The sequence below is a fragment of the Leptospira ognonensis genome (genome assembly GCF_004770745.1).
Classification (GTDB): domain Bacteria; phylum Spirochaetota; class Leptospiria; order Leptospirales; family Leptospiraceae; genus Leptospira_A; species Leptospira_A ognonensis.
In genome coordinates, this window is record NZ_RQGD01000023.1 from 1 (window position 1) to 57,671 (window position 57,671).

The 57,671-nt window shown below is 39.8% G+C and carries 51 protein-coding genes and 1 pseudogene (1 of these 52 running past the window's edge); 37 read left to right on the forward strand and 15 right to left on the reverse strand.

From position 1 onward, the window contains the following. Positions 1-630, forward strand: a 630-nt coding sequence (locus tag EHQ58_RS07825) for a TetR/AcrR family transcriptional regulator (protein ID WP_246047237.1), incomplete at its 5' end; no start/stop codon positions are given. Between the two features lie 7 nt (positions 631-637). Further along, complete coding sequence (locus EHQ58_RS07830) at positions 638-1,720, forward strand: alkane 1-monooxygenase (protein ID WP_135623335.1); 1,083 nt, start codon at positions 638-640, stop codon at positions 1,718-1,720. On the opposite strand, the gene EHQ58_RS07835 is transcribed toward EHQ58_RS07830, so the two are convergent. Together EHQ58_RS07835 and EHQ58_RS07840 are read right to left on the reverse strand one after the other, a co-directional pair. Then, positions 1,717-2,943, reverse strand: a complete 1,227-nt coding sequence (locus tag EHQ58_RS07835; RefSeq protein WP_135623336.1) for a hypothetical protein — start codon at positions 2,941-2,943, stop codon at positions 1,717-1,719. The genes EHQ58_RS07830 and EHQ58_RS07835 overlap by 4 nt on opposite strands. Further along, on the reverse strand, positions 2,940-4,670 hold the full coding sequence (locus EHQ58_RS07840) for a DUF2339 domain-containing protein (RefSeq protein WP_135623337.1): 1,731 nt from the start codon (positions 4,668-4,670) through the stop codon (positions 2,940-2,942). The genes EHQ58_RS07835 and EHQ58_RS07840 overlap by 4 nt, the downstream gene beginning before the upstream one ends. 99 nt (positions 4,671-4,769) lie before the next feature. Between EHQ58_RS07840 and EHQ58_RS07845 the strand changes: the two genes are divergently transcribed. The 6 genes and pseudogenes from EHQ58_RS07845 to EHQ58_RS07875 all read left to right on the forward strand — a co-directional run bounded on the left by EHQ58_RS07845 (position 4,770) and on the right by EHQ58_RS07875 (position 13,683). After that, a complete protein-coding gene (locus EHQ58_RS07845; protein ID WP_135623338.1) occupies positions 4,770-5,090 on the forward strand; it encodes an FHA domain-containing protein in 321 nt (106 codons plus the stop codon). A gap of 31 nt (positions 5,091-5,121) precedes the next feature. Beyond that, positions 5,122-5,706 (forward strand): annotated as a pseudogene (locus EHQ58_RS18910) (DUF1223 domain-containing protein). A gap of 435 nt (positions 5,707-6,141) precedes the next feature. Further along, positions 6,142-6,987 (forward strand): flagellin N-terminal helical domain-containing protein, encoded by an 846-nt coding sequence (locus EHQ58_RS07860; RefSeq protein WP_135623340.1) that lies wholly within the window; start codon positions 6,142-6,144, stop codon positions 6,985-6,987. Positions 6,988-7,189: 202 nt separating this feature from the next. Continuing rightward, positions 7,190-8,032 (forward strand): flagellin N-terminal helical domain-containing protein, encoded by an 843-nt coding sequence (locus EHQ58_RS07865; protein WP_135623341.1) that lies wholly within the window; start codon positions 7,190-7,192, stop codon positions 8,030-8,032. Between the two features lie 374 nt (positions 8,033-8,406). Continuing rightward, the gene (locus EHQ58_RS07870) at positions 8,407-10,566 is read left to right on the forward strand and encodes an autotransporter outer membrane beta-barrel domain-containing protein (protein WP_167883569.1); all 2,160 of its coding nucleotides are present in this window, start codon (positions 8,407-8,409) and stop codon (positions 10,564-10,566) included. Between the two features lie 135 nt (positions 10,567-10,701). Beyond that, positions 10,702-13,683: a VIT domain-containing protein gene (locus tag EHQ58_RS07875; protein ID WP_135623343.1), complete on the forward strand. Its 2,982-nt coding sequence runs from the start codon at positions 10,702-10,704 to the stop codon at positions 13,681-13,683. Positions 13,684-13,876: 193 nt separating this feature from the next. Here the strand turns inward: EHQ58_RS07875 and EHQ58_RS07885 are convergent, their stop codons facing one another. Next, positions 13,877-14,386: a peptidylprolyl isomerase gene (locus tag EHQ58_RS07885; protein ID WP_135623345.1), complete on the reverse strand. Its 510-nt coding sequence runs from the start codon at positions 14,384-14,386 to the stop codon at positions 13,877-13,879. Between the two features lie 94 nt (positions 14,387-14,480). Here EHQ58_RS07885 and EHQ58_RS07890 point away from each other — a divergent pair, with 94 nt between their 5' ends. From EHQ58_RS07890 to EHQ58_RS07905, 4 genes are all read left to right on the forward strand, one after another. Beyond that, positions 14,481-15,047, forward strand: coding sequence for a rhodanese-like domain-containing protein (locus tag EHQ58_RS07890; protein ID WP_135623346.1), 567 nt, complete (start codon positions 14,481-14,483; stop codon positions 15,045-15,047). Continuing rightward, on the forward strand, positions 15,044-17,077 hold the full coding sequence (locus EHQ58_RS07895; RefSeq protein WP_135623347.1) for an AsmA family protein: 2,034 nt from the start codon (positions 15,044-15,046) through the stop codon (positions 17,075-17,077). Before EHQ58_RS07890 ends, EHQ58_RS07895 begins: the two co-directional genes overlap by 4 nt. Before the next feature lie 72 nt (positions 17,078-17,149). Continuing rightward, entirely contained in the window at positions 17,150-18,445 is a 1,296-nt protein-coding gene (locus EHQ58_RS07900) for an adenylate/guanylate cyclase domain-containing protein (protein WP_135623348.1), read from the forward strand. Then, a complete protein-coding gene (locus EHQ58_RS07905; protein WP_167883570.1) occupies positions 18,435-19,280 on the forward strand; it encodes an alpha/beta fold hydrolase in 846 nt (281 codons plus the stop codon). The genes EHQ58_RS07900 and EHQ58_RS07905 overlap by 11 nt, the downstream gene beginning before the upstream one ends. A gap of 49 nt (positions 19,281-19,329) precedes the next feature. Here EHQ58_RS07905 and EHQ58_RS07910 read toward each other — a convergent pair whose 3' ends face one another. Both EHQ58_RS07910 and EHQ58_RS07915 read right to left on the reverse strand, forming a co-directional pair. After that, positions 19,330-20,934, reverse strand: coding sequence for a DedA family protein (locus tag EHQ58_RS07910; protein WP_135623350.1), 1,605 nt, complete (start codon positions 20,932-20,934; stop codon positions 19,330-19,332). A gap of 297 nt (positions 20,935-21,231) precedes the next feature. Continuing rightward, positions 21,232-22,542 (reverse strand): pectin acetylesterase-family hydrolase, encoded by a 1,311-nt coding sequence (locus EHQ58_RS07915; protein WP_135623351.1) that lies wholly within the window; start codon positions 22,540-22,542, stop codon positions 21,232-21,234. A gap of 117 nt (positions 22,543-22,659) precedes the next feature. Here EHQ58_RS07915 and EHQ58_RS07920 point away from each other — a divergent pair, with 117 nt between their 5' ends. Genes EHQ58_RS07920 through EHQ58_RS07930 form a run of 3 tightly spaced genes read left to right on the forward strand, consistent with a single transcriptional unit; the run spans position 22,660 to position 25,496 of the window. After that, positions 22,660-23,205 carry an NAD(P)H-dependent oxidoreductase gene (locus tag EHQ58_RS07920; RefSeq protein WP_135623352.1) on the forward strand — a complete coding sequence of 182 codons (546 nt, stop codon included), beginning with the start codon at positions 22,660-22,662 and terminating at the stop codon, positions 23,203-23,205. Beyond that, on the forward strand, positions 23,198-25,054 hold the full coding sequence (locus tag EHQ58_RS07925) for a monovalent cation:proton antiporter-2 (CPA2) family protein (protein WP_135623353.1): 1,857 nt from the start codon (positions 23,198-23,200) through the stop codon (positions 25,052-25,054). The genes EHQ58_RS07920 and EHQ58_RS07925 overlap by 8 nt, the downstream gene beginning before the upstream one ends. Before the next feature lie 4 nt (positions 25,055-25,058). Next, a complete protein-coding gene (locus EHQ58_RS07930; RefSeq protein WP_135623354.1) occupies positions 25,059-25,496 on the forward strand; it encodes a PH domain-containing protein in 438 nt (145 codons plus the stop codon). Between the two features lie 30 nt (positions 25,497-25,526). On the opposite strand, the gene EHQ58_RS07935 is transcribed toward EHQ58_RS07930, so the two are convergent. Continuing rightward, positions 25,527-26,753, reverse strand: a complete 1,227-nt coding sequence (locus EHQ58_RS07935; protein WP_135623355.1) for a lipoprotein LipL46 — start codon at positions 26,751-26,753, stop codon at positions 25,527-25,529. Positions 26,754-26,805: 52 nt separating this feature from the next. Here EHQ58_RS07935 and EHQ58_RS07940 point away from each other — a divergent pair, with 52 nt between their 5' ends. The 6 genes from EHQ58_RS07940 to ychF are packed head-to-tail and all read left to right on the forward strand — an operon-like array spanning position 26,806 to position 31,894. Then, a complete protein-coding gene (locus EHQ58_RS07940) occupies positions 26,806-28,050 on the forward strand; it encodes an exo-beta-N-acetylmuramidase NamZ family protein (RefSeq protein WP_135623356.1) in 1,245 nt (414 codons plus the stop codon). 9 nt (positions 28,051-28,059) lie between these two features. After that, positions 28,060-28,671, forward strand: a complete 612-nt coding sequence (locus EHQ58_RS07945) for an LIC_11883 family protein (protein ID WP_135623357.1) — start codon at positions 28,060-28,062, stop codon at positions 28,669-28,671. A 5-nt stretch (positions 28,672-28,676) separates the two neighbouring features. Further along, a complete protein-coding gene (locus EHQ58_RS07950; RefSeq protein WP_246047238.1) occupies positions 28,677-29,570 on the forward strand; it encodes a DUF2797 domain-containing protein in 894 nt (297 codons plus the stop codon). Positions 29,571-29,591: 21 nt separating this feature from the next. Beyond that, positions 29,592-30,233: an RluA family pseudouridine synthase gene (locus tag EHQ58_RS07955; RefSeq protein ID WP_135623358.1), complete on the forward strand. Its 642-nt coding sequence runs from the start codon at positions 29,592-29,594 to the stop codon at positions 30,231-30,233. Beyond that, complete coding sequence (locus EHQ58_RS07960; RefSeq protein WP_135623359.1) at positions 30,230-30,745, forward strand: hypothetical protein; 516 nt, start codon at positions 30,230-30,232, stop codon at positions 30,743-30,745. Before EHQ58_RS07955 ends, EHQ58_RS07960 begins: the two co-directional genes overlap by 4 nt. 51 nt (positions 30,746-30,796) lie before the next feature. Beyond that, positions 30,797-31,894 (forward strand): redox-regulated ATPase YchF, encoded by a 1,098-nt coding sequence (gene ychF, locus EHQ58_RS07965; protein ID WP_135623360.1) that lies wholly within the window; start codon positions 30,797-30,799, stop codon positions 31,892-31,894. 144 nt (positions 31,895-32,038) lie between these two features. Here ychF and EHQ58_RS07970 read toward each other — a convergent pair whose 3' ends face one another. Genes EHQ58_RS07970 through EHQ58_RS07995 form a run of 6 tightly spaced genes read right to left on the reverse strand, consistent with a single transcriptional unit; the run spans position 32,039 to position 37,884 of the window. Further along, the gene (locus EHQ58_RS07970) at positions 32,039-32,569 is read right to left on the reverse strand and encodes a hypothetical protein (protein WP_135623361.1); all 531 of its coding nucleotides are present in this window, start codon (positions 32,567-32,569) and stop codon (positions 32,039-32,041) included. 18 nt (positions 32,570-32,587) lie between these two features. Further along, positions 32,588-33,157 carry an RNA polymerase sigma factor gene (locus EHQ58_RS07975; RefSeq protein ID WP_135623362.1) on the reverse strand — a complete coding sequence of 190 codons (570 nt, stop codon included), beginning with the start codon at positions 33,155-33,157 and terminating at the stop codon, positions 32,588-32,590. After that, entirely contained in the window at positions 33,150-34,160 is a 1,011-nt protein-coding gene (locus EHQ58_RS07980; RefSeq protein WP_135623363.1) for a hypothetical protein, read from the reverse strand. The genes EHQ58_RS07975 and EHQ58_RS07980 overlap by 8 nt, the downstream gene beginning before the upstream one ends. Then, positions 34,157-35,488 (reverse strand): CHAT domain-containing protein, encoded by a 1,332-nt coding sequence (locus EHQ58_RS07985; RefSeq protein ID WP_135623364.1) that lies wholly within the window; start codon positions 35,486-35,488, stop codon positions 34,157-34,159. Before EHQ58_RS07985 ends, EHQ58_RS07980 begins: the two co-directional genes overlap by 4 nt. Position 35,489: 1 nt before the next feature. Next, on the reverse strand, positions 35,490-36,629 hold the full coding sequence (locus EHQ58_RS07990) for a cysteine desulfurase family protein (RefSeq protein WP_135623365.1): 1,140 nt from the start codon (positions 36,627-36,629) through the stop codon (positions 35,490-35,492). Beyond that, positions 36,607-37,884, reverse strand: a complete 1,278-nt coding sequence (locus EHQ58_RS07995; RefSeq protein ID WP_135623366.1) for a hypothetical protein — start codon at positions 37,882-37,884, stop codon at positions 36,607-36,609. Before EHQ58_RS07995 ends, EHQ58_RS07990 begins: the two co-directional genes overlap by 23 nt. A gap of 38 nt (positions 37,885-37,922) precedes the next feature. Here EHQ58_RS07995 and EHQ58_RS08000 point away from each other — a divergent pair, with 38 nt between their 5' ends. From EHQ58_RS08000 to EHQ58_RS08010, 3 genes are read left to right on the forward strand one after another with little or no spacing between them, the layout of a single operon-like run. Then, positions 37,923-39,941: a tetratricopeptide repeat protein gene (locus tag EHQ58_RS08000; RefSeq protein WP_135623367.1), complete on the forward strand. Its 2,019-nt coding sequence runs from the start codon at positions 37,923-37,925 to the stop codon at positions 39,939-39,941. Then, positions 39,938-40,723 (forward strand): hypothetical protein, encoded by a 786-nt coding sequence (locus EHQ58_RS08005; protein WP_135623368.1) that lies wholly within the window; start codon positions 39,938-39,940, stop codon positions 40,721-40,723. The genes EHQ58_RS08000 and EHQ58_RS08005 overlap by 4 nt, the downstream gene beginning before the upstream one ends. Before the next feature lie 5 nt (positions 40,724-40,728). Continuing rightward, positions 40,729-41,901 (forward strand): CapA family protein, encoded by a 1,173-nt coding sequence (locus EHQ58_RS08010; RefSeq protein ID WP_135623369.1) that lies wholly within the window; start codon positions 40,729-40,731, stop codon positions 41,899-41,901. Here the strand turns inward: EHQ58_RS08010 and EHQ58_RS08015 are convergent. After that, the gene (locus EHQ58_RS08015; RefSeq protein WP_135623370.1) at positions 41,853-42,575 is read right to left on the reverse strand and encodes a hypothetical protein; all 723 of its coding nucleotides are present in this window, start codon (positions 42,573-42,575) and stop codon (positions 41,853-41,855) included. The two genes, EHQ58_RS08010 and EHQ58_RS08015, sit on opposite strands and share 49 nt — an antisense overlap. Before the next feature lie 157 nt (positions 42,576-42,732). Between EHQ58_RS08015 and rpsF the strand changes: the two genes are divergently transcribed. The 13 genes from rpsF (at position 42,733) to EHQ58_RS08080 (ending at position 56,399) form a co-directional block, all read left to right on the forward strand. Continuing rightward, positions 42,733-43,008 (forward strand): 30S ribosomal protein S6, encoded by a 276-nt coding sequence (gene rpsF, locus EHQ58_RS08020; RefSeq protein WP_135623371.1) that lies wholly within the window; start codon positions 42,733-42,735, stop codon positions 43,006-43,008. Beyond that, a complete protein-coding gene (gene ssb, locus EHQ58_RS08025) occupies positions 43,001-43,447 on the forward strand; it encodes a single-stranded DNA-binding protein (RefSeq protein ID WP_135623372.1) in 447 nt (148 codons plus the stop codon). Before rpsF ends, ssb begins: the two co-directional genes overlap by 8 nt. Before the next feature lie 66 nt (positions 43,448-43,513). Continuing rightward, positions 43,514-43,798, forward strand: coding sequence for a 30S ribosomal protein S18 (rpsR, locus tag EHQ58_RS08030; RefSeq protein WP_135623462.1), 285 nt, complete (start codon positions 43,514-43,516; stop codon positions 43,796-43,798). Between the two features lie 10 nt (positions 43,799-43,808). Further along, a complete protein-coding gene (gene rplI, locus EHQ58_RS08035; RefSeq protein WP_135623373.1) occupies positions 43,809-44,255 on the forward strand; it encodes a 50S ribosomal protein L9 in 447 nt (148 codons plus the stop codon). 19 nt (positions 44,256-44,274) lie between these two features. After that, complete coding sequence (gene dnaB, locus EHQ58_RS08040; protein WP_135623374.1) at positions 44,275-45,615, forward strand: replicative DNA helicase; 1,341 nt, start codon at positions 44,275-44,277, stop codon at positions 45,613-45,615. Positions 45,616-45,626: 11 nt separating this feature from the next. Continuing rightward, positions 45,627-47,432, forward strand: coding sequence for an aspartate--tRNA ligase (gene aspS / locus EHQ58_RS08045; protein ID WP_135623375.1), 1,806 nt, complete (start codon positions 45,627-45,629; stop codon positions 47,430-47,432). 105 nt (positions 47,433-47,537) lie between these two features. Then, complete coding sequence (locus EHQ58_RS08050) at positions 47,538-48,452, forward strand: PhoH family protein (protein WP_210412796.1); 915 nt, start codon at positions 47,538-47,540, stop codon at positions 48,450-48,452. After that, complete coding sequence (locus EHQ58_RS08055; protein WP_135623377.1) at positions 48,449-50,818, forward strand: HD family phosphohydrolase; 2,370 nt, start codon at positions 48,449-48,451, stop codon at positions 50,816-50,818. Before EHQ58_RS08050 ends, EHQ58_RS08055 begins: the two co-directional genes overlap by 4 nt. A gap of 2 nt (positions 50,819-50,820) precedes the next feature. Beyond that, the gene (gene ybeY / locus EHQ58_RS08060) at positions 50,821-51,294 is read left to right on the forward strand and encodes an rRNA maturation RNase YbeY (RefSeq protein ID WP_135623378.1); all 474 of its coding nucleotides are present in this window, start codon (positions 50,821-50,823) and stop codon (positions 51,292-51,294) included. Beyond that, complete coding sequence (gene recO, locus EHQ58_RS08065; protein WP_135623379.1) at positions 51,284-52,036, forward strand: DNA repair protein RecO; 753 nt, start codon at positions 51,284-51,286, stop codon at positions 52,034-52,036. Before ybeY ends, recO begins: the two co-directional genes overlap by 11 nt. Before the next feature lie 248 nt (positions 52,037-52,284). Beyond that, positions 52,285-54,075, forward strand: a complete 1,791-nt coding sequence (gene argS, locus EHQ58_RS08070) for an arginine--tRNA ligase (protein ID WP_135623380.1) — start codon at positions 52,285-52,287, stop codon at positions 54,073-54,075. Next, complete coding sequence (locus tag EHQ58_RS08075) at positions 54,072-55,322, forward strand: nicotinamide-nucleotide amidohydrolase family protein (protein ID WP_135623381.1); 1,251 nt, start codon at positions 54,072-54,074, stop codon at positions 55,320-55,322. Before argS ends, EHQ58_RS08075 begins: the two co-directional genes overlap by 4 nt. 9 nt (positions 55,323-55,331) lie before the next feature. Then, on the forward strand, positions 55,332-56,399 hold the full coding sequence (locus EHQ58_RS08080) for a hypothetical protein (RefSeq protein ID WP_135623382.1): 1,068 nt from the start codon (positions 55,332-55,334) through the stop codon (positions 56,397-56,399). Here the strand turns inward: EHQ58_RS08080 and EHQ58_RS08085 are convergent. After that, positions 56,383-57,396, reverse strand: a complete 1,014-nt coding sequence (locus EHQ58_RS08085) for a response regulator (RefSeq protein ID WP_135623383.1) — start codon at positions 57,394-57,396, stop codon at positions 56,383-56,385. The two genes, EHQ58_RS08080 and EHQ58_RS08085, sit on opposite strands and share 17 nt — an antisense overlap. Beyond that, positions 57,393-57,671 carry the final stretch of an LIC_12097 family sensor histidine kinase gene (locus tag EHQ58_RS08090; protein WP_135623384.1) on the reverse strand. It continues 855 nt past the right edge of the window, so only the last 279 of its 1,134 coding nucleotides appear in the window; its start codon lies off the right edge, out of view; its stop codon occupies positions 57,393-57,395. Before EHQ58_RS08090 ends, EHQ58_RS08085 begins: the two co-directional genes overlap by 4 nt.

Consider the following 57,671-nt stretch of genomic DNA (forward strand, 5'->3'; position numbering starts at 1 on the left):
GAAACCATTGAAACGACCCAGCTCATAAACAAAAGAGAGAATGAACAGCGCATCCTAGTTCTAGAATTGCCAAAGATTGTAGACCATGTTCTTTACCGGGAGGAGCTTTTGAACAAGTCTCTGCCTGTTTTCGTGAGGAAGGGGGTGAGTGGGGTATCGATGCGGGATTTGGCTGGGGCATTAGAAATTTCGACAGGTACGCTTTACCATTACTTTCCCACGAAGGAAGTTCTCTTTACCTCCATGGTCCATTATATTGTGAAAAAGGATGCTCAGGAGATTGCTGCGATTTCTCAGTCGAGTGATGTACTCAATAATTTAATTCAATTTATTTCCGCAAAGGAAGACCATTTTAAAAACATCATTCTTCTGGCACTTGATGTAAAGAGGCATCATTCTCAATCTATGGAACTCACCCAAATTGTGGATGATTCTTGGAATTCTTATGTGGAGGAGTTAACTAAAATGTTTAGAACCGATCAGGTTCCCAATTCAGGCGAGGTATTCCTTTCCTTTTTTGTGGGAGCGCTGGTATTAAAATATTCAAAAAGCAAGGTTTTGTCTTGGTCAGAGCTTCTGGAAGGATTCGGTCAGATTTCTCATTTTATTGGAAATGTTAGTAAAGGTTAGGTGATATATGTCGACTTTAAAAAAGATTACGTTTTTAATTAGTTTTGTCCTCCCGGTGATAGTTGTTCTTACAAATTATTTAGGTGGAATGTTTCATTTAGTCATCCCTTTGACAGTATTTGTTTTTCTTCCTCTCCTTGATTTGGGTGTTGGTAAGGATACATCTAATCCTGGGGAAAAAGACTTCCTTTCCTTGCAAAATGATTATTATTACCGGGCTCTAACGATGATATGGGCTTTTGTTCAGCTTATCTTTATTATATGGGCTATTTTTGAAATTTCTACAAATAACTATTCTATTTGGGAGTTTCTGATGTTTGCCTTATCGGTTGGAATTGTTACAGGCGGAATTGGGATTACTGTCGGTCATGAACTTGGTCATAAAGCATCCAAATGGGAGCAGGGGCTTTCGAAGTTGATTTATATGACTGTCTGCTATATGCATTTTTTTATAGAGCATAATTTCGGTCACCATGTTCATGTTTCCACTCCTGGGGACAATGCTTCTTCAAAAAAAGGGCAAACATTCTACGCATTTTATGTGAAATCAGTGTTTGGTGGCTATCAGTCAGCTTGGAATATCGAGAAAAAAAAATTACAGAAACAAGGCTTACCTGCATTTCATTATAAGAATGAAATGATTTGGTATCAGGTAATCACGATCAGTTTTATTGGCTTTCTATTTACGTTAGGTTCGTTATATCGGGGAGCCATTGCTTGGGATGTCATTGTTTTTTTTCTCCTTCAGTCCATCATAGCCTTTACTTTGCTTGAGCTTACCAATTATATCGAACACTATGGATTGGAGAGAAAAGAACTTTTTCCCGGAAAATTTGAGAAGGTACTGCCTGTACATTCTTGGAATCAAAATTATTTAGTATCAAATGCTTTTCTATTTCAGTTGCAGAGACATTCCGATCACCATGCGAATGCGGGTCGAAGGTACCAGGCGCTTCGCCATTTCGAAGAGGCACCTCAACTTCCTTATGGATACGAAGTGATGATACTAATAGCCTTAGTCCCAACTCTTTGGTTTCGGATGATCGATCCGATTCTAGAGAGTTGGAGAGCCAAGGCTAAGTCGGCTTAGTTTTCGCCGGCAAATAATTTCGGCGATCCAAGAATTTTATAGGTTCGATATCCTAGGCCAAGTAAGATGAAGATACCCAAATAAAACAATCCATTGGCTACGTAACCAGAGATAGGTGGCTCAACGAGACTAAACCCAAAATCGGGATTCTCTATCGCGGGGCCAATAGATGCGTTCATTGCAGTCTCGTCCCGATCGTTTGGAAGAAGATTCGGATCAAAATCAGGATTTCTAGCGTATCGATTGCCGTAATAGAGTTTTAGAGTGTTGAATTCCACGTTCGGTAAATAGAATATTAATTCCTCCTTCGCTTGCAATTGTGTAAGATTCGTTAAATGCAAAGGAGGATTTTCTCCGTTTGTAATTGTAATACGATAGTTATTGCTGATCATTTGGTTTAATGATAAAAATAAATCAGGATCATCGGAATCAGAGTGCGAAACCTTGGCATCGAAAACGGTTTCCCATTGTTTTCCGTTTTTGAAATGTTCAATTTTTAAATCTCTTTCAAATTTTGATTCCTTAAAATATAATTTTAAATTTGAGAAAGGGGATCGGACTGGATTCTCGATAGAGTAAACTACTTTGTCCTCCGTTTTTATTCCTTCAACTTTTTCAATTTCTTTAGTGAAGTATGCATTGGATTGAATTTTTTCTCTCGTAGCCATTTCGAAACGAAAGTTGGAACCGACGGGATAAGTGATTCGAACAAATCTATGTTTGGTGGGACCAATCTTGATTCTATTTTGGGGTTGGTCGCTGTAAGTATAGACTAAGGATTCTGTAGAGAAGCTCATCGTATCAGGAGAAGCACCCGTTGAAACTTGCAGTGTCGCCTCCTCATTTCCCTCGCTGCTCGCAAGAATCGAAGTATAGACATGGTCTTTGGGTAGTTTTGGCAATTCTAGAACTAGGATGCGCTGTTCATTCTCTCTTTTGTTTATGAGCTGGGTCGTTTCAATGGTTTCTTCACTTTTATTTTTCAGGATTACATTTTTTCTAATATAGGGAATGGGAGTTCCATCTGCAATCAATCGAAGGTCTCCATAAAATGAATTTAAAAATATTTCCTCATCGAGAGAAAGTTTTGTGACTCGAGAGTTTTCTTCTCCTTTAGGAATATTTTTGATCGTAACCTCTTTCAGAAATTTATAGGTCTCTGCTTTAAAAGGGGAGGCAGGGAGCGAAAGAGAGAAGCAAACGAGAATTAAAAATCTGATCATATTTGGTCCTTTGTTTGAGAATTATTCTTTTTAGATCGATTGTAAATGATTCCAGTGAAGACAAGTGCCGCACCCAGTCCAAATCCAGCCAGTATGCGAGCGAGCGTACCCATATTCCAGAAATCATAAAGATACAGTTTGACTACCACCAAACTTAAACAAGCGAGACCGATTTTTCGTAAATCGGCATTTGGTCGTATGAAGCTGATGAGAGTAAAAATGAGGCCGTAGCCAGCTAGGAAAGATGTATATCCGAGCAACAAATATGGTTCTGGTATGTGGTAGTAAACATCTAGCCAACTTCCAATCAGTAGAACAGGAAACGCAGACCATTTGTATATTTCGCTCACGTGCAAGATGCCTTTTCCCATTCTGGAGAGTAAGAAAAGAAGTATGCTGGCAAATAAGAAAAGAAGGAAATAACCGTTGAACAAGAAGTATCCATCTTCACCTGGCCAGCGATTGGCGGCGATTAAATTAAAGATTCCGACAAACCAGAAGAGAAGGGCGCTCGTGTAGAGTGCGGCGATTCCTGCTCTAGCTCCGACAGCACTCAGTAAGATGGCGAAGGTGAGGACAACAAAAGAAAGAGATTTTCCTTCAAAACCATTTACGAGTGTCACGAGTAAAAAGAGCAAGCCGACAAGGCCGTTCGTAGAAGTAAACAGGGAGTCTTGAACATTCCGTTTCCGATTTTTTTCCCAAGTATTTAGTAAAAAAGAAAAATAGATGACAACCAGTCCGATGAGTAGGGCATTTTGATATCCTATAAAAAATACAGAGGATATATAATACCCTTGGAGATACACAAAAAAGAGAGATAAACCTACAGTGATGGTGGATAGAATCGTATCTTTTTGTGTTTGTCTAGGAACAAGAATGTGTTCTCGGACCAGATAAATGAGAAAGATTGAAACTTGGAAAAATAGAGGAATTTGCCAAGTGGATACTTCTAATTTATCATACGCCCAACCGCCAAACATAAGATGGTTTCCTGCGAGAAGGATGAGGGGTGTGATGCGCCATTTGGTTCTGGGCGAAATGGCTAGAAAAACCAAATTCCAGAGAAGAAGATAAATAAACAAAAACTGGTAGGAGTTTTCACCTGTGGAAAGTAAGGTGGGTACGAGAAAAGCACCAAGAATTCCAAATCCAAAAATAACTTCGCTAGAAAATAAAAAAGCAAATGTTACTGTAAGAAGAGAAAGTAAGACCAGACCCACAAATGCCAGTTCCATGGAGTATAGATCATAGGCAAAATACCCTAAGAAGTAGGATGTAAACGTGAGTGAGGCGCCTGTTCCAACAAGAGAAGGACCAATCAAAGGCCAATTTCGCAAAAGTCTTGTGCCTTGCAGGAATAAGACGATGCCAAAGAGAATGCCAAGCCAAATCCGCACTGATTCATTGATCCAGTATTCCTCAAAGGCAAGGTTGAGGAACCAAATCGCTCCGAGTAACATCGTGAGTAAGCCAAGTTTGATAAATAAATTTTCGCCCAGAAAGGATTCCCATTTCGAAAAAAATCCAGGTTTGCCAGCAGACGAGGCATCCGCTTCCACGGACAAAGGAACTGGTTTTGTTTCTAGTTTTTCTTGCCTGTAGGGGTTTACGTAAGTTGTCTTTGGATTTAACTTTTGAACTTCGGCTTTCAGCAGATTTAGCTCAGTTTCCAGAGCTTCCATCCTGCTATTGATCTGCGAGAGAGTTAAGGGCTTGTTTGCCATTTCGGAAATCTTTGGTCTCTTTTCCCATTTGCATAGACATTTTTAAAGGAAAACATGCTTTAAGGGTTCAGGCAAACCCGCCGAAACTAGTGATAGTAAATGGACTCTTTCGATAAATTACTCAAGACCAAAGGAAGTAAAACCTATCGTTTGCAATCCTTGGACGGTGAGGGGAATTGTCTAGATGAGTTTTCCTTCGATTCGGAGCTAGCCATTGGGCGAGCGCAAGGGGATTATATCGTTGAGGATCCGTCGGTAAGTCGTATCCACTGCGTCATTACGACTACGGCAGATACCATCAAAATTGAGGACCTAAATAGTAAAAATGGTGTTTTTGTAAGGATTACGGAACCCTATCAGCTGAAGCCTGGAGACCAGTTCCGGATCGGGAAAAAAATATTCCGGATCGTCGAGAAGTAAGTTTTTAAAAGGTTCCTGCCAGTTATTAGAGATTTATACTTCGGAAGGATGCTCCCCCTGTCCTCCGGCAGACGCATGGATTTCTTCCTTAAAAAATTCAGAGGATCTTTGGAAGAAAGTTGCTCTACTCTCGTTTCATGTCGATTACTGGGATTTTACTCGATGGAAGGATAAATTTGCACATAAAACACATGGTGCTCGACAAAGATATTACGCCAATCTGTGGCATTCTTCTACCGTTTATACTCCCGGGATCGTCTAACAGGGGAAAGAGTCGTATATCAATTCTAAGTTTCTCCCACTTAAGGGTAGGTTAAAAATCACTTGGATGCAGATCCAATTGAAAGTAGAAACAGTTTTAGTAGAACAAAACTTACAAATTTATTATGCCTGGTTGGGTAATGATCTCAAAAGTAAAGTGACGCGAGGCGAAAATTCTGGAAAAGATTTATACCATGACTTTGTTGTATTAAAATATGGCACCTTAGGCGCATTAGAGAACGGAAAAAATATAATATTTGTTATGCCGTCAAATTTACTAAAAAAACCAAATGCATTGGTGGTATGGTTGGAAGATCGTGGCGTCCCAAGAATTGCCGCGGGTAAATATTTATAACGCGAATGAAAGTATTTATACCAAATGCCACCTTAAAAGTAGATGAGAATTCATATGGATTGCTAGCTGCCTTGCTCTTTTGGTAAATGGAGCTACTATTTGGTGTTTTCCCTGAAAAATCTGACTTTATTGGAAAAAGGCTTAAGGAATTTTCAATTTCGTCGATCCTCGTATTAGGAAAAATTTACACTTTTTTTTAAAAAAAATAAAGTGCTAAAGTAACCAAAATAGCCCAAAAAACAGCAATATAATTCAAAATATTGTAAAAACATATCTAAATCGTCAGATTAATATCCCAACACCAACCTCCGACACTCTAAGGGAAGTAATATAGAATTTTGGGCGCGCAAGGGCCTAAAAACCAGACACAAAAAACCAGAGAGGGGGAAAGGATTCTCCCTCTTTATCGATCAACAAGTTTCAAGGAGGAAACCAATGATCATAAATCACAATATAGCCGCGATCAACTCCCACCGCGTGCTCAAATTCCAAAACGAAGAAGTTTCGAAAAACATGTCGAAACTCTCTTCAGGTCTCCGCATTAACAGCGCCGCTGACGATGCATCCGGACTTGCAGTCTCAGAAAAAATGAGATCTCAAGTGAATGGCCTTAGAATGGCTGAGCGAAACACCGAAGACGGTATGAGCATGATTCAGACAACTGAAGGTTTTCTTCAGGAATCGAATGATATCATCCAAAGAATTCGAGTGCTTGCGATTCAGTCGTCTAACGGTATCTACACAGACGAAGACAGGCAAACGATCCAAGTAGAAGTATCACAGCTCATCGATGAGGTGGACCGTATTGCTTCTCAAGCAGAGTTCAATAAAATGAACCTATTGCAAGGTGACTTTGCTCGTGGTTCTCGGGCGGCTTCTATGTGGTTTCACATAGGTCCAAACCAGCACCAAAGAGAAAGAGTATATATTGCGACAATGACATCCAAGTCTCTTGGAATGAAAGGTCAGAACAATATTCTCTTAACACTTTCTACGGCTGATAAAGCTAATGAAGCAATTGGAACATTGGACGAAGCATTACACAAGATTAGCAAACAAAGAGCTAACCTTGGTGCCTATTTCAACCGCATGGAGCACACTGCAAAGGGTCTCATGAATGCGTATGAAAATACACAAGCTTCTGAATCCAGGATCCGAGATGTTGATATGGCTGAAGAGACCGTTGCGTTCACTAAGAACCAGATTTTAATTCAATCTGGAACTGCCATGCTCGCGCAAGCAAACGTCAGACCACAGGGTGTTCTGTCTCTCCTTCGTTAAATTAGAAGAATCGCTTCATGCACTTTAGGTGAGGCGAGAGTATTTAAATAGAGGGTAGTGTAAACTTAGCAGTTGTAATATGATAATCGGCCGGCCTTCCCTGCCAGGTGGCAATGAGAAAGCTCATCCTTGACACCGGACAGGGATTGTCCGGCTAAGTGCAGCTAACTGTACTTGGTAATACACAAAGGAGTGTAGGCCAATGATTATCAATCACAACATGAGCGCGATACAATCGCATCGCTCACTCAAGTTTACACAATGGGATGTAGACAAGACCATGAGGAATTTGTCGACCGGCCAAAGGATCAACCAGGCTGGAGACGATGCTTCTGGACTTGCGGTTTCGGAAAAGTTGCGAACACAAATTCGCGGCTTGCGTCAGGCAGAAAGGAATACGGAAGATGGAATTAGTTTCATCTCGACTGCTGAGGGTTTCCTCAATCAGTCCTCTGACATCGTTCAGAGAATACGTACTCTCGCGATCCAGACAGCGAACGGGATCTACACCCCAGAGGACAGGCAGCTCGTGCAGGTAGAAGTATCTGCGCTAGTGGATGAGCTCGATCGAGTAGCTTCTCAAGCAGAGTTTAACAAGTTTAAACTGTTTGAAGGTGATTTCGCTCGAGGATCTAAGAAGGCGTCGATGTGGTTCCATATGGGAGCAAACTCTAACCAAAGAGAACGTTTCTACATTGGAACTATGACTGCAAAAGCTTTAAAAATGGGAAAGGGAGATATGTCTCTCTCTACACCAGGAAAAGCGGATGCGGCGATTGCTCTCGCGGATTTTGCCTTGACGAAGATCATGAAACAACGAGCAGACATGGGAGCCTACCAAAATAGACTCGAAAGTACTGCGAAAGGTCTCATGGGTGCATATGAGAATATGCAAGCATCCGAATCAAGGATCAGGGACGCGGATATGGCTGAAGAGATGGTTGCGTTTACCACGAAACAAATTCTGGTGCAAAGCGGTACGGCGATGCTCGCGCAATCAAATGTTAGGTCAAATTCGGTGATGCGCCTCTTATCTAACGTATAAGAACGCATTTCGGCACGAGTTGCCAATAGCATTGGCCCCTTTTCATGGAGCAATCCATAGAGAGGGGCTTTTTTCTATTGATAGTGTTTATCATATTTCTAAATTTTTTTATTTAAACTAGCTTTGCAGACTCAAAATTACATAAATAATTCAAAATAGAATGCTTGAATTTTCTTTGTACGGACATATATTTTATCTGAAAAGAGAATATGAAAAGTTTGGTGATTTCAATGTTAGAATTTAAACATCGCTTGATATCTATCTTACGAGTTGGGTTCGGAATTTTTTGTCTTCTTATCACATTGAGTCATTGTAGAACACCTGAGTTTTCAAACATTTGCGATACATCATCAAAAAAATTCATAGAATCGGTATTGATTAGTAAAATATTCAATAATTCTTATGTTCCTTGTGGTAAAAATGAATCCCCACCGAGAAGTAATAGTGCTGAAGTAGCTTCTGGCGTAACGGTTGCCGCTTCAAACGAATTATGGGTTACCAATGACACGGTCTCTGCTATAACCAAAGAAGGTGATCTTCTTTATGTTGGTGGAAGTTTTAACCTTATTGGTCCAAATACGGGATCTGCAGCACATATTGATCTTACGAGCGGAGAGATTGTTTCAAAATCGGCCTGTCCGTTTCCACAAAGCAATGGAACGATAAACACTGCTGTATCTGATGGGAACGGTGGATATTATATCGGCGGTCAATTTACGGTTGTTCAAGCGAAAGAAAGACAGAATTTGGCTCACATCAAACCAGACTGTACAGTCGACTCCGATTGGAATCCTGGGGCGGACAGCATTGTAAATTCCGTTGTTTTGGTCGGTTCAACGGTTTATGTAGGTGGTCATTTTATTTCCGTCGGTGGACAATCACGGAACCGTATTGCAGCCATTGATGCAACTACTGGTGTGGTTTCCTCTTGGAATCCAAATGCCAATGCTTTCATCAAAACGTTATTTGTCAATGGCTCTAACGTTTATGTAGGTGGAACTTTTACAACCATTGGTGGGCAAACTCGGAATCGAATCGCGGCAATCGATACTTCAACAGGTTTGGCGACATCTTGGGATCCGAATTCGAATAATGGCGTCGATTCGATCACTATAGATGGGTCGAGCGTATATGTTGGCGGTAGTTTTACTTCAATAGGCGGCCAGACTCGGAATCGTATCGCGGCATTAGACAAATCAACCGGTTTAGCCACATCCTGGAATCCTGATTCGAATAACGCGATCTATACGATTTTTGTAAATGGTTCCACAGTGTATGTTGGCGGGAATTTCACAACCATCGGAGGACAAACTAGGAACCGAATCGCGGCCTTAGACGCATCGACGGCTGCAGTCTCTTCTTGGGACCCGAACGCAAACAATCTTGTTTATAACATCAAAGTGAGTGGATCGAGTGTTTATGTTGGAGGATTGTTTACAACGATTGGGGGACAGACAAGAAATTATCTTTCGGAGTTAGATACTTCTTCCGGACTTGCCAAAAACTGGAATCCTAATGTAAGTTATGCTGTAAATACGCTAATTTTGGAATCATCGAAAATTTTTATTGCCGGGAGTTTCATCACTGTGGGAGCAACGGAACGCAGTAGAATTGCTGCTATCGATCTCTTGACTGGTCGAGTAACAGATTGGAACCCTTCTGCCGATGGAAATGTAACAAATATTAAGTTGAGTGGAACTACCGCCTATATATCGGGAGGATTTTCGAACATTGGTGGACAGACTAGAAATTATCTGGCAGCGCTTGATATAAATACAGGTCTTGCCACTTCTTGGAATCCAAATGCAGATTCTTCCGTATCTGAACTGGTTTTAAGCAATGGGTTGGCTTACGTTGGAGGCGAATTTACGAATGTCGGCGGGAGTACTAGAAATTACATCGCGGCCTTGGATCTTACCAGCGGACTTGTCACATCCTGGAATCCGAATGCAGATGGACCAGTAGCGAAGATCTTAGTAGGTGAGAGCACGATCTACGTTGGCGGTGAGTTTTCAAATATAGGAGGTTCCGCTAGGATCGGTTTAGCTGCCTTAAATACGACGTCAGGGCTCGCGACATCTTGGGATCCTGCAGTAGATAGTTTCGTTTCAGACCTCGTATTAGATGGTATTGTTTTATATGTAGCGGGAGAATTTTCTAGCGCGGGGGGGCAAACGAGGAATAGAATTGCTGCTTTAAATACAACGATAAATCTAAACAATGCCGAAACATGGAATCCAAATATCAGCGGGCTGCGTGTGCAAGTTATGGCAATAAAGGAATTCACGGTTTATGTCTGTGGAGACTTTTCAACGATCAATGGTCAAACTCGGTCCAATATTGGGGCAATCGATATCAGTTCAGGATCACCTACCTCTTGGTATCCTAGTGCAGTATACACCAGTTCTCCTCAGTATGGAGAAATCAAAGTGATTGATTCCAATATATACTTGGGAGGAAATTTTTCTACGTTAGGCGGTAAAACACAAAACAGACTAGCCGTGTTGGATGTGACTACGGGTCTCGCAAAATAATCTAATCAGGAATAGAATTATTTCTAATATATCAAAAACTCAATTTCAGATGGTTCTAGAAAATTGATTGAAGATGATAAAACATCTGAGATATTTTGTGAGTTAAGGATAAAGAAATTTCTGGAAGGTAACTCTATGTATCCCAATTCTATTGGAAAAATTCTATTGCTTTTGATAATTTTTTTAGTTTTTCCCGCAAATAAAAACTTAGAAAAAGAGAATATTCCGAACTCTCCCATTTCACTTACCTCATCCGACGGAGCTGGACTCATTCTTAAATCTTATGAATCGAATACGGTACTCGATGGATTTTTTTCTTTTACTGAAATCAAATTGACTTTTTATAATCCTGAGGACAGGCAAAGAGAAGGAAGGTTCAGGATCACACTTCCAGATAACGCACATTTAGCGAGATTCTCTATGCAAATCGCCGATAGGTGGCAGGAAGGAGAAGTTGTCGAGAGGGAGAAGGCAACTCGTGTTTATGAAGATTTTTTACATAGGAAACAGGACCCTGCTTTACTAGAAACGGATGCTGGTAATGAATTTAGTGCCCGCATCTTTCCCATCCCAGCAAAGTCTGAAAAAAAGCTCATTTTATCCTATTCGCAAGCCTTAGGGGGTTTCCCTCCTACTTTTACTTTGCCTCTCCTTGGCCTTCCCGAAATCGAGGATTTTGCACTTCGCGTGATGTTTGAAGATGAAGAATTTAAAGCAGAAGGTGCAGTAACGAATGGCAGCGAAGAATCTAAAGTTGTCAATCGTAAGGTTTTTTCCATAATCAAAAAGAATTTTAAGCCCAAACAAAATTATGTTTTTGAGCACAAAACCAAAGAAAATTTATTAACTACCTCAGGAAAGAATTTTGCTCTCAAATTGGTTCCCTATCCAGTTTCAAAAGAAAACAAAATTCCCTTAGAACAACTCGTAATACTTGTCGATACATCTGCTTCCGCTTACTTACATTTCAAAGATACGATTTCAAATCTAGAGTCTTTACTTGCAAAATTAGAGTTAAGAGAATCTTATATATTCGGTTTTGATACTTCGCTTTCTAGTTATGGCAAAGGAAAAGAAGGACTTCGGAAATTAAAAGAAAATGAGCCATTGGGTTCAAGTAATTTTAGTAAATCTATTGTTGAGCTGGGAAAAATCATAGGGGATCAGAGATTTCGTTTGTTAGTTGTTAGTGATTCTGTGCTGACCGCCGGAAAAATAGACAAAAAACAAATCGCTGAAGTTTTAAAGAAACAGACGTGGATTGAAAGACTTGATGTGGCCATTCCTTCCGCTTATAAAGACAAAGAAATGATCGAAACTTTAGTGACTTCAGGAAAAGAATCAGGTATTGCGATTCCTTTTCAGAGTGATACCAGTGAAATCATTAGAAGATTGAAATCGCCTGTCTCTTCTGTCCCACAAATTGATGTGGAGGATGTGAACTGGTTGTATATTGATAGTGTCACCTCACTCCAACCAGGAGATTCCATCATGGTTTTTGGAGAAACTAAGGAAGCACTTCTACCTGACAAATTGAAGGTGCTCGCTAATGGCAAAAAAATCAAAAATTTGAATGCTGTAACAACGGAACCCATTTTACTTGAACGTGAAGTAACTGCCGCTAGGATAGGTCGCCTTCTGTCGATTGCAGACAGCCAAAACAATGCGGATGTCGCAAAGGGGATGCGTTTGCAAGCGATCAACCTTTCCACAAGCTTCCGTATCCAATGCCCCCTCACATCCTTTCTCGTTTTAGAAACGGCAGAAGACTATGAAAGATTCCAAATTTCCCGAAATTCTTTAACTGATATTATGACAATAGGGTTAGGTGGAATAGAGGTCATCAATCGTAAGACACAGTTAGGATATGAATTTTTAAATCCCGAAAATATTGAAGTTCGCAAGCGAGAAAGAGAAGAACGGCTTCGCATTTTAAGGGAAAAAGAAAAAAAATCCCAAAGCGAAGGCGCCAAAGATGACGTAAAGAAGATGGAATCCGCTCCAAGCGTTTCAAACGATTTGGTCAGAAGTGAGGCGGAACTGAGTACACCTCTGACTGAGTCTGCCGAAGAGGCAAATATTGACTTTGATGAATCATTGCCACCTCCAAAGTCCGGAGAAGCAAGCGATGGCAATATACCCAACCGTAATACCTACCAAGTGAACTCACAACTGTCTGATCGGACTCGTCCACAAACGCCGGAAAAGCGAGAAAAGATTGAGCCATACCAAGGAAATCTTAAGGAATTTAATGTTTTATTTCGTGCAGGCGAAAATCTCAAAGCACTGAGTTTTGCAAGGGATTGGAGAAAAAATGCGCCTGACGATGTGCTTGCCTTACTTGCTATGGGCGATGCTTACTTTGCATTAGGTGACAGGAAAAATGCAGTAAGATCCTATACATCTTTTGTAGATTACTTTCCTAGACGCGCGGACATTCGACGTTGGGCTGGGGAAAAATTACTTTCCATCGGTATGTATGAGGATTCGATCGATACACTCTCGAAGGCGCTTGTCGAACGTCCTGACCATCCGAGTTCCTACCATCTACTCGCCATTGCTTATATCAAAACAGGTCAATGGAAAAAATCTTATAACGTGATCAGTCTCGGGTTAAATCAAAAATTCTCAAGTCGATTTCAATCCGTACATGACATTCTCTATGACGATTTAGATTTGCTCCTTACCATCTTAAAAAATACAGAGAAGGAAAAGGAGATCAAGGTAAACGAAGCACCATTGAAGTTGAAAGGGAAAACCCTTGGTCCAGAGATTCGATTCATTCTCGTTTGGGAAACGGATGCCAACGATGTTGATTTTCATATCTATGACAAAGACAACCACCATGCCTTTTACAGCGAAAAGAAACTTGCGTCAGGTGGAGAGCTCTATGCAGATCTCACGGGTGGATATGGACCTGAGTGTTTTAGGATCGTCAATCCGAAGGCCTTTCCTTACCGCTTAGAAGCCCATTATTATAGTAGAGGACCCATGGGATATGGAATGGGAGCGATGCAAGTGATTCGATTTGACGGAGATAAGAAAGTAGAGGTAGAAACGCGAAGTTTTGTGATTATGAACGATGGAGCGTATGTTGATTTGGGAAAAGTAAAGTAAAAAGATTTCCAGGAAGATTTTTACTCTTCCTGGAATAAAGTTTTCCAGAAGGCTTTACCTTAGTCGGTTTTAAAGTAAATACAAGTCTTGAAACTTGCTTTACCTGCTTCACTTGGTTCCATTGCTTTTTGTTTCCCATTTGATTCTCCCTTTTAATATAGTTATAAGTTAGACGATGGAGCTGGGAAATTTATTATTTTTTATCTAAGATGAGATTCCATTCCTCTACATTCGCTTTAGCAATTTCGAGAACCGAGTCGACATCGCCTTCAAAGCTGATCGTTTCAATGATGTCTCCTTGTTTGATATCATTGACAACTTTTTGATCCGTCGCGTCTATAACGGCACCAAAAACAGTATGTTTTCCATCTAACCAAGGTGTCGCCACATGGGTAATGAAAAATTGGCTTCCATTCGTCCCAGGTCCCGCATTTGCCATCGATAAAATACCCGGCTTATTGTGTTTTAGTTCCGATGTGAATTCGTCTCGAAATTTATAGCCAGGTCCACCTGTACCTGTTCCCAGAGGGCATCCACCTTGAACCATAAAATCTTCGATGACGCGATGGAACTTCAGCCCATTATAAAAATTACGTTTCGCCAAATTTACAAAATTTGCGACGGTGTTTGGTGTTTTTTCTGCAAAAAGTGTGATTCGAATCTCACCTTTATTTGTTTTGATCTTTGCTGTAAGTTGTCCCATAAAATTAAGAGATCGGGACTCGGTTTATTTCGCAAGTTAAAATACTTTACTTCGACGAGTGAGAACCTACGCTACAGACAGGAAGTCCCAAATTATGAAAATTCTCAGCTCCCTCCTTATTTTTATGTTCGTTTGTGGTACCCTTTGCCCTGAATCTGCGAAGAAAAAACAAAAGAAACAGGCAAAATCTAAAATTCAGAATCCCCTGATCGACTACGGCGAATTTCAGAAGATTGTCGATACCTCATCCGAAGAGCGTGAATCGCACCGGCTTACAGAATCCGAATTCCTAAAGATGCTTTCTATCCCAGATGTGGTCCTTTTGGATGCAAGATCCGAATCACGTTATCTTCTGAGACATATCAAAGGGGCAATAAATCTTCCCTTTACTGATTTTACAGAACAATCCCTAGCTGCTTTGATCCCCAAAAAAGATCTCAAAATTCTCATTTATTGTAATAATAATTTTGAAGGCAGTCCAGAATCTTTTGCTGCCAAGGCGCCCGCTGCCTCACTCAACCTTTCCACATTCACTTCTTTAAAGGCATACGGTTATAAAAATGTTTATGAACTGGGTCCGCTCTTAGATGTGAAAACGACAAAAATTCCCTTTGAGGGAAAAGAACTTGAATCTGGTGAATTACCACAAACAACAAAATGAATTTCAAAAAAACTCTCAGATACGTATTTGGTATTTTTTCAGTTTTACTTGTTGCTTTCACTTTTTTACTGTTAGGTTTAAAACAAATACTTGACCAATCAGCCGTTAAATCGTTGGTAAAGGAAAAAATAGAACATTTCGTCAACTTAAATGTAAATTACACTTCTGTGGAAACAATTCTATTCCCGTTTCCAGGAATCGAGATAACAGGCTTACGAATTGAGGATTCGAGCAAATTAATATGTTCTATAGAAAGCATTGTTTTAAAATTTGATCTCAGTCGCATTTTAAATCAAGAATTTCAAATACGATCTGTGGAAATCAGTCAAGGTGAGATTGCCATTGAACGTGCATCCGATGGTAGTTTTCCGATACAATCAAAATTTAAATCCGATGCCGAAGAATTGGAAGAAGGTAGAGAAAAGGCAGAAGAAGGCCCTCAGGCCTTGTTTCGTTTACTGCCTAAAAAACTAAAAATCGATGGGATTCTATTGATTTATTCGGATTTTTCAAACCAAACACATAACGAGTTCTTAGTAAAAGAATTAGAAATGAAAATTGATAAAGAGGATACTTCCATACATTTAAATTTGTTTGGAGAGTTAAATAAAAATCCGATTAACCTTATCTCAGTCACCTCACTTGTTAAGAACGACTGGAACTTTTCTTCCCTACGCACAAATTCCCAGTTAAAAATGGATCATTTTGTTTTGAGTCAAATGGGTGATTTCATACAAATTTTCCCCAAGGCCGAGCTAACGGATGCATACTTTGATGTTTTTGTAAAGCTTGATAAGGAATCCGAAAATCACGTGTCGCTTGAGGTTGCAAAATTTTTGTTTACAGGGGTAAAAAATAAAAAAGGGGATACGTTCCCATTCTTTAGTATGAGCACAAAATTGATGCTTCAGTCCGAGAAACAAGAATTAAACTTACGTGAATTCAAAATGGATTACGGAAAGATTGCAAATCTAAGCGCTACTGGCGAGTATTTTAAGGACCCAGGCTCCGTTTCCTCTTTTCGATTGGCATCCGACCGTTTGGATGTAGATAAGTTATTGACCTATATAAATTTACTTTCTGCAACTGATCTCTCTAAATCTAATTATTTTAAAGAGAATTTGGACTCAAAGGAACAAAAGAAAAATCCTACACCAACTTCGAAACTACCTGACATCGCGGTAGACCTAGATTTGCATCAGTTAGTTGCGAGTGGAAGGTATATCTCCTTTCTCAAAGGTCCACTCGAGTTTAAAGATCCAAACCTGCAGTTTAAGAATCTGCAAATAGGCATTTTTGATGGAAGCATATCAGCAACTGGTAAGTTTGATCTGAAATCTATGTATTTGCATACCGATGCTAAATTGACAGGCATTAACGTCGAGAAAGCGATTGGATCTGCCACTAAAGATAAACTTTTAAAAGGTAAACTTAGATCCAATGCAACTGTTGATTTATATTTAAGCCAAAAAGGTAGGCCGCAAACAACGTTACGACTGAAATCGGCATTTCACATCGATAAAGGACAGTTACTCGGTTACGCCAATTTCATCAAACCAGTCGCAGAAGTGGGAAAGTTATTCAATTTTTCTGGTGCAAGCGGAGATAGCACCTCTTTTGAATCGATTGATGGTTCAATACTTCTAATCAACCAACGAGTACAGCTACATTCATTTGAAATGAAAGGGGTCGGGCTGAATGCCACAGGCTCAGGTGTGTATGACCAAGGTGGAAAAATTGACATGAAGTTCACTGTCGCTTTAGCCGGGGTGGTTGGTCGGGCCGTCAAATTGCCTATCATTTACAGAGGTTATTATGGTAAGAACTTTGCGTTTATTGATCCTGTTTGGTTGGCAACCGTATATACAGGTACTATGCTCGGAGGTCCACTGGGAACTGTACTCGGAAGTATGGCGGGATCGAAGGCTTCCGAAAAGGTGGATGAAACCATAGGCGGTGTGAAGAATACATTTCAAAGCATCAAAGGCTTCTTTACCGACGACAAACCGAGTTCTAAAACTACGAAATAAATCTCTAACTCAATACACTTTTTTGATTACTTAATTGATTCCATACTCAACCAAGTCTAATATCAAAACATCATGACAGAAACACTTATTTCTTTTATCTATTTACTATTTGGTGACCCTAAAAAGAACTCCCTGGAACATAGACTATTTAATACGATTGCGCTTGTCAATGGTGTGTTGAACATACTCGGAGCGGTAGGATCTATCTACCTGCCGAATTTCGAAATCATATTCATGCTGAATCTTGCCTCGGGACTCTTAATGATTTCGATGTATTTTATCTCGCGATTGAAAAGCATTTATTATAATCTATTCTGGCCGTTTAATTTAACCATCCTAACATACCTCTCTGCGATGTGGTTTTATAATGGAGGTTCGATTGGTGGCAATCATTATTATTTTATACCAGCACTTGTAATTGCGACCATCTTACTCAGGAATCAAAAAGTTTGGCTGCTTTACCTTTTTTATATTTCTGTGACTGCGGGTTTGTATGCTATCGAGTTTTTCCGAAGGGATCTCATTGTAAATTATTCCAGTGAACAAGACCGTTATCTAGATGCAGGCGGAAATTATATATTTGTTCAAATACTGACAGGGATTTTGATTTTCATACTTTCTCGAAACCTGAATATTGAGCGAAAAAAATCCGATTCCCTTTTGCTAAACATATTGCCAGAATCCATTGCGGATGAGTTAAAACATCATAATTCTGTTGTTCCAAAAAGTTATGATAGTATCTCGATTCTTTTCACAGATATGGCTGGGTTTACGAAAGTTGCTGAGAAAATGTCTCCGCAAGAATTGGTCGGTGAACTGGATTATTATTTTCGTGGTTTTGATGCGATCATCAAAAAACATAAAATGGAAAAAATAAAAACGATTGGTGATGCTTACATGGCAGCAGGCGGTCTACCGAAAACAAATTTAACGCATGCGATAGATTCGGTGTTATGTGGTCTAGAGTTTCAGAGATTTATGGCAGATCATAAAGAAATCCGTCAGATGCAAAATCTTCCCGTTTGGGAACTTCGTTTGGGTATTCATACTGGTCATGCGATTGCTGGAGTCGTGGGCACCGATAAATTTGCCTATGATATTTGGGGGGATAGCGTCAATACAGCGAGTCGTTTGGAAAGTTCAGGGATCGTGGGAGAGGTAAACATTTCGAAAGCTACTTACGATCTGGTGAGCGAGTTTTTTGAATGTGAACATCGGGGAAAAATTCAAGCTAAAAACAAGGGTGAGATAGATATGTATCTTGTAAAATCGATTCGTAAAAACTTTCAAGATCCAGTCGACCCACTCAAACCCAATTCTATCTTCAAGGATTTGTATTTAGCACTAAAAACGGATGATGAGATATAAACTTTTTTTTCTCTTTTTTGTAACATCCATATTTTGCTGTCAATCGGGGGATGAAAAGTACATAAGAGATTTACAAATTTCTTATAGAGATATATCCGCCGGCTATTTTGGAGCGGATCAAAAATTATTTTTAGTTCATTCTAGTTGCAAAGAATTCCCCAAAGAGATAGTTGTTTTTGTCCATGGTTCACCGGGAAGCTGGAGAGATTATAAAAAGTTCATTTTGGATGAAACATTAAGAAATAAATACTGTTTGGTAACATTAGATAGACCAGGTTTTGGAAATTCTATGGTCGATATGTCCATGCCCGATATTGAAAAACAAGCCGACTTAATCTATGAAGCGATGCAAGATTTTAGAAGACAGTTTTCTAAATTAAAAGAGGGAACGGTTTTTGTCGGGCATTCTTATGGTGGACCCATCATCGCTTCCATTGCAAAAACCAGAAGTTCGAAATTTGATCAGTTTATTTTTATATCTTCACCCATCGATCCAAGTTTAGAAGAAATTAGATGGTACAATCGGATCGCTTCCTATTCTCTTATCCGATTTTTACTATCAAAGGAAATGAATCATAGCAATGAGGAGATGATGCCTTTACGAGAGCAGCTATCCGGATTGGTAAAGGATTGGAAATCACAAGCAAAACAATTTATCGTTTTACACGGTGATCACGATATGCTTGTACCGATCGAAAATGTGAAATTTTTTAAGAACCTTTTAATTTTAGGAAATAAATTAACAAAGACAATTGTAATTGAAGACGAGAATCATTTTATACCTTGGACACAGCATGATTTGGTAGTTAAAAGTATAATGGAACTAGAAAATTAGCAACGATCAAAAATGGAACTTTTATTCCCTTTAATAGGATTCCTTAAGCCTACATGGATTTAGCAAGGGGATCGATTTGTTTTTTATATTGATTGTATTCTTTCATCATATCAAAGAATGATTTCCAGGTTGGGGGGACTTGACCAAGCTGCAGGTTCATATGAGATATGATAAAGAGTGTTTTCCACTGTTTGAATAAAATTTGATAAGACTTAAGGATAGAGAATTTCGGATCATAAAGATTTGTGGATTCACTCATGGCACCATTTAATTCGATGATTTTAAAATTTTTACCATTTTTTAAATCTTCAACGTTTGCATATCGTATATCATACCTTCCAAAAAAGAATCCTTTAAATTCTTTAGAGATCGTATCAATTTTTGCTTCCAATATTTCTGTAAAGAGGTGCGCGCCGTCGCAGAACAGACATCCTTGTATGTGGTTCCCCGCAAAGCCCAATGAATATATTTCCCCTTCTTTAGGAATATACTTTAAATTTTTTGAGAGACGTGTTAAAAATACTTCTTTCTGGAATCGGTATCGCGGGTGAGTTACGATCAGTTCTGAGAGTGTTCTTTTTTCATCACCGATTACGAATGGAAATATTTTGTCTGTAATCGAAAAAATTTTTCCCTTATTTTCTGAGGGGATTCTCGTATAAAAAATTCCCAATTCAAAAGGTCCTGGGTGATACTCCTGTAAGATGCAGTCAACTTTAGAATCAAGAATGGCTGGCATTAAATCTTTTACGGAATGGATCAGTTTAACGCCAGCACCTCTTTCACCTACATCTGGCTTTAGGATCAATGGAAACTTGAAGTTGTTTTCCTTGATTGCATTCTCGAATTGAGTTTCAATTTCCTTTTGATTGCCGTATTTGATCAGGGCAAATTTTGCTATATATTCCTTCGGTAGTTGTGAAAGAATTTCTGATTTGGATTCATTTGCGATTCCTGAAAAAGGTATCCCTGGATTGGATATGCTGATGTTTCGAATCGAACCATATCTTATCATCAAATAACAAACATAAGGTACAAGTGGGATGTAAAAAGCCCACATAGGCCAAAATTCAAGACGAGATATTTTAGAAATGGATAATAAAATTTCCTCTCTTCTCCGTTTTATGATGCTAAAAAGTAGGATTTGATAAAGGAGAAATAATGAGCCTATGCACATAAAAAGAAACAGATAAAACTGATTCGATTCATAAAAAATTTTGAAGGCTTCTCCGTAGTAATAGGAAATTAAAATCATAAGAGGGGTCCAAAGGACGGATGCAACGAAGGTATATAACAAAAAAGGAAGGTTTGATTTTGAAATCATACCTGCAAATGTATATATCGGAAGTCTCGTTCCCGGCATAAATCGCGAGAGAAAAATGGTTCTAGCATAATTATTTTCTAGATTTTCGGAAAGTTTCTCATAAGTTGCAGATTCAAAAAGAAATTGGAAGGATTTTCTTTTTCTTAAAAATCCATGAAGTTCTTTACCTGTGAGATAAAGTAAAAAATCCCCGATAAAAATCCCAAGTGTGCAGGCGGTCACACCAACTATGGGGTCTAACAATCCCTGCTGGATTAATATTCCAGTGGAGATACAAGTAATGTCTTCTGAAATTAATGTGCTAAAGAGAATGAAAAAGAAATGATTCACAACGTTATAGAATTTTTAAAACGTATGCTTGAAGTTGTAAATCCGAATTCGTATGGAAAATTGAGGTTTGGTAAGAAATTCAAAATTCTTTTTCGTAACAAAGCTCATTGGTGAAGGCTGTGATCCAGTAAGAAGGGATTTATTGGTATATCGCTCCAACCTCATTTGGAATTTGTTCCATGGACTCTTTTGCTTTTTCTAATCATTGGATTAGATTCGTTTTTATCATTTCATTCATAATTTCCAAGGATACCTTTCGCATGTCAGGAAAGTTATCCTTGGATCGTTCTTAAAGTTTTAAAATGAGGAGAAAGTGCAACTGACTCCATTGGGAGAAGCAGAAGTTGCAGGAGGTGAGCAAGTGCCAACATTTTTACAATCTTTGTTCGCCCAGGCACTGTTATTTGCGATCATTCCGTTGATCCAGGTTAGCAAACTTGATCCGGCAGAGGCTTCCGTAAAAACGTTGTTATTTGAGGTAATCGTGTGGACATCGCCCCCTGCAATATAATACCGATAGTTACTTTCCGTTTTCGCCGTGGCAAAATTGATACGAGACTTTGTAACCCAATCACAAGTGACAGAATCAGCCACCTGTGATCCATCACCTTTCCCGTATAATGTTGAGGAATCAGAATATGTTAGGTTTGTCTGTAATAATTGTTGGAGGTTATAGAAATAGCGCTGCGTTCCATCAAAGTTAGATGAATATTGGCCTATGCGGCTCGTCGGGTAGAAAGCCGCTACTTTTTTAAAAAACTCTCCCAGTTCGGCTGTGATAGAGATACCAGTAATCCAAGAAGGTAAATTGGTATTTGCTCCCCATTTCGTAACGGCTGCTTCCGTTTGCCAATTGGCAGGTACAATTCCGTTTCCAGCGTCTGCTAGAACATTCACTTCGTTAGATGGAAAGATTTCTTTAATGTATGGGAAATTAAATATGGCACCATAGGCTCCCGCCGATTGTCCAACCACGAAAATTTTATCTGTTGATCCAGGCGTCCATTCCGTATTCTTTTTTACGTAATCAATACTCGCGAGGAAGTTATCAAACCCTCTATGCTGAAGCGTGGATTCTGTATTTGTCGTAGGATCGGTATAAGTAGTGGCCTTGGAACCCCAGTGTAAATCTCCCGTGCAATAAGGGATAAAAAGTACATTATAATCTTTGAAAGGATTTGATGCTTGTCTTTCGTCTAAAATCCCACTAAAAGCGTAACGAACAGCTAGCGTTGAAAGACTGTCCATTGCTTTAAAGTAAGTGGTCGTATTGGTTCCGAAACAATTCTTACCATCCCAACAAGCGCCTCCTCCCATAAAGTTCACGAGAAGATTTTTCGAGTTTCCTTTCTTTAGAAAAAACTTAAACGTTTGATTTCCGCTAACACCACTGCATTTTGGATCGTATGATTTTGTCGTCGTAAGGTTCGTTCCTGCGATCGAGATGGAGCCGGCAGTGGGCGTAATCGCGATGTAGGGTGTGCTCGTAGCAGATACAAGACCAACAAGGAGAAGATCATTCGTAGTGTCTTCTTTCTCTTTTTTACACGAGAGGAGAGACAAGAGAATCATCGGAATGACTGTGGAATTTTTTAAAATCTTGAACATAGTAATGAGATACTCGTACCTCCTAGAATGGAGAGCATTTTTTTCAAATCTGTGTTTTTTTAGTGAAATTTATTGATTAAAGAGTGAACAATGGTCCATATTGTTCAAAAAGGGGAAATGAAAAAACTTCTGCATATATTGGTTCATCCAAGTTACGAGAAATCAAGGGCAAACAAAGTCCTTCTAAATCACATTCCGAATTTGGAATGCATTACCAGGCATGATCTCTATGAACTTTATCCCACATTTGATATCGATGTGAAGCGAGAAAAAGAGCTCCTCTTGTCGCATGAAATCATCATGATACAGCATCCTCTATATTGGTATAGTTGTCCGCCTTTGTTCAAGCAGTGGATCGATTCCGTACTCGAGCACGGTTGGGCGTATGGGGCAGGCGGAACTGCTTTGGTCGGTAAGATCTGGATGCAGGTGCTAACAACGGGCGGTGACGAGGTTGCCTACTCGAAGGACGGATTCCACAAGCATGAATTGCAGGATTTCCTCTTGCCTTTTAAGAGAACGGCGGAGCTTTGTCACATGTCCTACCACGAACCATTTACTCTAAAAGGGACTTTCAAGCTGCAAGAATCTGATTTAGAGAAAGAAGGGAATCGTTTTTCCGAGTTGTTGGAACAATTGCTTGAGGTACCTTCTCATGGGTGAGACTGGTTTTTTCGTTCAAGCACTCATTTACCTTACTGCTGCCATACTCATGGTTCCAATTGCCCATAAGTTAGGTCTTGGATCCGTCCTCGGTTATTTACTCGCAGGTATTGGGATTGGACCAGCTATGCTCGGTTTGGTGGGAGCGGAAGGGGAAGCTTTGATGCATTTTGCCGAGTTTGGTGTTGTGATGATGCTTTTCGTGATCGGACTAGAATTGGAATTAGATTTACTCTGGAGGCTAAAAGTCTGGTTACTCGGTCTTGGCGGTTTACAGGTAGTCATTACTACCATTTTTTTCTCCCTGATTTCCATCTTTTTCGCAATCGATTGGAAACCTGCGCTAGCAATCGGCATGATACTTTCCCTTTCCTCGACTGCCATAGTCCTACAAACCCTAAAGGAAAAAGGTCTGATGAAATCACTCTCAGGGCAGGCATCCTTTTCTGTCTTACTTTTTCAGGATATGGCTGTGATTCCTATGCTTGCCATTTTTCCACTTCTAGCAACCGTTAGCCTTTCTAGTGAAGGTAGCCATAGCTCTTCGATGATCCAACAGTATCCTGCTTGGATGCAGGGTATGATTATCATCAGCACCATTTGCGCGATCATCCTTGTTGGAAAATTTTTATTGAGTCCACTATTCCGAGTGCTAGCAAATACAGGTTTGAGAGAAGTATTTACTGGCGCGAGCTTACTGCTAGTCATCAGCATCTCGTTATTAATGGGTGCCATTGGTTTGTCTGCAGCTCTAGGTACTTTTCTTGCGGGTGTAGTACTTGCTTCGAGTGAATTTAGGCATGAACTGGAAAGCGATATCGAACCGTTTAAGGGCCTGCTCCTGGGGTTGTTTTTTCTCAGCGTAGGCGCTTCTATGAACGTGGATGTGATCTTCCAAAATCCATTAAAAATTTCTGCCATTGTTTTTGTCATCATCGCAGGCAAAGCCTTGATACTCTTACTACTCGGATTGGTATTTCGAATCCCGCTGGATCAAAATTTATACTTTGCACTCGGTCTGTCACAGGTCGGCGAATTCTCTTTCGTACTATTTAGCTACTCAGAACAAAATGGCATCCTTCCGCATGATTTGGTATCCAGTTTAGTTGCATCTGTTGCGATTAGCATGGCGTTAACTCCCATCATATTATTGTTATATGAAAAGCTATTTAAAAACCTTTTGGAAGACGATTCCAAAAATAAACTGGAATCAGATAAGATTGAAAATGAAGAAAATCCAGTCATCATCGCAGGTTTTGGTAAATTTGGAAATATGATCGGTCGATTTTTGCGAGTCAATGGAATTGCCGTTACAGTTCTAGACTATGATGCTGACAGAGTTTCCATGCTAAGAAAATTTGATTTTAAAGTCTACTTTGGAGATGCAACTAGAAGCGAGTTATTATCGGGTGCAGGGGCAGGGAAGGCAAAGCTCCTGATTGCAGCACTTGATAGTTTCGAAAAGCAAAAAGAGTTAATTGACATTGTAAAAAAACACTTCCCTCAATTGAAAATTTTAGCAAGGGCAGGCGATAGAGAAGAAGCATACGAGTTAAAAGAACTTGGTGCCGATCTGGTTTATCGGGAAACTCGCGAAACTGCCATTGAACTTGGAATTGACGCTTTAAAGGACTTGGGATTTCGAAGTTACCAGGCAAGACGTGCCGCTTCTACCTTTTTAAAACATGATACAGATTCCTTTGATGAGTTGTACGAGCATAGAAAGGACCGAAAAGTTTACATTAGTCTTGCTAAACAAAGAACAGCCGAATTGGAACGATTGATGCGTGTGGATACGGGCGAGAGTGGTGGTGATTTGAATGAGGGTTGGAGTGGATTAGAAAGGTAAATAGATGAGAAAACCAGAAGAGATAAAATTGCAAGTGGCAGAACTTTTGAAACATGTGAAAGGTGTAGATGTTGAAAATCTATTTAGATTTTCCTCAGCATTGAACGAGTTGCATACGGTAATCGAAGACAATGAGCACCTGAAAGGATATGTGTTTGGTTTGCTTGAGGGAGACCACTCAGGAATTCGTGCGGGCAAATGGACGATCGTGGCTACCGATAAAAAATTACATTTTCTTCAAAAATCTCTGATCTCCTCGCTACATCATTTTGAAATGCCTCTTGGCTCGGTGGTTTCCATACAGGGACGATTGGGTTGGTTTTTTGGAGAGATCGAGATCAAATCTGCAAGTGGATCTTTGCAAATCATACAAATCGGAAAAAAAGATTACCAGTTCTTTTTGGAAACCACGGGAGAATTCGTTCATAAAGAAAAAGGCTAGGTGAAGAGATGACCTAGCCTTTTCTAATTTCTACTTATTTTTAAATTCGATCTCAACAACTCCGCGTTTTGAACTTTTCATGTTTAAAACCTTTTTAGAAAGAAAGCGAAAGCTGGAGTCTTTTTTATACATAAGCTCTTCAGCAAACATTGTTTCCTTTCCTGGATACGTCAGTTCCCATTCAGAATTGTTAACATCTGTTTTACGGTCATTTATTTGCTTTACGGACGTATATTCACTAAGGTCGTTTTTGAAATTGATCGCATCTTCAAGTTCCAAGCCTTTAAACTTTAGAATGACTGTATTTTGTTCTGTTAATTTAAACCATTCGTCTTTGATTTGTTTTGCGACTTTTTCTGAAACCAGTTTCGCCCAATCTTTTGTGGCTTGTTCTCTTGAAACTTCTTGTGTGATATCTGCACCTCGTCCTTCGTGTGAGCCCGAGCCGAATATTTTACCATCTCCCCATAATTGAATGATTCTGTATGGACCGGTGGCAGCTGCACTGAGGAAATCTGTTTTTTTCCCGCCTGGTAGAACAATTGGCTTTTGGTCTACTGTTTCCACTCTGCCAATGATGAGAACCTCTGCTCCTGATTCTTGCGCAAGAGACAGAAGAGGGCTACCTTCTTCCACAGAATTTAAGTCTAACTTTGCAAGAGCCGGATTTTTTTTGAGCAAAGCTGTGAGTTGAGAGCTATCGACAACTTTGTTTCCTTTGTTTCTTAGTTTTTCAATTAACTCTGCTTCGGCGATATTTGTCGCAGAACCGATGGGATAGCTTCTTCCTTGGATCGTAGATTGCACAAGTACAGCAATTCTCGGATTTCCTACATCATCGAGTAAGGCATCCACAGCTGTCGAAAGTTTGGTTGCTTCTACTTCACAGCGAACATTCAATCGGATCATGTCTTGGGTGTCTAGTTTCCAAGTGGATTCGCTGATGATTTCGTATTTTTTAACGAAGGAATCTGTTTTACCATAAAGTTTCGAGCCCAGGGATTGACCATCCGAGACTCCCGATTTTTCTGTGATTTGTTCACCCACTAATTTTCGAATGGCATTGAGCTTAGCGTCTTTTAATGCCTTATTTCGTGCAAGGGCCAAGTCGCCCTGGTAAATAGGGGCCTCGCCCATGGCAGTAACGACATTATCAGGCAGATTTTCAGTCTTTTCTGCCCCTGCGGGACTGGCACAGCTTAAAATGAGAAGCAGGAAGGTGCCTGGGATGAGGGAAGGAAGGATACGTTTGAGCATAGGGGAGCATTTCTCCTTGAAGATTTGCCATATCTTATAATCTTCTACTTACATGACCAAATACTTTTTTCGGTTTTACCTACTCTTTATTTTGGCTGCTTGCCAGGGAAATACGGTCCCTCAGTACCGGGTGCATCCTTCTGACTCGAAAATCACTCCTTCAAGCGAGATCTTTTACTCGGAAATCTTACCCAAGCTTGCAGGCAAAAAAGTGATGCTCGTGACCAATCCCTCTGGGATTGGCAGCAGTCCCTCCCGAATCCTATCCGAATTTGAGAAATACAATGTGCGACTCGAACATCTCATCGGTCTCGAACATGGATTTTTAGGGCTGGAAGAAGAATTTAGTCCGACACCGGTCACGATGGATTCGACTTTTTCTCGGCCCCTGTATCATATTTACAAAGTAAAAGATTCCGAACTACGTGATCTGCTTTCAGAAGTGGATGTTGTCCTTTTTGACGTGCAAGACGTTGGGATGAGATGTTATACCTATGTGAGCGTGATGAAGCGACTCCTTGACGGTATTTCTGGTTTAAAATCAGAAATGATCCTTCTCGATCACATTCACATCGCCATGCATCTACCACCCATGGGGGAAAAAATGGATCCTAAACATTTAAATTTTGCAGGTGAATTCCCATCCTTACTCATATCCGGAATGACTCTAGGAGAATCTGCTAATTTTTACGCCAAAGAATACTTAGGCGGCAAAGCAAAAGTGACGGTCGTTCCTGTGCGGGGATACAAACGCGGAATGTATTTTGAAGAAACCGGTCTGCCTTGGTTTACCCCATCACCAAATCTTCCTATGGTGGAGAGTGCTAGGCATTATTTATCTCTCGTTATGTTAGAGGGCGTAAATGTTTCGGTTGGTCGTGGTACGCAAGCACCATTTGTCTATTTTGGAGCTCCCTGGATGACAGAACCTGCAAACCTAGCTACAAAACTCCAAACCTACGGAAACAAAGCCTATTATTTCACACCTGTATTTTTTAAGCCCACGTTCGGTCCGCATAAAGGAAAAATATGTTCTGGTTTAAAAATGAATCTAGTCACTCCTGATTATGATCCCATTGAACTTTCTTATGAGCTGATACGCAATTTGAAAGAACTCTATCCAAAAGATTTTAAGTGGAACAAAGGAAGTCAGAATCATTGGGCTGATCAGCTTTGGGGCAATGATCACTTTCGTAATTCAATAAATGACTCGATACCTTATAAAAAATTTCATGAAACTTTCATAAAAGAAGAATTAGCTGAAAAAAGTAAGATTAAACCTTATTTATTGTATTAGGAGATTTTTATGCGTTATTTGAAAATCATAACTCTCGTGTTGATTTTGATTGTGATCTCTTTCTCAACTCTTGTTCCGACGCCAAATGAACACGTTTTAAAAGAAATCCCCAAACAGAAATTAGTAGGTAAACTAAAAGGAATTGCCTTTGCCACCATACGTACCTCCATCATCAAAGAGTATGCCTTCACCGAGCCGAAGGAAATTCGTTATGTGCCTTGCTCCCCAGATTTCCCAGTTCTCCTCGGAGATTTTCCGTGTAGTTTGCTAAACTGGGATGAGGAAGCTGTTTACGTAGAAGAAACAAATACGATAGTAGATGCCGAATCCTCAGCTACCGAACCAAACCCAGACGATTTACTTGGTGGAAAAGTAATCGTTTTGCTCTCAAAGACAAAATCTCCGAACTTCAACGGATCGGTTGTCAAGTTAGGGGATGATGAGGATATGCTTCGGCTTTTTTATGACAAAGAAGGTTATCTCTCTCATTATACATTTCAAACATATGTTACTGTTTTTAAATGGAAGGCTGTGGAAAATACGAGGACTCTACTTGGAGTGCTCACATTAAAATTGGATTCCAATCATTTTCCTATTGCCGGTAAGGAAATCGAGTTTTAACTTCCATGTTTCTCCAAGGATACCTTCGCATGATGGATCATACTGGACTTGATCCAGTAGAATACAAGTGGAACTACGCTACGTATGAGGATGAAGCATTAGGAAAGAAGCCAGACAAATCTGCGAGTTTAGAACATGAATCCGAGGAGTCCGTGAACCAATGGATTGGAAAAAAAATCACCTTAACATCAAATGGCAAAATTCGTTGCACCAACTGTGGTAGACCTACCAAAAAATCCTTCGGTCAAGGAGCATGTTATGCCTGTTTTTCGACGAAGGCCGAAAATGATATGTGCATCCTTCGACCAGAAACTTGTCATTTTCATAAGGGCACTTGCAGAGAGCCCGAATGGGGTAAGGCAAACTGTTTTAAAAAACATACGGTTTATTTTGCCAATTCGAGTGGCCTGAAGGTAGGTATCACGAAAGAAAATCCTGTGAGCAACCGTTGGGTTGACCAAGGCGCAAGGTTCGGATTGCCGATTTTAGAAGTAGATTCAAGAGTAGCTGCGGGGACAATTGAACATTACCTGACGAAATTTTTACCCGATAAAACAGCATGGCAAAAATTAGTCCAGGGAGATCCACCATACTTTGATTTGGTGAAAGAAAAAGAAAAATATTTAAAACATTTGGCGACAAAAGAGTTTGCATTGGAAACAAAAGATGGGAAAAATATCCCCTTAAAATGGCAGCCTGTCATATCAAATGAAGTGTCTGAGATTTCATATCCCATTCAATCTTATCCCAAAAAAATCAAATCTTTAAAGTTAAGTGAATCCGAAGCAATAGAAGACACTCTCGTCGGTGTCAAGGGGCAATACCTTTTGTTTTCATCCGGTGTCATCAATATCAGAAGCTACGGTGGATACCATTTCCAACTGACAGTCGATAATTAAAAAACAATAGGATTTGATGCCATGTCAATTTTATACGAAGATGATCTATTTTTGATCGCAAATAAGCCAGCGGGCATTCCTGTTCATGAAACAAAGGATCCCATGCGAGCCGATTTCACTAGACAAATACAAGAAAGACTAGGGTTTGAATCATTAAGAACCGTGAATCGACTAGATCTAGGAACGAGTGGAATCGTCGTTTTTGGCAAAAATCCAGACAAAAACAAGGAGATCGATGAGATCTTTCTTACGGCGGAAAAGGAATACATTCTGATTGGCTCGGGAATTCCTGATTGGACGGAAAACAAATTTGAGTGTTTTTTGAAAGACGGAAATAAAAAAGTAACAATCGTTCGTAGTGGGGGAAAAAAATCAATTACACATTTTAAGATACTGGCTTCCAACACTTCACAGAAAATATTTTTAGCCAAGGCAAAGTTACTCACAGGTCGAAGGCATCAAATCCGCATCTCCAGCGCAAGCCTTGGTTTCCCCATTTTAGGAGACACGGTTTATGGACCGGTTAACCAAAAATGGAAACGAACCTACCTTCATTCTTTTAAATTGAAATTCGTGAAAAAGGACATGAGCGAAATTGAGATCCTTTGTCCGCCTCCAAGTGAATTTTTAAAGCTCTTTCCAGATATAAACACCTTACTATGAACCATCCTATCCTTTATTTAGAGTATTTAAAAGAGAAAAGAACCATCAAGAGGCTAACCTTGCTTCGCAAATCAATCAGTTATACTTTCCTCTTGGTTTTTTTCTATTTTCTTTTTTCTGTTTCTTATACAGCGAGTCCCTCTATTGTCATTCTGAATTATCTAGCTCTATATACTTCAGTATCGGGTCTGATTTTCCTCAAAGTATTTGAGATTCCAAGATGTATACAGGATGTTCTGAAAGAAAGGGATGACGCGAAAATATTTCAGCTAACAGAACATTATAGAAGCGAAATACTAGACTCATTAGCACGTAATTTAAATCTTTTTGATTCTAAAGTTGATTATGGTAAGTTGCAAGCAGAGGGCATCATCGGCTTGTTTCGACTGGATCAAAGATTGCCCTGGAGCAAAATAGGCTTAGCTTATCTCATCGTTTACCTCTTTACGGTTCTATTTTTATGCACGTATTTGACTCTGGATTTTTTAGAGACAGGTTTTTCGCGTCCCTAAGGAGCTTGCGATTTTCCTTGTCTCTAGGTCCCGATTTTCAATTCTATCCGTATGGCATTGAATTGTGGTATCGTCGGACTTCCTAATGTTGGAAAATCAACTATTTTTAACGCGCTGACAAAAGCCGGCGCCCAGATGGCAAATTATCCTTTTTGTACTATTGAACCAAATACAGGTATCGTAGAAGTTCCAGACCCTAGACTCGCAAGGCTTGCGGAAATTTATAAACCAAAGCGGATCCTCCCCACAACGATTGAATTTGTGGATATCGCTGGGCTTGTGAAAGGAGCTAGCGATGGGGAAGGATTGGGGAATCAATTTTTATCCCATATCCGGGAAGTTGAGGCGATCTGTCATGTTGTCCGTGCCTTTGAAGACGAAAACATAACACATGTTCACGGAAAAGTGGACCCAATCGAAGATATTACTGTCATCAATTATGAATTGATTCTTGCTGATTTAGACAGTCTCGAAAAGCAGCACCAGCGGATCGCAAAGTCAGCCAAGGCAGGGAATAAAGAGGCATCCGAAATAGCGAGTGTGATGGAGAAAATTTTAGAGGCTTTACGAAAGGGCGACCGGGCTGCCTCGGTCAAACTAAACGAGGAAGAAACTAAAATTGCAAAGAAGTTCAATTTAATTACCATTAAGCCCGTGTTATATGTAGCAAATATTTTAGAGACAGACGTTAAAAATACTAAAAATCCACACGTGCAAACGATAAAAGACTACGCTGCTAAGGAAGGAGCCGAGTCGGTTGTTCTCTGCGGCCGATTTGAAGAAGAGATTTCTGGTCTTGAAAAAGAAGATCAGGCCGCGTTTCTGGAAGAGATTGGAGAAACCCAGTCTGGATTGACACGTATGATTCAGGCCTCTTACAAATTACTCGGACTCATCACCTTTCTCACCGCAGGAGTGGAGGAGGTAAGAGCCTGGACCACCCTCAAGGGTAGCACAGGGCCTCAGGCAGCGGCAGTCATCCACTCGGACTTTGAGAAGGGTTACATACGGGCCGAAGTTCTTAGGTTCGAGGACCTGGACCGTACGGGAGATCCGGCAAAAGTCAAAGACGAGGGCAAACTGAAAATCGAAGGAAAAGAGTATATTGTCCAAGACGGAGATGTCATTTACTTCCGAGTGAACGCCTAAAAAAAAGCCGACGAGGTTTGAATTCGTCGGCATTTAATGTATTAGTTTGGAAAAGAAGGCAGGACTTTTCTAAAAAAAATACTACCTACACATAGATTACCTTAAGCTTGCGTTTTATTGCAAAAAAAAAGAATATTTGAACATTTATTCTGTCTCAAGAAAAAGTTGGAATCTCCCAACTTCTTTATTACTCTGAAAGAATACAACTTCGGGTGCCGTTTCCGTTTGGATGGGAGAATCAAACATCTTTTCTTTCTGTAAATCCTGGATGGTTTCTATCGTATCTCCGTCCAATTTTAATTTTACGCGGAATGGAGCTTTCGGTTTTGTCTCAACCGCTAGATGGATTTCCGTTTGTTCGGAATTTGGGGAAAAAAGAAAGGTAATGAGGTGGGCACCAAGCACCCTCTCTACTTGGAAAGCGGAGGTCGTTTCGCCTCGAAACGCGAGACCTGGCATCGGTAAAATTTCTTCGGGTTCACCCTTTGCGGAGAGAACCTGTAAAGCAGCCTTCTTAAAACGCAAAAACAGGGTGTTTTTGTCTTCCTTGGGCAGGATTTGAGCAAGAATCTGACGTGCGGTACTCGGATCTGCCTCCTGACCGTGGCTCATGAGATAAAAGGCTTCTTTCAATTTTAATTGATTCATAAATGAGTTCGGATCAAATGCTTCCATATAATAGATTACCTCCTATCACGTGTTTATTTCCTTTTGGACGATTTTTTTTAGTTTTTCTTTGGCTCGATTCGCCCTGGCGAGTACTGTTCCTAAGGGAACTTCTAGAATTTCGGCGATATCCTTAAATTTATGTCCTCGGAGACGTAAAACCAAGATTTCGCGGGAGGGTTCATCTAGCTTGGCAATGTATTTGTAGATTTCATTTTGTTCTTCGAGTTCAAAGTATACGTTCTCAGGAATGGCCCTTTCGTCTAAAATATCGATCGTAGCATCTAAACCGATCCCTTCACGGAAATCAATTCTGCGAAGCACTCTTGTTTGCGAAAGGCTGACATTTTTGGCAATTTCGCTCAGATAAATGATAAAGGCAGGATAGCTATCGCCTTTAAATCTTCGAAGTAAAGCAAAGCTATTATGTGTTATGCGGATATATACAAGCTGAACGGTATCAGCGATCTCTGCTTCTGGCACGTAATGAGCAACCGTTCCAGAGATCAATTTGTGAAACTTGTCTATGAATGATTTCCAGGCGGATTCTTTGGCTAAACTGCACTCATCTAGAAGTTTTCTGATATCCTCACTCATCATTCAATTTTAACTGTGCCAATGCCCTACAGGCATTCAAACCTTTTTCGAGGCGACCTTCAAAATGATGTGAGTTATAAATGGTTTTTTTTAAAAATTTTGGAATCGATTGGCTTTTTTCCCCTTTGATCTTCGGTGTCAGTTCATTTAAAAATTCATAGTCTTGCCAAAAACCGAGAAAACCAGACAGTCGAACTCCCTGTCCTCTAAGGTTGATGTTATCCAAACAGGAGTTAAATGATTCCAATTTCTCTTTTTGATGAGCAGAGATTTCATCTTCCTTTGATACGTTTTGTAAGAATCTCTGCATTGTTTCTTTCGACCGTTGGTTTTCCTCGTAAAGGCTTTTGGCTTGAAAGGGATTTCTACTCGAATACTGGAAGAGATGATAGATCCGTTGGTTGCTTGCTTCCAAATCTTGAATGAGTTTTCGCAAAAGATTCGTTTTCCTTTTTTCATTCATGTCCGTATAAAGGACTCGATTGATTTCATCAGTAAATTCTTTCTCTTCTCCGAGCCATAGGAGCGAGCGTTGATGATAAAAATTTGAAAATGTATATACCCGTTCTTGCCAAACTTGAGTCACTTTCCTTGTAAGTTCACTGATACCTTCGTCCGAATCACCAACCGTTAGAATCTCAAATTTAGGAAATTTTGAGAGCGTAAAGATTTTCTGTTTGGTTTTCTCCTCTAACGGTTTCCAGTTTTTAACTTTGGCGCTTGCACATTCTTCGAGTAAGATCAAACTATCGACTTTTGAAAAATGAGAAAGGAGGGTGGAAAAATTTTTTAGAGTTTCCTGTTTGCATTTCTTTTCATAATAAGTGATGTCAGAATCTATTTCATCCTCTTCAGGTGTAACGGACGTTTCATAGTCCAGGTTCACTTGGGTGATCGGACATTTTGACTTTTTAAAATTTTCCCAGTCTTCTTCGGGAGAGCTTTCCGCTCGGAGAGGAACCTCATGGAAAAGGAGAAGCATAAAAAGCAGAATCAATTTCATTCCATACCTGTTAGCTGTTTGAAATGATAAAATTTAACGGCTTCGGTGCCATTGGTTGCGAATACTTCCTCGAGGATTCTTAGTTTCTCATTCTGGTCGAGAAAAGGATTTTCTTCTTTCAGGAATTGGCTTATTTTTGTTTTAAAATTTTGATCTTTTAGGGATGCGATTTTCTCTTTCAAGTTCGTTTGATTTTTCTGATGGTTCTGTTTGCTTCGATCGGTTTTCGGCAATGATTTCTCTTCCGAATTCGAAACAGGAACAGAATTTCCTCGGATCCAATGGAATGTAAAAAGAACCAAAAGTAAAAAACTACAAATGAGAAGGGTGAGGACCATATTCTTGGAAGTTTTTTTGTCCTCGGGAGAAAAACATACAAAGGAAAGGCTGCTTGTATACTCTCTCGCGCTACCGTTTCGTAAGCTTCGTTGTACCTTGTGAAAGGCCAATCGTGGTTTATGTGTCTTCTGGTAAGCCACCCAAAAATCGTTACCAATCTTCTCCGCAATTTCCGTCTCTACCGGAGTTAAAAAACCGAGAACATACGAAGCCCCCGATTTTAAAAACTGAGTCGCAAGACCTGATGTGTTTTCGCCTTCGAAGGCTGAGTGGCAACTGTTCAGGAACACAATTTTTAAATTTGATAACTGTGCTCTACCAATTTCTTCACCCAGAGAGAGTCCTTCTTCGGGCAACGGGATTTTGCCTTTTTCCGCATGTCCAGCATAATGAAGGTAGGAGGCAGTCGAGATCTCATCCCAGAATCGCGCCAATTTAAACTGCTCTGATTTTAATCGAACAAATGTTTGCTCTTTTTGATCTTCAAATATTTCGGAAATTCGTCTGCCCTCAGATTTCACACTTGAGATGAGTGTTTCTAAAACGGGATTTTCAATGAGTAAGAAGGAAGTGCCTTCGCGTTTTTCGGAGGTATGATTCTCGGACCTTATACCTCGATAAAAATTTTCTTTCTCAAAAAAGAAAAGTCCATTGGACGTAAGAATTTCCCAAGGGTAGACCGTAAATTCTGGATCCGTTTGTAAAAAAATTTCTTCCTTAAATTTTGGATTTTTCCAAGGTAGATCTCTGTTTCCAAAAACAATTTGCTCCAAGCTTATCGATTTTTTGATTAGTTTTTCTTTGCATTCGCTAAGGGAGGGCGCATTTGACATGAGCCTCGAGAGGAACTGCTCCCAATCCTTTTGAAAGACTTGGAGTGCGTTTTTTTCAATGGGGCATATGATTTCTACCGGATGGAATGAATTGGCAGAGTCTTCCCACAATACTTCTCCTTGTTGGTTGGGTTTTGCAATGATACGAATTTTCACATTAACCAACGTTCCCGAAAGTAGTTAATAACTCTTTAATGGTTTCAGTGAGGCGGATGACTTCCTCATTTGTTGTGAATGATCCAGTCGAGATGCGAATGCAGCGGAGAGATTCTTCTTTACTATAACCCATGGCAATCAGTGAAGCAGAGGCCTCTCGTGCTCTCGATTTACAAGAACTACCAGTGGATATCATGATCCCTTTTTCCTCCATCCCTAAGAGGAAAAAATCGATTTCTTCGATTGGTAGGAGTATGAAACTAGTGTTAGGGACCCTTGGTGCATCCCTTGCGATAATTTTACAGCCAAGAGTCTCAAGTTCCGTTTCGATCATGGTTCGGAATTGACTTAACTTTTTGTTTTTTTCTATGAGGTGTTTTATTTGAAATTCACTGGCTGAGCGAAAGGAAAGGATTGCGGGTAGATTTTCAGTCCCCGCCCTATGGCCGTTTTCCTGGTTCCCACCACCAAACAGAGCATACTTTTCCAAAGGGAATTTAAATCCCGTGAGTGCCGAACCCATACCCCCGCCAATTTTATGAGAAGAGAAGGAAAAACCAGAAAAATGTTCAAAGTCTAAATTCGTTTTCCCAAAGCCTTGCATCAAATCACTGAGGAAATCGACTTGAAACCTATCAGCTAACTTTTTAATGGCAAGCGTTGGTTGGATCACACCTGTTTCATTTCCAGTATGCAAACAGACAATGGGTAAAGGTTCTAATTTCAGCAATTCTTCGAGATGCTCTAAATCGATCGTGCCCGATGGATCCGAAGAGAGCACTTTCATCTCAAAGTGATGGTCACTTAGGGCGCTGTACATACTTGCATGTTCAAACGGACTGACAATGACAGCCGAGGTTTCTGGAAACCGCTCTCGTAATGCGCGAATGAGGAGGTAGTTTGCTTCCGTACCTGTTGAGCAAAAAACTATGTTTTTTTCGGGAGAGTTTGTAAGTTCAGCAAAATACTTTCTGACACTCTCGATACGACCTTGGTTTTTTAAAGAGAATCGTGTAGCACCAGACGGATTATAAAAATCTTCTAGGTATTCAGAATAAGCTTCTTCAATGAGACCGCGCAACGGTGGGTGCGTGGCATTATAGTCAAAATAATCTATATTAGTTGGTGAGAGGGATTTCATCTGCCTCTTCGAAACGCTGTAATTTACGTAGGACCTTTCTTCTGGTTTCAAAATAATCACTTAGAATATTGATCTTTCTTCCACCAACACTTCGTTCGTCGACATTTCTCAGGACGGGTGTCAATTTATCCAACTGACTAAGAGCAAGTTTATACTCATCTAATGCATAATAACATTTTACAATAGCAAGGTTTGCCTCAAATTGATGGACTAAAAGGAGAGGCAAATCAGAAGAATCGACATTTTCGGCCAAAACGATATTTGTGGAAACCGCGTATTTCGAAATGGCTCGTTTGTAATACTCAGGCTCGTCCTGTCCCAACTGAAAATATAAATCACCACGGCGCTCTTCAAATTTGAGATACTCTTTATCGCTATGGGCAACAAAATAGATAATCCTTTCAAAAACCTCATCCATTTCTTTCGGAGAGAAGGATTTCATACCTGTTAAAAGGATCTGGCGAAGGAGCGCTTCCATATAATCGTTTGGATTTACTTCATTGAATCCGTTATTTTTAATGGAAGACAAAATATGATTTAATTGTTGTTTTTCGCTTAGCTTTGAAGGAAGCTTGTTTTCCTTCTTCAATTTTTCGAGCACGTAATTTTCTGTTTCAAGCATATACGTTTTGTAAGCGAGTAAGATTTCGGCAGGCCTACATGCAGCCCAAGCTACGCTCTCAATTTTTTTTGGAGCCAGAAATTCTGGTCCAGAAAAGCGAAGGGCACGTTTGTAATAATCCAAGGCTTCGAGTACTGCTTCAAGATGTGAATTCCAGTAATCTTTGGGATTTGGTCCAAGGGAGACTTCGTTTGACATTTGGTCCCTTTGTTCGTTACCACCTGCGTTTGGAAAAAGTTTAGAATTCCAATCGACTGTTTTTTCCATCCAAGTCGGTTCGAGAAACGTATCCTCGATATGCTGTTTCGATCGATAATAAAGACATGCTTTTTCCATCAGGTTTAGATCAAGTGCGAGCCCGAGATGTTTGGTATCGTCGGAGCCTGAAAAAAGAGAACTGATGCGAGAAAAGAAACCCGAGGAACCCTCTTGCCGTCCAGTAATGATGGCATCACCTTTTGCGATCAGCCGGTGGGCAATGAGCGGACTAGGGTAGCCATAAAAACTATTATAATATAGAGTTAAATTTGCAAGAATGGTGTCCTTGTTTTGTAAAACCATCGGGAAAGTGATTGCCCAAACAAAGAGAACAGCGAAGATGTATTTTAAGTTTTCTCGGAAGATCTGGTTCAAGGATTGTCCCTGTTCCCGAACTTTGTCGGATTCCACGGATGTTTCAAGCAATTAACCAAATCAACCCACCCACTTTTCGTATTTTCTTTCTCCTTTTACTCAGCTCTGCTTGGCTCGATGCGAGCCCAGAAACAGGTAAAAAGACATGTAGCTTGGTAAAAGACGGCACTCCCGTTGCATTCTTTCTCTCCCGAGCCTACGGAGAACAGAGAGAGGGATTTCATAAAACCGACCAGAGAAAGCCAGAAGAAGCAAAAAAACACCATGAAACAGCGGTTCAATTTTTTGAAAAATTTCATACGTGCCAAAAAGAAAATGGAGAAACACCAACCTATCTAAGCTCCATGTCGCTTGCGACAAGTTATATGGAACTTGGAAATCTGGATGAGGCTCTTAACTGGAGTGAAGTCGCTTACCAGATGTTTCTTAGCCCAAAGGTCCCTCCAAGAGAAATCATTTTGCTGAAATCAAGAATATTATTGCGAAAAGGGGAGCTTGAAGCTGCAGGTTCGACCCTGGAAAGCAATTTAAAAAATTACCCTTTCGACATCGATTTTTTATACTACCTCGGAAACATTCATTATGATTTAAAAAAATGGAATCAGTCCATATTGTATTTTATTTCTCTCGCCGATGTGATTGAACGTAGAGATACAAACTCCAAGTTAAAGCCCACCATATTAAAATTTCTGGGCGACTTAAACTATAGACTCGATTACTCGAGAAGGTCTATCTTCCATTACCAGAATTATTCCCGCTATATTAATAATGACATCGAGGTTCAATTCCGAATCGCTCAAATCTATTTTACGCTCGGGGAATTTGGGAATGCTAAAAAATATTTATCTCAAATGCGAACCTCAAATCCTAGGGATATTGATGCATCCCATATGTTGGGTGAACTGTATTTTATCGATTCGCGTCTTTTTGCCTCCCAATATTTTACTGTCCTCGAATCTGAGAAAAAAATTCCGAAAGAAGGTGCGATCTATTTGATATCGAGGTTTCTAAGACAAGAAACTGAAGGTCTTTCAGCGGAAGTAGATACATTTATAACAAAAAATCCAAATCGTTTGAGTACAAGGATACTTTATGCAGATTTGATGTCGGGGGAAGTTGGATCAAAAAGATACAAAGCAACACTCGATGCAGGACAATGGGCATTCCAATACCGCCAATACGTAACTGCTGAGAAATATTTTTTGAGAGCATTAGATTTAGCTAAAAGTACGCCTGAATTTGAATCAGATATTCCTTTGTTATACGAAAAGATATCTCATTGCAAAGAGTCCCAATCTCATATTCAATCTGCCATACTTTCCATGCGCCTTGCACTTGGCCTTGCAAAAACAGATGAGATGCGAGATGCTTTTAAATTTCGACTTTCCTATCTTTTAATGAACGAATCCGTAAAAAAATATTCAGAAGCGATTCGTTTGAGCGATGAGCTGATTACATCTAATCCTACCTCGGGAAATTATCATTATTTAAAAGGACTTCTTTTCCTTCAAAAAGAAGACTTTAAAAATGCGATGCTATCACTCAAAAAATCGGTTGATTATGATCCGAAAAATCCAAATCATTTATTTTATTTAGCGATCGCCTACGATAAATTAAATGATTTCCCAAATGCGGAAATTTGTTTAAAGACGGCGATTGAAATTAGCCCTGGTGCCTCAAATTCCTATAATTATTTGGGATATCTTTATGCTGAGAAAGGAATCAATGTCGACGTTTCAGAAAAATTATTATTGAAAGCAACAGAACTTGAGCCCGACAATCCAGCCTACCAAGATAGTATCGGTTGGGTGTATTTTAAACAAGCCCGTTTGCAGGATGCACTTCTTCATCTGCATTTTGCCGAACTCATATCGATAGACAGAGATATGGAAGACCCAGTTATTTTGGATCACCTGGGAGATGTTTATTCTAAAAAAGCAGATTTGATCAAGGCCGACCATTATTTTGAAAAGGCACTTCTTCTCAGTAAAGATGAGAAGGAGAAAGCAAAGATCAAACAAAAAAAACAGACAATCAATAAGGAACTATCAAAATGATTTTTCGGATTCTGATGATTCTTTTAACAATAGTTCACTGTCGAACGACCGGTGTAGATGATGTTTCCTTTATCGGAAAGGATACTTCAAAATATACGGGAGCGAATGATCCTGCGGCAAAATCACTACTTGCCGGGATCGCTACTGAAACCGAAAACTTTACCTCCTTTCGGGGTGAATTTTCTATGAACATACAGGTATTAGTTCCCAAAAAAGATAATTTTAATGTGGATGGAAAAGTTTTTTTCACGAAACAAGGTGGTCTTCTGAAAATCCAGCTTATGGATACTTTTTTTGGACTCGTGTTTTCTGAATTGATCGCTAGTCCAACAGAAATTCTCATCAAACCATCTGGACAGACAAAGCCGACTTCTCAAGCCATGGGAGATATCATTCTACAAGATCCAAATACAAAAAAAACGATCCAACTTCCGTTTCCCGTTATCTATCAATACCTTTCCGGTTCCTTCCAAACAGAAATTTTGTCACCTAAAGCAAAATTTCTAACGAAAGAAAGTCGAATTCTCGTAGATAAGAAAGATGGACTATACGAATATTTTTTTGAGAACCATTTACCTATAAGAATAGAACTCTCAAGTCCAGGTCGCGGAATCAAAGCGGTTTCACTTGTAAAGGAAAAGGATCCGAAAAATGTGCATCCTGCCAAATCGATACTTTCAAAAGTGATGACTTTGGATGATGAAAAGGACAATGCCCTCATACTCATTACCATGAAAAAAATTGTGAAAACCGAGATCCCAGAATCGATTTTTAAATTTTAACTTTCATGTTTCGTTTTCTTGTCTTTGTATTCCTCTTTCTCTTAACATCGCATACGTATTTTCAAAGAAGTGTGCATGCAGATGTTCCAGAGCCTCCCGAGGATTATGAAGGAATCATCACTCCGCCTTACGAAGATTATTTTAGATATAAAACTTCGACGGGTAGTGGATATCGCATTAAGCATACGACAAAGATTTGGGTAGGCGGTGATGTAATGTTCAACTGGGGAGTTCGCGATGCCATGAAAGGGGAGGATCCGATTTTGCCTTTTCGGAGTTTTACTTCTCTTTTATACAATATGGATTATCGCATGCTAAATCTTGAAACACCGATTTTGCATAAAACTCCGACACTCGATAAACTGAAATCCTATGTCTTTTATGGGGAAAAGAAAGACCTTCGTGTACTCACTGCTCTACAAATTGATGGTGTTTTTTTAGGAAATAATCATACGATGGACTTGGGTGAGACAGGACTTAAAGATACGATACTCTCCCTTGAAGAATCTAAAATCAATTTTGCAGGTGCGGGTCGAAATGAGGAGGAGTCTCTTCGACCTCTTATATTCAAAAAAGACAATATTGAATACCGAACATTCTCTTTTTCAGATATTGGAGAAAATCGTTTGTTTGCGAGTGCAAAGTCAGCGGGTGCTGCCTATTTCCGAGTTGGAACGGCGGAAAGACTGATCAAAAAAGCGAAACTAAACCAAGTAAATATGCTTTCCCTCCATTGGGGTGTAGAATACAGTCCAGAGCCTACCGAGGTGCAAAGGAAAACAGCCAAGTATCTAGTTAATGCTGGTTATCAGGTTATCCTTGGTCATCATCCTCATGTTCCTCAAGGCATCGAAGTGTTTCCCAAGGGCATTGCCATCTACTCACTAGGTAATTTTCTTTTTGGATCAAAAAATTCTTATTTAAAGCATAACATATCCGTGGTATTGCACTTTGTTGGTACGGCACTTGTGTGCGCAGAAATTATCCCAGTTTTCGGAAAGCACCAAACATTACCAGGTGATCAATACTTTTTTCCCTTAGGCGGAGAGGAGTCGGAAGAATTTCTTAAAGAATATGCGCTTTTATGTAAAAATTTAGGAACTGAACTTGTAATTTCGGGAGGAAGGGGTTACGTCTTTTTGGATAAAGAACTAAAGGCCAATGTAAAACCGTATTGAAGCCAGGCTAGAAGCAGTCCGAGTGACATGAAACCAAACGCGATTTCAAGTAAACTGATTCGAATGAGAGAAAATAGGCCGAGAAAAAAAGCAGTCAAAAGTAAAACAGAAGAGATACGGAGTAACCAACCTCTTTCATATAACCAGAAATAAATGCCAACAATAGCAACATACAAGAGCAGACAGAACCATTTCAATTGACTGGTGGATTTCAAATATTCAAGAGAAGGTAACATTTCTTCTGCATTTTTAGAATCTAACAAATTTAGAATCAGAATGTTTTCGACTAAATCACAAAAGCCACCTATAATGAGTAAAACGACCATACAGAGGAAAATTTTTAAAAAAATCGATCTGACGCGCCTTCCCGCATAATGGCCCGTATATGCAAGAAATGCCATATAACAAAAAATAAACCCAAAATCGAAATAATTTAAAATTCGGTATTGATTGGTAAGGCCAGGGAACTCTTCGGTATCGATGGTCCCGATGATGTCCTGAACTTGTTTTGGAGTTTCTGCTGTTTCCAGAGCAATGATGGGGGAATGAAAACCAGAATGTGTTTCGGAGTAGGCTTCCGCAGGAGAAAAATGATTCAAAAAACCAGAATAAAGGAGGAGAAAAACACCGAGGCCCAGGCCCCAAATCTCTGGAAAGTTGATTTTCTCTTTCATTCTCTTAGAAAATACCAGGAAATCAGTCATTTCTAGGGAACCAAGAAGAAATTACATTGACCCTGGGTCCCTCTCGAAAAAACCTAATCCTATCACTAATTTTTATTCTTCTACTCCCATACAAAGTAGTAATGGGGGTATACCCATAGGAGAAACAATGAGAAACTACGAAATCACGAATATTCTTCGTGAAGGCGCTGTGGAAGAGGCGAAGACTGCCGTAAAAGACATTCTTGCTAAACACGCGATCACGATTCAGAATGAAGAAGACTGGGGTTCTAAAAGACTCTGGCACCCAATCGGTAACGACGAACAAGGTCACTTTACATTAATTAAATGTACTGGCGCACCGGCTGAAATCGCAAAGATTGAACACGAATTCAAACTAAACACGAACATACTTAAAACCCTCGTAATCAGATCCCATGGCTAATGATCTTAATAAGGTCCTGCTGATCGGACGCATGACACGTGATCCCGAGTTCAAATCGGTGAATGGAAGTTCTGTAGTGAACTTCTCTCTCGCAAGTAATCGTATTTATGTTTCCAATGGGGACAAAAAAGAAGAAACGAATTACTTCGATTGCGTAGCATGGGGTAAGTTAGCTGACATTCTTAAGCAATATGCAGGGAAAGGAAAGCAGGTAGCGATTGAAGGACGACTTCAACAGCAATCTTGGGAGACGCCAGAAGGAAAGAAAGCTTCGAAGATCCGCATTTATGTGGAATCTGCACAACTGTTAGGTGGCAATGCATCTAATAGCGGTGGTGGCCCCTCTGACCGTGGTGAGTCTTCCCCATCTACTTATGATTCCGGACAAAGTAGTGGTTATGATGAATTTTCTGCCGGAGATGAAGACATTCCATTTTAATAGGTAATGACAATGAGTGAACAACAAGAAGACAAAAGAATGGATTCCCGAGATAGCATGGAATCTATGGACGATGACGAGAAGGGTGGTTTTCGCGGTAAAGATGGCGAAGGCAAATTTGGCCGTAAGAATGCAAAATACAAAAAGAAAGTTTGCAAATTCTGTGCGGACAAAGCACTTCTTGCAGGTTTAGATTACAAACGTATTGATATTCTAGAAAGATTTGTAACCAACCGAGGAAAGATCATTCCTCGTCGTATTACAGGCACTTGTGCGAAACACCAACGAGTACTTGCTCGTGAGATTCGTAAAGCGAGATCGATCGTATTACTTCCACACAAGGTTCTTTAGGAGATACAAGATGAAAGTAGTATTACAAAAAGATGTATTGAATTTAGGAGATGCTGGTGACATTAAGGAAGTAGCGGACGGTTACGCTCGTAACTTCCTCATTCCCCGAAGACTTGCCGTTAGAGCTAACGACGGAAATACGAAGATGGCTATCCATCAGAAAAAACTTGCGAGTCTCAAACGAGATAAGCGTGTAAAAGTAATGAAGGATCTTGCTGCATCTATCGAAGGCCAGACGTATGAAATTAAAGTCAAAGTCGGCGAAAAAGACAAGATGTTCGGTTCTGTTACTGCGACTGATATCGCGAATGCGATGAAGAAATCAGGCATTGAACTTGATAAACGTAAACTTGATCTAGGTGAACCACTCAAAAACGTAGGCGATTACAAAATAAAAGTACGTTTGGCGGAAGGTGTAACTCCACAAATCCAAGTTAAAGTAATCGGAGAAGGTTAATTTCTTCTCCTAACCTTCTATGAATTCTAACCCTCTTCAGGAGATAGAATCTGAGAAGAACCTAATTGGCTACCTGCTTTCGCGCGGTGTTGCGGGGCAGGAAGACATGGGGCTCGCCCCCGATGATTTCTACCTAGAAAATAACAGAAGAATTTTTACCGCCATGCTGGATTTGATTCAGGATGGTGTGGCTCTTGATTTAATCACGGTCACAAGCCATATGCGAGAGAAACATCTTTTCAAAGATGAGGCTCGCGACTTAGAGTATTTAACTTCTCTTTATAAAGATACCGTACAGTCACAAACATTAGATTATTATATCAAGCGAGTAAAGCGAGTCAGCGACAGACGTAAGTATGTCGAAAGTTTAACTCTTGCCATAGACAAAGTTAAATCCGAACCCGGTGAAAATGATACGGTATTTAGTTTCATCGAACAGTCGCTTATGGACATCTCAAGACAAGAGAGATCCAAGGGACTTCGGAAAGTGCGTGAGGATGCCAATGATCTGATCGAATACCTGATGGCCGTGGTAAAAAACAGCCAAAGTGGTGGTGGTGTCAGCGGACTGAAAACTCACTACCACGGACTCGATTTGGCAACGACGGGATTAAAACCCCACGAACTTATGATTTTGGCAGCTCGACCTGGAAACGGGAAAACGACCTTTGCTTTGAATATCGCTTCGAATGTCGCCCTCAAAGAGCGAAAAACAGTCGCTATATTTTCACTTGAGATGAGCAGGCGCGAACTTTTGTTAAAGCTCTTAAGCGCCGAGGCACGCATTGACTCTTACTCCATGAAATCGGGATCCTTAACTCCGACACAAATGAGCCAATTAAAAGATGCAGTAGGTACTGTGACGACTGCTAGCATTTTTATAGATGACTCGGGATATTTAACAATTCAAGAATTCTCGGCGAGAATCCGCCAGTTGAGAACCACTGAGGACATCGGACTCGTGATTGTAGATTACTTACAGCTTATGAGCGACCCAAGGTCGGCACAAGGTGGAAGGCAGCAAGAAGTTGCGAGCATATCGAGGGGACTCAAACAGATGGCGCGGGAAATTGGTTGTCCAGTGATTGCGCTTTCTCAGATGAATCGTTCCATTGAATCACGTTCCAAAGACCAAAGGCCGCAACTTTCCGACTTACGGGAGTCAGGTGCCATAGAGCAAGATGCCGATATTGTCTGTTTTATCTACCGAGAAGAAATGGTAAAACCACCTGAGGAGCTTGAGGCTACGAAGAAGGGTATGGCTGAAATTATTATAGCAAAAAACAGAGCAGGGGCGACTGGAGATTTTCCATTGATGTTCAATCCGAAAATTTCTAGATTCGATAACGTGCCAATTTAAAGGAAAATAGTTTGAAAAACTGGATAGAACAAGAATATCGAAATAGAATCCAAGCAGAATCTGTAAATGATTCTCTTGTCGGCAAACGTCTGTTTTTTGCTGGATGGGCCTTCCGCTACCGCGACCAAGGTGGAGTGATCTTTGTGGATTTACGCGATCGCTCCGGTGTCATTCAAGTGGTATGCAGAAAAGAACTTTTGGGTGAAGAATTTTCAAAAGTTGAAAAGATCCGTTCTGAGTATGTAATCGGTGTGAGTGGAACTCTGGCTTTTCGTGATTCAGATTCCGTTAATCCAAAAATGGTTACGGGGAAATATGAACTCATAGTTGAAAAAATTGAAATCTTAAATGCTTCGAAAACGCCTCCTTTTGCCTTAGATGAATTTGATCCAACAGGAGAAGAGGTTCGACTCAAGTATCGTTATTTAGATATGCGCCGAGAAGAATTGAAAGAACGACTCATCAGTAGGCACAAATTGATTTTTGCAATCCGCCAATATTTAAACGATGAGTCGTTTTTAGAGATCGAGACACCCATTCTCAATAAATCTACGCCAGAAGGTGCGCGAGACTTTCTGGTTCCTTCTCGCTTAAACCAAGGGCAGTTTTATGCCCTGCCACAATCACCACAGCTTTTCAAGCAGATTCTGATGATTGGTGGTATGGAGCGATACTTTCAAATTGTAAAATGTTTTAGAGATGAAGATCTTCGTGCCGATCGCCAACCTGAATTCACCCAGCTTGATATGGAATTTGCATTTGTTTCAGAAGAAGACATTCGTCGTGAAATCGAGGCTATGTGGAAATTCGCACTTGATAAAGTTTTTGGCGTAAAGATAAACACTCCTTTTGAAACTATGCCTTACCATGTTGCAATGGAAGAATATGGAAGCGACAAACCAGACATACGTTTTGGAATGAAGCTTGTAAATGTATCTGAGCTCGTAAAGGATTCAGATTTTCAAGTTTTCTCTGGAGCCGTCACTACCGGTGGTGTTGTGAAGGTAATTTGTGTACCAGGCGGAGCTAATATTTCTCGGAAAGAAATTGAAGACCTCACGTCTTGGCTGAACCGAGATTACCGAGCCAAGGGACTTGCATATATGAAACATGGGGCGAGTGGCCTTGAGTCGACCATCACCAAACGTTTCAAACCAGAGGTTTTGGAAGCCATTGCCAAAGCAGTAGGATCAAAGGAAGGGGATATGCTCTTTTTTGGAGCAGATAGTTCCAAGATCGTTAACGCTTCGCTAGGCGCTCTACGTTTAAAGTTATCTGAAAAATACGATCCTCCTAAAACAGAATACAATTTTCACTGGGTTGTTGATTTTCCTATGTTTGAATATGATGATGCTTCAAAAACTTGGACTTTCTTACACCATCCATTTACCTCACCAAAAGAAGAACACTGGGAAATGCTGAGAGATTGGAAGGCAGGGAAAACGGTGGATCTATCCAAGATCGATGCAAAGGCATATGACCTTGTTCTAAACGGAACAGAAATTGGCGGCGGAAGCATTCGGATTCATAATTCGGAAATTCAATCTCTTGTTCTCGAGGCCATTGGCATTGATGAAGCCAGCGCCAAAGACAAGTTTGGTTTTTTACTGGAAGCGCTTTCTTTCGGGGCACCTCCCCACGGGGGAATTGCCTTTGGTATCGACAGAGTCATGATGATTCTCACAAAAGGTCAGTCGATTCGCGACGTAATCGCCTTCCCAAAAACACAAAAGGGACAGTGCCTGATGAGTGAAGCTCCTGGTTTTGTGGAAGGAAAACAATTAGAAGAGTTGAAATTAAGAGTCGTTACCATATAATATAGTCCTATGGATACCAGTTATACTTTCGAGAGTGAATCCCTCTATCAGGTGATTTGTGGAATCGGTGATTCGCAAATTCCCATGTGGGAAACTCGCTTGAAAGTGAAGTTGATTCCTCGTGGGAAATCATTAATCTTACAAGGAGATTCGGACTATGTGCGAGTGGCAGGTGAGACGTTCCAAAGATTGGAAGAAAATTTTCGAAAACGTCCCGACAAAACAAATTTCTCTGCATTTGACATTGATTATATGATCAACCAAGCAAAAGATACAAGCAAAGGTTGGCCGACTCCTGGTAGCAAAGAATTTGAAACCGATGGTGTTTCTGGAGATTGGTCACCAAAAGAAAAACTTTTTGTTACCTTCAAGGGCAAACCAATCTTTCCGAGGACAAAGAACCAAGAGCACTTTGTTGAAAGTCTCAAAAAAAATTATATCACTGTTGCCATGGGTCCTGCAGGGACAGGTAAAACGTTTCTTTCCATAGCCACTGCTTGTCGAATGATGCAAACAGGAGAGGTAGATCGTCTGGTTTTGACAAGGCCAGCTGTGGAAGCAGGTGAAAACCTGGGATTTCTACCAGGTGATTTGACACAAAAGGTAAATCCATACCTTCGTCCCATCTACGATGCGTTACATGAATGTATCGGATTTGAGAAGACAACTGAATACATTTCGGTAAATAAAATTGAAATTGCACCCATTGCCTTTATGCGTGGTAGAACACTTGCCAACTCTTTTATCATATTAGATGAGGCACAAAACTGTACCTTGCCTCAGCTAAAGATGTTTCTTACGAGATTCGGAAAAAATTCAAAAATGGCTATCTCTGGAGATGCGACTCAGATTGATCTAAGCCAGGGACGATCTGGATTGGAGAAGACAGTCCACACCCTTCGTGGATTAAATGGTATAGAAACTATTTTTTTTGGTCGCGAAGACATCACAAGGCATCATATTGTGGAAGCAATCGTCAGACGGTTTGAAGAAAATGAGGGGCTATTCGAAAAACGATGAAATCTATATTTGAAACTACAATGGCGAATTTAACTGACTTTTTAACAAGAGTTAGACCGGTATCAGTTGTACGTAATGTTCAAATTCTATTCGTTTTTCTAACACTACTTTTTGTTACCTATAATCTTTCTGTTCCTTTTTTCGGACAAAAGAAGATCAATACCAGCGTAGAAGGTGCCTTTTCCGAAGGAAAAATTGCGCCTGAGACCATCCAATCCGTTAAAGAATTTTATTATGAAGACGAAGAAAAAACGAAACAAGAAAAATTGAAGGCAACTTCAAACATCCCCTTTTCTTTCGATAAAGATTTTAACGTCCTAAGTAGTGGAATCGATGTGAATTTGTCAGAGGACATTGAAATTTTAAAATCGATTTCGACTGACGGATCCAAGGCGACGCCTGCACTCGTAAAAGACAAGATTTCGCGGTGGCGTAATAGAACCAATGAAGAGATACAGGCAATATTAGATTATCCGAGAAAGGATAAGTTAAAATCTTTCATTCAACAATATACAAATTTAATTTTTTCTAGATATTGCATTGTTAAGGAAGAATTAAATTTTCAAAAAGATTTAGATAAATCGGGCGCAAGAATTCGTAATCTAGGTACGCAGGAATCAAGCACGTCTATCGATGGAAGTCTCGTGATCCCAAGGTCGCAAATTTACAAAGAGGGTCCGATTCTTAGTACCTTACAAAGATTGGCTGAGGATAAGCTTCCGAATGTTTCTCCTATTCTGTTAAAGTCAGTTTCTCGTATCGGACTCTATTATATTTATTCTTATCCTGCTTGTGTATTTAATCCTGAGGAAACGGAACTCACAAGAAAGAAAGCCTCCGATTCTGTCACAGTGCAGAGAAGTCGGATCCAAGCAAATGAAGTCATCGTTCGCGCAGGTGAAGTGATCACGCCTGCAGTCAAATTAAAAATTGATATGATGAATTTGTATGCGACTAGAGCCAATATCGCCTCCATCACTTCTATTTTTATTTCACAATGTGTCTTGATTGCCATCATAGGATATTATTTGATTCGTTATCGCCCGAATCGCCTAAACGATTTATCAAGTAATCTTATCATTTTTATTACTATCTGGATCGTCATATTTGCAATATACATTGTGTCAAAGACATATTATGCGAATGATGTGGAATGGGCCGGTAAGTATTATTTCGGCTTGTTCGTTCCTATTGGGATGATATGTTTATTGCTTGGTTTTACTTACGATGAGCAACTTTCGATCGCCATAGGCTTCTTTCTTTCTTTTACTGTATTTTTTGCTTCGAGGTATAATCCCACTTCGTTTATGTTAGCATTCACGATAGCCGTCGTTAGTGCTGTTTACGGAAGGAGGCTTAAAAAACGGATCGATTTCTTAAAAGCTGGGTTTATTTTAAGTTTCGTTCAAGTATTGATATCCACGGCGGGTTATCTTTTCGATGGAAGAGACTTCTGGGTGGACAATCCCAATGCAAGTTTTTTCACAAATTTAATTAGCTCAAATGTATTTCACCTTGTCATGTTATGTATGATCAATGGTTTTGCAAGTGCGACCGCCGTTCAATTCATGCTTCCGATTTATGAATATATTTTTAACATACCTACTAGATTTAAATTGATTGAACTTGCCGATACGGGCCATCCTCTTTTACAGCAACTATTAACAAAGGCTCCCTCGACTTACACGCATACGTTTATGGTCGCGGCGATGTCCGAAAGGGCGGCACAGAATCTGGGTCTCAACTGGTTGCTCGTTCGTGTTGGTGTTTATTTTCATGATATTGGTAAAATTCCAAATGCAGGATTTTTTATTGAGAACCAACACTTGATTCCTAAGCCCGAACATATCGACAAGAATAATCCTTCTCTTGCTGCAAAGACTGTGATTGATCATGTCTTGGATGGCATTGAGATGGCAAAAAAAGCCCGCTTACCGAGAGAGATCATCAGCTTTATTCCAGAGCACCATGGAACTTCAACGATGGCTTTTTTCTATCATAAGGCGCTTCAGGATCTACCTGCTTCTGCTCGGAAAAATATTAGAAAATCTGACTTTCAATATCCAGGACCAATCCCTCAGTCAAAAGAAACGGCAATTGTGATGTTGGCTGATTCCTTAGAAGCCGCTTCAAGATCCTTAGATGAGGTATCTAACGAGAGTTTGGATGAATTGATTAGAAAGATTGTTAATTCTAAATTGGCAGAGAATCAGCTAGATCAGAGCGGACTCACGATTGGAGATTTGGAAGTTATCAAATCTAGTTTTAAAGAAGTTTTGATTTCAAGTCTGCACCAAAGACCAAAATATCCGAAGCCAGAAGATACGAAGGCGTTAGAGGCTTCTGGTCAGAAAAAGAAAAAATAAAAATGGGAGAAGTTGATCTCCAACTCCATTTTGAAGATGCTACGCAAAGTAATTTTTTTGAGGAATCTTTAATCTCAAAAAACTTAAATACAGTAATTTCTTATCTGTCTCCTAGTTTTTTAAAGGGAGCTGAACTTGATCTCTTGATTTGTGATGATGCGCTCATGCAGAAAGTAAATCGAGACAGGCGAGGATTTAATAAAACTACGGACGTTCTTTCTTTCCCATTGTTTCATCTGTATCCACCTATACCATACCAAATGATGGGAGAGATCATCATCTCCTTAGACACTTTGAAAAAACAAGCCATAGAAATTGGACATTCCGAATTGGATGAATTCTATCGGTTGTTAGTACATGGTGTTCTTCATTTGTTTGGTTATGATCACGAAACCAATGAGAATGATGCTATCCTCATGAGAGAAAAGGAAGATGAATGCTTAGCATTGATTTTTGATAGATTTCATGGCTCTTAAAAAAGAAAAGGGTATCGTCATTCAGAGTATGGACTTTGGAGATTCTGACAGGATGATTAGCCTTGCTGGGGAGGCCGATGTTAGGATGAAGTTTATATCGAAGGGCATTCGCAAATCAAAGCGAAGGGCAATTTCCTCAACAGAGCTAGGTTCGCTCATTGAAATTGATTATTATGATCAGGCAGAAAAGGATTGGAAATCGATCAAAGAAATCAATTTAGTCAATCGCTTCGATACTTTGAAGTCTACTTATCTGGGAACAATGCTAATCTTTTATTTCTGTGAAATGATAGCCACTTTATATCCAGAGGGGGAGTCCCATCCCTTCCTAAATCAAATTCTTGTTGGGTCTTTTGAGTATGCTGATCAAAACAAATTTACGATAGAGCTACTTCCTTTCTTCAAGTTGCGCGCTCTCGCCAATCTTGGTCACTTTCCCACTGAGTTTTTTTGTCATACCTGCGGTGAAAGCGTCTTACAAAAGAGGTCCGCAATGTTTGCATTGGAGACACGTGAATTTTTGTGTGGAGACTGCCATACACTGGCTAGAGACCAACTGCCGATGATCCGATTCTTTCAGACCATTTTGACACACAGGTTCTCGAAACTCATGGAACTTGAAACCAAAAAAGAGGCAGTCAAGGAAGCAGATTTGGTATTAAATCAATTCTTAAGATCCATTACAGGCAAAGAATTTAAATCTTACTTTGAATTTTATAAAACGATTGGAGACTCGTTCTAGTGAATCAGTTTCCCAAAACACTGCTTTTTCTGATGACTTTTTCTGTTTTTTTTGCCCTTTTGCAGATACTGCTAAAGGCAGAAAATGGCCGAAAAGATAGGTCAAGTCACAATCAGTTGACCTACATCCATAAAGAAACGATCCGAAAAGAATCTGAACCAATTCCCCTATTTATCAAACGATACCAGTATCAGTCTTTTGCTCTATGGGAAAAAAGTTTTCCAAATCAACAAAAAAAATAGTATAAAATGAATCCACAAAGCCTAATTAAAAACAGAGTATTACATGAACTAACGGCAGCTATCTCTGCAACATTGATGGAATTTTTTCCAACAGTTGAACTCTCTCAACTGAAGATTAGAATCGAATATTCGCGAGACGAAAAATTTGGAGATTATTCTTCTCCCTTTGCACTTGAAAACAAGAATGCCCTAGGAAAAAATCCCAAAGATATTTCTGAACTTCTAATTCCAAACTTAACGAAAAGTAAAATGTTTAGCGATGTCAGTTTTTCAATGCCTGGTTTTATCAATTTCCGTATCGATAAACAATTTCTTTGGGAGTTCATTCTCCATTTCCTGGACAAAGATCAAATTTATGCAAAAGTTTCCGATCCCAAAAAGATTTGTTTAGAATTCGTTTCCGCCAATCCAACCGGTCCCATGAACATAGTATCTGCTAGATCTGCCGCATACGGTGATTCACTTGCTCATCTTTTGGGTTCCATGGGACATCAGGTACAACGAGAATTTTATGTGAATGATTTCGGAAACCAAGTAAATTTGTTAGGTGTGGCAGTACTGCTTAGATATCTCGAAGCAAAAGGCGAAACCATCTCCTTTCAAGACGAGGAGGATGATCGATCAGTATATGAATTGATCGAAGCAAGGATTCTGCCAAAGGAAAGCTATCGCGGAGAGTATATTAAGGACATAGCGATTGCATATTCGCAAAATAATAAAGAGAGGGAAGATTTAGAGAAATACATTCAGGCAAAAAATTGGGGTGAAATCATAGAACGACTCTCCGTATATGCAGTTCAATTTAATTTAAGCAGACAGAAGGATGATTTAAAATCCTTTGGTGTTCATTTTGATCAGTTTTTTAGCGAACGTACATTACATGAAGAGGGAAGTGTTGATGCCGTTTCTGACTTACTAAAAAAAGATGACTTGAGGATAGATGAGGGAAAGTTATATTTTTTATCTACGAAATACAATGATGACAAGGATCGAGTCATCAGGCGCGATGATGGCAGGCCAACTTACCTGATGGCGGATATCGCATATCATATAAACAAATTCAAACGGGGGTTTGACGAACTCATTGATATCTGGGGACCGGATCATTATGGTTATATCGCCCGATTGAAAGGTGCCCTTGTATCCTTTGGTAAACCGGAAGATAGTTTTAAAGTTCTCATTGCACAGCAAGTAAACCTGATTGAAAATAAAGAAAAAGTTAAGATGAGCAAACGATTGGGAATCTTTCAAACCATGAACGATCTTCTTGCCTATTTAGGTAAAAATGCTCGCGATGTAGGAAGGTATTTTTTCCTTATGCGTTCGGCAGACATGCCCTTAGATTTTGATTTGGATTTAGCAAAGGACGAATCTGATAAGAATCCTGTTTTTTACATTCAATATGCTCATGCACGAATTTGTTCCATCAATAGGGAGCTGGGAGAATCGGATCTAATCTCCAAGAGTGAAATTTCAAAATCTGTGGATATGAATCTCATTCAATCTGAGGATCGAGCTAGATTGCTTTTTTGGATTGCTAGATTTCCCGAGGAAGTCTTCGATGCTGCCAGTTCTCTGGAACCTCATCGCATTACAAACTATCTCCAAGCATTGAGTAAGGCCTTTACGAAATTTTATGGGAATAAAGAGAATCGCATCAAAGACAAATTGGGAATGGAACGGGAAATGTTACTGCTTCTCATTGCCTGTGCAAAAATCGCCATTTCGCATGGACTTGCTCTCCTTGGGATCTCTGCTCCAGAAAAAATGTCGAAAGAAGAATCTGTCATCACATGAAAAATCTGCGAATCACGATTATTTCAACAGGATCAGAGCTCACTGCAGGAAGAAGTTCGGATACAAACTCGACATGGATCGCGGGTCAATTGTTTGAGTTGGGATGGAAGGTAAGAAATTTTTTAGTATTACCTGACGACCCGAAAGTCATTACCGATGAACTAAAGAATCTTAAGGAAATATCCATTCAAAATCCAGAGGAACCAGTACTTGTGATCATGACAGGAGGGCTTGGTGCAACTGAAGATGATTATACATTGCAGTGTGCCTTAGAACTGAATGATAAGAAATCGGAGCCAAGTGAGAAAGCAAGGCTCAAATTACAAAAGTTTTACGAAACAAGAGGGAAGTCCTATTCTGATATTTTACCAGTAGTTTTGAGACAGGTTTACGTTCCCGAGGGAAGTGTCACCTTAGATAACGCGAGTGGCCTTGCCGTAGGATTTGTCGAATCTTTATCAAATCAATCTTATTTAGTATGTATGCCTGGTGTTCCTTCTGAAATGAAGGATATGTTTAATAGGCGTTTGGTTCCCTTTTTAAAGAGAACCTATAGGAAGGAAAGTCTCTTTCAGGAAACCAGGTGGGTATGGAATATAGGCGAATCGCTTTTTCAGGCTGAATTCATTCCTCAGGTCTCTGATCTTCTCGCAGATGGAATGGAGTGGGGAGTAACGGCGCAAAAGGGTTTTATAAAGGCCATTTTTCAGTCAAAAGAAAAAAAACAAGTAGAGGAAGCAGCTCTCAGAGTCGAAAAATTTTACGGAAGTGAGTCCACATCTGATGTGTTTGCGAGTGTACATCAAAAATTGAGTATCGCTGGCTTACAGTTGTCAGTGGCTGAGAGTTGCACGGGGGGATTGCTCGGAAAAAAAATTACCGACCTGCCGGGAGCTAGTATCTATTTTAATGGTGGTGTTATTGTTTACTCAAATTCGCAGAAAACAAAATTACTCTCTGTTGATCCTGAAATCTTAAAGTCCCATGGTGCCGTTAGCGAAGAAACTTGTAAATCGATGTTAAATGGTCTAGAACAAATTTCAAATTCCGACTTATCTCTATCAATTACAGGTATTGCTGGCCCCGAAGGCGGAACTGAGGAAAAACCAGTCGGAACGGTTTGGATTGGCAGGAAACGAAAAGGAGCAAATGCGGAAGCATTTAAATACGTTTTCCCTGGCAATCGAGATACCATCCGTGAGAATGCTGCCAATACCGCCTTATTTTTGTTAAATCAAATTTTATAGGATATCAAAATGCAATTTATATTTAGTGTAATCGTTTTCTTTTCTCTTTTGTTTTTTCTTTGGGATGTACGATTGCCAATGCAAGATTCGATAAAAGAAACTTGGCTTTGGAATAAGGAAGGGGCTTTTGGAACAGGAATTCCAAAAGATGGAGAAAATCCATTAAAAACTTTGAACGGTTATAAAACGAATCAAAGCTATTATTCCTTTTCAACCAGAAAATTTACAAATTACATTGAGCCGTTCAGCGTGGATTTTGCTCAGTTAGTTCCTGGCTATATCGAATATGAAAAAATTGGAGACGCCGTTAACTTTTTTTCAGCTAACGGAGAATTGTTTTGGAATAAGCCACTGAACTCTTATCCTCGCTCCGGGTATCATGGTTCTCCTGTTTTGTATCTATCGGGTGATAATAACACGGTTTTTTTACTAGATATGAGTGGAAACCCCGTTGGAGCCTCTGAGCTAAATGGTAGGTTTTTAACTGATTATGATTTTGATAAGGCAGGAAAGGGAGCCTCGGTACTTTTTTCCGGTGGTGAGGTATACCGAGTAGATGAGAAAGGCAACATAATTTTTAGGAAAGATCTTTCCGAAAATAGGCAAAATTCATTTTTTAAAAGTATCTCCCTTTCACCTAATGGAGAGCACTCCCTAATTCATTTTTCTTTAGGACAAAAAGATCATTTAATGATTTTAAATTCGAAAGGAGATGTCCAAAATGAATGGGAGTTGCCAGGCTTTTATCCGCATAAGATTTATTTTTCTCTTTCTGATTCGCTAAACTCGCTTGTAAACCTACCTGAAAAAGTGCTTTTTTTTGAAGAAGATGAATTGAAATGGGAAAAACAGAAAACAAAAACGGGAGCAATCTACCAGACAGTATATTCTCAATCCGAAATTTTCGCATATATCTTTGAGAAAGATGTCATTTTTCTAAATGAGAATGGGAATGAAATCCGAACGAAAGCAATCTCAAGTTCCGAAGCGCCCATTCGATTTTTCCCAGGTCGAGATAAGAACACCCTTTATATGGAAACGAAAAAAGATATCTTCCAGTTTACAATTTTTCGCTAGCGGGAACCTCGTAAATAGATAAGGATTTAAAACCTGATCGTCCTTCCCGATTGATCATAGCTATGGTTTCCGTGCACTTGCCTGGATGAATGTTGAAAATCAAATGATCACTGATTTCCCTGCAAATGTATAGCCCCCTTCCATGACTATCTCCAAGACCTTTGGGCAATCCAGTAGTCTCATCGATACTTATATGTCTATCGAGCCTGTGTAAGATTTCTTCTTTTTTGAGCGATCCAAACTGATCCCGAACGACAATGAAGAGAGTCGTTTCAGTAGAACCATAACCAATCGTAAAATAATCTTCCTTAGATAACTCGATATTATCAACAGGAACCACCATATCATGCGACGGGATTTCAAACTGGTATTTATAATCACCTGAGAAGGTTCTTGGTGCACGTATCATAGCATTGGAGGTTAATTCTTCCAATACTTGTTGGATCGATTTTGGGGCGCCAAGTCCGATGAGATACTTTGAGATTTTACCACAGAGTATGGATCTTTCCTGATCTGATTTAATTTGCTTATAAATAAGTCCATTCGAAGGTGCTTCTTCAAAATCACTCATTAGCCTTGAGTCTATAATTTTGAAGTGTTTATCAAAATATTTTTCTACGCCGAAAATATCATTCGACAATATTTTCTCAACCATTACCTCGATTAGGTGAATATCCAGAAAAGAATATTTAGGAATGATATTCCAAATTTGAAATTCCTTAGCATAATGTATATAATCATTGATGTTGTAAGCTGTCATGAGCGCGTACAAAGTATCTGGAAATTCCGTTTGAATGTATTTTACGATATCAATGCCAGACTTACCAGGTAGGCGAATGTCAGTGATGGCAAGATCTATTTTCTGACTCTTTAGGTGATGTATGGCCTCATCAAAGTTTTCTGCTCCAAAAACTTGGTAGGTACTCGTAAGTAAATCCATGATTGCCTCACGGATCGAATGGATATCTTCAACAATGAGGATAGATTTTTTATTCATATCGTTTGTTCCGAACTATCGCCAACGGGAAAGGAAATCGTAAACCTAGTCTTTTGATCCATAGATTTTACTGAAATATTGCCGTCATGTTCCTTAACTATGGAGTGGCAAATGGATAAGCCAAGACCTGTACCTGTTCCAGATTTATTATTTGTAAAAAATGGATCGAAGATTTTATGGATGATGGAATCAGGGATCCCTCCCGCATCATCTTCCACGATGATATGGATCCAATTTCTCGTTTTACGAATGTCTATGCAAATTTCGCCAGCACG

Coding starts and splice junctions, on each gene's coding strand:
- EHQ58_RS07830 (WP_135623335.1), top strand. CDS start 638: ATGTCGACTTTAAAAAAGATTACGTTTTTAATTAGTTTTGTCCTCCCG.
- EHQ58_RS07835 (WP_135623336.1), bottom strand. CDS start 2,943: ATGATCAGATTTTTAATTCTCGTTTGCTTCTCTCTTTCGCTCCCTGCC.
- EHQ58_RS07840 (WP_135623337.1), bottom strand. CDS start 4,670: ATGGCAAACAAGCCCTTAACTCTCTCGCAGATCAATAGCAGGATGGAA.
- EHQ58_RS07845 (WP_135623338.1), top strand. CDS start 4,770: ATGGACTCTTTCGATAAATTACTCAAGACCAAAGGAAGTAAAACCTAT.
- EHQ58_RS07860 (WP_135623340.1), top strand. CDS start 6,142: ATGATCATAAATCACAATATAGCCGCGATCAACTCCCACCGCGTGCTC.
- EHQ58_RS07865 (WP_135623341.1), top strand. CDS start 7,190: ATGATTATCAATCACAACATGAGCGCGATACAATCGCATCGCTCACTC.
- EHQ58_RS07875 (WP_135623343.1), top strand. CDS start 10,702: ATGTATCCCAATTCTATTGGAAAAATTCTATTGCTTTTGATAATTTTT.
- EHQ58_RS07885 (WP_135623345.1), bottom strand. CDS start 14,386: ATGGGACAACTTACAGCAAAGATCAAAACAAATAAAGGTGAGATTCGA.
- EHQ58_RS07890 (WP_135623346.1), top strand. CDS start 14,481: ATGAAAATTCTCAGCTCCCTCCTTATTTTTATGTTCGTTTGTGGTACC.
- EHQ58_RS07895 (WP_135623347.1), top strand. CDS start 15,044: ATGAATTTCAAAAAAACTCTCAGATACGTATTTGGTATTTTTTCAGTT.
- EHQ58_RS07900 (WP_135623348.1), top strand. CDS start 17,150: ATGACAGAAACACTTATTTCTTTTATCTATTTACTATTTGGTGACCCT.
- EHQ58_RS07905 (WP_167883570.1), top strand. CDS start 18,435: ATGAGATATAAACTTTTTTTTCTCTTTTTTGTAACATCCATATTTTGC.
- EHQ58_RS07915 (WP_135623351.1), bottom strand. CDS start 22,542: ATGTTCAAGATTTTAAAAAATTCCACAGTCATTCCGATGATTCTCTTG.
- EHQ58_RS07920 (WP_135623352.1), top strand. CDS start 22,660: ATGAAAAAACTTCTGCATATATTGGTTCATCCAAGTTACGAGAAATCA.
- EHQ58_RS07925 (WP_135623353.1), top strand. CDS start 23,198: ATGGGTGAGACTGGTTTTTTCGTTCAAGCACTCATTTACCTTACTGCT.
- EHQ58_RS07930 (WP_135623354.1), top strand. CDS start 25,059: ATGAGAAAACCAGAAGAGATAAAATTGCAAGTGGCAGAACTTTTGAAA.
- EHQ58_RS07935 (WP_135623355.1), bottom strand. CDS start 26,753: ATGCTCAAACGTATCCTTCCTTCCCTCATCCCAGGCACCTTCCTGCTT.
- EHQ58_RS07940 (WP_135623356.1), top strand. CDS start 26,806: ATGACCAAATACTTTTTTCGGTTTTACCTACTCTTTATTTTGGCTGCT.
- EHQ58_RS07945 (WP_135623357.1), top strand. CDS start 28,060: ATGCGTTATTTGAAAATCATAACTCTCGTGTTGATTTTGATTGTGATC.
- EHQ58_RS07950 (WP_246047238.1), top strand. CDS start 28,677: ATGTTTCTCCAAGGATACCTTCGCATGATGGATCATACTGGACTTGAT.
- EHQ58_RS07955 (WP_135623358.1), top strand. CDS start 29,592: ATGTCAATTTTATACGAAGATGATCTATTTTTGATCGCAAATAAGCCA.
- EHQ58_RS07960 (WP_135623359.1), top strand. CDS start 30,230: ATGAACCATCCTATCCTTTATTTAGAGTATTTAAAAGAGAAAAGAACC.
- ychF (WP_135623360.1), top strand. CDS start 30,797: ATGGCATTGAATTGTGGTATCGTCGGACTTCCTAATGTTGGAAAATCA.
- EHQ58_RS07970 (WP_135623361.1), bottom strand. CDS start 32,569: ATGGAAGCATTTGATCCGAACTCATTTATGAATCAATTAAAATTGAAA.
- EHQ58_RS07975 (WP_135623362.1), bottom strand. CDS start 33,157: ATGAGTGAGGATATCAGAAAACTTCTAGATGAGTGCAGTTTAGCCAAA.
- EHQ58_RS07980 (WP_135623363.1), bottom strand. CDS start 34,160: ATGAAATTGATTCTGCTTTTTATGCTTCTCCTTTTCCATGAGGTTCCT.
- EHQ58_RS07990 (WP_135623365.1), bottom strand. CDS start 36,629: ATGAAATCCCTCTCACCAACTAATATAGATTATTTTGACTATAATGCC.
- EHQ58_RS08000 (WP_135623367.1), top strand. CDS start 37,923: ATGTTTCAAGCAATTAACCAAATCAACCCACCCACTTTTCGTATTTTC.
- EHQ58_RS08005 (WP_135623368.1), top strand. CDS start 39,938: ATGATTTTTCGGATTCTGATGATTCTTTTAACAATAGTTCACTGTCGA.
- EHQ58_RS08010 (WP_135623369.1), top strand. CDS start 40,729: ATGTTTCGTTTTCTTGTCTTTGTATTCCTCTTTCTCTTAACATCGCAT.
- EHQ58_RS08015 (WP_135623370.1), bottom strand. CDS start 42,575: ATGAAAGAGAAAATCAACTTTCCAGAGATTTGGGGCCTGGGCCTCGGT.
- rpsF (WP_135623371.1), top strand. CDS start 42,733: ATGAGAAACTACGAAATCACGAATATTCTTCGTGAAGGCGCTGTGGAA.
- ssb (WP_135623372.1), top strand. CDS start 43,001: ATGGCTAATGATCTTAATAAGGTCCTGCTGATCGGACGCATGACACGT.
- rpsR (WP_135623462.1), top strand. CDS start 43,514: ATGGACGATGACGAGAAGGGTGGTTTTCGCGGTAAAGATGGCGAAGGC.
- rplI (WP_135623373.1), top strand. CDS start 43,809: ATGAAAGTAGTATTACAAAAAGATGTATTGAATTTAGGAGATGCTGGT.
- dnaB (WP_135623374.1), top strand. CDS start 44,275: ATGAATTCTAACCCTCTTCAGGAGATAGAATCTGAGAAGAACCTAATT.
- EHQ58_RS08055 (WP_135623377.1), top strand. CDS start 48,449: ATGAAATCTATATTTGAAACTACAATGGCGAATTTAACTGACTTTTTA.
- ybeY (WP_135623378.1), top strand. CDS start 50,821: ATGGGAGAAGTTGATCTCCAACTCCATTTTGAAGATGCTACGCAAAGT.
- recO (WP_135623379.1), top strand. CDS start 51,284: ATGGCTCTTAAAAAAGAAAAGGGTATCGTCATTCAGAGTATGGACTTT.
- argS (WP_135623380.1), top strand. CDS start 52,285: ATGAATCCACAAAGCCTAATTAAAAACAGAGTATTACATGAACTAACG.
- EHQ58_RS08075 (WP_135623381.1), top strand. CDS start 54,072: ATGAAAAATCTGCGAATCACGATTATTTCAACAGGATCAGAGCTCACT.
- EHQ58_RS08080 (WP_135623382.1), top strand. CDS start 55,332: ATGCAATTTATATTTAGTGTAATCGTTTTCTTTTCTCTTTTGTTTTTT.
- EHQ58_RS08085 (WP_135623383.1), bottom strand. CDS start 57,396: ATGAATAAAAAATCTATCCTCATTGTTGAAGATATCCATTCGATCCGT.